Origin of the sequence: Streptomyces sp. HNM0574 (assembly GCF_012726235.1) — a bacterium.
Lineage (GTDB): Bacteria > Actinomycetota > Actinomycetes > Streptomycetales > Streptomycetaceae > Streptomyces.
Genome location: NZ_JAASAH010000006.1, coordinates 168,739 through 226,409 on the forward strand (window position 1 = coordinate 168,739; position 57,671 = coordinate 226,409).

Here is a 57,671-nt window from a genome sequence, read left to right on the forward strand (position 1 = left end):
CGCTCGCGCTCGACATCGAGGACGGGGTCGTCCGCAAGGCGCGCATCGGCCTCGGCGGCGTCGCCGCCACCCCGATCCGCGCCCTCGTCGCCGAGGCGGCGCTGGAGGGCAGGCCGTGGACGGCGGACACCGCCGAAGCCGCGGCGCGGGAACTCCGCGCCGCGGGCACGCCGATGGACGATCACCGGGCCAGCGCCGCGTACCGCTCCGAGATGCTCGGCCAGAGCCTGCTGAAGCTGTACGCGCAGACCACCGAGGCGGTGTCTTCATGAGCCAGTTGTCCGAGCGTCCCGAGAAGTCCGTGGTCGGCCTGCCGATGCCGCACGAGAGCGCGGCCCAGCACGTCACCGGCGCCGCGCTCTACACCGACGACCTCGTCCACCGCACCAAGGACGTGCTGCACGCCCACCCCGTCCAGGTCATGAAGGCGCACGGCCGGATCACCGCGCTGCGCACCGCGCCCGCGCTCGAAGTGCCGGGCGTGGTCCGGGTGCTGACCGGCGCCGACGTGCCCGGCGTCAACGACGCGGGGATGAAGCACGACGAACCGCTCTTCCCCGACGAGGTCAGCTTCCACGGCCACGCCGTCGCCTGGGTGCTCGCCGAGACCCCGGAGGCGGCCAGGATCGGCGCCGAGGCCGTCGAGGTCGAACTCGACGAGCTGCCCTCCGTGATCACGCTCCCCGAGGCGATCGCCGCCGACAGCTTCCACGGCGCCCGCCCCGTCATGGTCACCGGCGACGTGGACGCGGGCTTCGCCGACGCGGCGCACGTCTTCACCGGCGAGTTCCTCTTCTCCGACCAGGAGCACTTCTACCTGGAGACGCACGCCGCGCTGGCGCAGATCGACGAGGCCGGGCAGGTGTTCGTCCAGAGCAGCACCCAGCACCCCTCGGAGACCCAGGAGATCGTCGCGCACGTCCTCGGCCTGCACAGCCACGAGGTGACCGTGCAGTGCCTGCGGATGGGCGGCGGCTTCGGCGGCAAGGAGATGCAGCCGCACGGCTTCGCCGCCGTCGCCGCGCTCGGCGCCCGGCTCACGGGCCGACCGGTACGGCTGCGCCTGAACCGCACCCAGGACCTGACCATGTCCGGCAAGCGGCACGGCTTCCACGCCGAGTGGCGGATCGGCTTCGACGCCGACGGCCGCATCCGCGCCCTGGACGCCACCCTCACCGCGGACGGCGGCTGGAGCCTCGACCTGTCCGAACCGGTGCTGGCCCGCGCGCTGTGCCACATCGACAACACCTACTGGATTCCCAACGCGCGCATCGCGGGCCGCATCGCCCGCACGAACAAGACCTCCAACACCGCCTTCCGCGGCTTCGGCGGGCCCCAGGGCATGCTGGTGATCGAGGACATCATGGGCCGCTGCGCCCCGCTGCTCGGACTGGACCCGGCGGAGCTGCGGGAGCGCAACTTCTACGGGCCGGGCCAGTCGACGCCGTACGGGATGTCGGTCGGCCAGCCCGAACGGATCGCCGCCGTCTGGCAGCAGGTCCGGGAGAACGGTGAACTCGCCGTACGCAGGCGGGAGATCGACGCGTTCAACGCCGCGCACCCGCACACCAAGCGGGCGCTCGCGCTGACCGGCGTCAAGTTCGGCATCTCCTTCAACCTCACCGCCTTCAACCAGGGCGGCGCGCTGGTGCTGATCTACAAGGACGGCTCGGTCCTGATCAACCACGGCGGCACCGAGATGGGCCAGGGCCTGCACACCAAGATGCTCCAGGTGGCCGCGACCACCCTGGGCATCCCGCTGCACAAGGTGCGGCTCGCCCCGACGCGCACCGACAAGGTGCCCAACACCTCGGCCACCGCGGCCAGTTCCGGCGCCGACCTGAACGGCGCCGCGGTGAAGAACGCCTGCGAGCAGCTGCGCGAGCGGCTGTCCCAGGTGGCCGCCACCCACCTCGGCGCGAACGCCTCGGACGTGCGCATCGTCGAGGGCGTGGCACGCGCCCTGGGCAGCGAGGCGGAGCTGGGCTGGGACGAGCTGGTGCGCACCGCGTACTTCCAGCGGGTGCAGCTCTCGGCGGCCGGTTTCTACCGGACCGAGGGGCTGCACTGGGACGCGAAGTCCTTCCGCGGCTCGCCGTTCAAGTACTTCGCCATCGGCGCCGCGGCCGCCGAGGTCGAGGTGGACGGCTTCACCGGCGCGTACCGCCTCCGCCGGGTCGACATCGTGCACGACGTGGGCGACAGCCTCTCCCCGATGATCGACATCGGCCAGGTCGAGGGCGGCTTCGTGCAGGGCGCGGGCTGGCTGACCCTGGAGGACCTGCGCTGGGACACCGGCGAAGGGCCGCACCGCGGCCGCCTGCTCACCCAGGCGGCGAGCACCTACAAGCTGCCGAGCTTCTCCGAGATGCCCGAGGAGTTCAACGTCACGCTGCTGGAGAACGCCACCGAGGAGGGCGCGGTGTACGGCTCCAAGGCGGTGGGCGAGCCACCGCTGATGCTGGCGTTCTCCGTGCGCGAGGCACTGCGGCAGGCCGCCGCCGCGTTCGGCCCCGCGGGGGTGAGCGTCGAACTGGCCTCCCCGGCGACGCCGGAGGCGGTGTACTGGGCGATCCGGTCGGCGCGCGAGCGTGCCGTGCAGGACGCGCCCCGGGCCGTGGAAGCGCTCAGCGGTGCCTGACATGACGTGGGTCGCCGCGGTCGCGCGGTTGCGGGCACGCCGGGAGCCCGGCGTGCTGGTGACCGTCGCGGCCGTGCGCGGCCACGCCCCGCGCGACGCCGGCGCGAAACTCGTGGTGGGCCGTACCGAGGCGTGGGGCTCGATCGGCGGCGGCAACGTGGAGGCCGTGGCCATCGACCGGGCCAGGGAACTGATCGCCGCCTCCGGCGCCGGACCGGAACTGATGGACTTCGCGCTGAACGACAAGGTGACCAACCAGCACGGCGTGCAGTGCTGCGGCGGCACGGTCTCGGTCCTGCTCGAACCCCTCGCGGTGGTACGGGCCGTGGCGGTCTTCGGCGTCGGGCACGTCGGGCTGGAACTGGCGCGCATCCTGGCCCGCCAGGACCTGGACCTCCATCTGGTCGACACCCGCGCCGACCTCCTCACCGGGGAGCGGCTCGGCGTGCTCGACGACGCGGTGGCGCAGGTGCACGTGCACCACACACCGCTGCTGCCCGAGGAGGTGCTGGCGCAGCTGCCGCCCGGCACCCACGTCCTGATCATGACCCACGACCATGCCGAGGACGCCGCGCTCTGCGACGCCGCACTGCGCACCACCGGCCTCGGCTCCGTCGGGCTGATCGGCTCGGCGGCGAAGTGGGCCCGGTTCCGCAAGCGCCTGGCCACCGAGGGCGGCCACGACGAGGCCGTCATCGACCGGATCAAGACCCCGATCGGCCTCGCCGAGATCACCGCCAAGGACCCGGCGGCCATCGCCGTCAGCGTCGCCGCCGACCTGCTCCGCACCTTCGAGGAGGAGGGCTGAGGGGGAGAGCCGGGCCAGGCGGCCGGAAGGGCCGCCTGGCCTCCCCGCCTACAGATACGGCCGGGTGATCAGCTCGATGAAGTGGCCGGCGGGGTCCTTGAAGTACACGCCCCGCCCGCCGTGGCCGTGGTTGATCTCGCCGGGGCGGCGCATCTGCGGATCGGCCCAGTGCTCGACGCCCCGGTCGCACAGGCGCCGGTACGCGCGGTCGAACAGCTCGTCGTCGAGCAGGAACGCGTAGTGCTGCATCTGGATCTCCACCGGCGGTTCGGCGAACTGCAGCAGCACGCCGTCGGCGAGCTGGACGTTGGTGAACACGCCCCAGGAGGGCGCCTCGGAGAGCTCCAGCAGCTCCCGGAAGAACAGCGCCGATTCCGCACGGTCCTCGGCGGCGATGATGGTGTGGTTGAACGTGGCTGTCATACGGCTGACCTCGTGTGTCGCTCGGCACGGAAGGGGACTCGCGGGGTGCGCGAGCGCCGGGAGGTCCGCGTGCCGAGGGGCGGGGGAGCGTTCTCCGCCCCCGCCGTGCGATCAGCCGCCCACCGGGTTGCCGATCCGTGCGTGGCGTGTCGCCGGTCCGGTGTTCACACCGGTGACCCTACGGCACCGGCCCGGGGGCCACAACGGAATTGCGGGCCAACCGGCCCCGTACGTCAGTGAGTTGCGCGCAGCGCGGCGTCCAGGGCGCTCATCAGCCGGGCGACGCGGCTCCGGCTCTGCGGGGCGAGGGGGTACCGGGACAGCACGGCGGCCAGCTCCGGTGTGGCCCGCCGCCGGGCCTGTTCGACGAGCCGGTCACCGACCGCGGGATCGCCGCCCGCGCGCAGTTCGCCGATGCGGGCGGCACTCGCGGCGGCCCGCAGGATGTGCCCGACCTGGGTGGCCCGCGCGATCGGGTGCAGATACGCGGCGGAGGCGGCGTCCCCGGCCGACCGCGCCGCGAGCCCGGCCACCTCACCGCCCGCCTCCCGCGCGGCCCGGTGCGCCTCCAGCGAGGCCGTGCGCTGCAACGTCGTCCGCCGCGCGCCGTGCACGAACTCCCAGGCCGCGTCGAGGGCCGCACGCGGGCGCGGGTCCCCGGGCACGGCCTCCTCGAACACCGGCAGGACCTCCTGGGCGCTCTCGGCCGCGAAGCGGGCCACGGTGCGCAGCTCGTCCATGGTCAGCTCGAAATCACCGGAGACCGTACTCATGGCCCCGATCCTGCCACCGACGCCCCCGGCGCTGTCGGTACCCGCCGCTAGACTCCCCAACTCCAGTGTTCACGACGGGGGTTGCGCGGAGCTTTGACCATGGATCAGCTCGGGGGCGGCGGACGGGGCGACGGCACGGAGCGCCCGGAGGCGGAGAGCGGGGAGACGACCAGGACCGAAGCGGAGCATCCCGAGCTGGGCCGCCTGCTGCGCACGTACCGTCCGGCGCGCCGCGGCCCCGCCCGGCACGCGCTGAACGTGCTCGCCCTGCTGCCCTTCTCGTTCCTGCTCCTGATCGCGGCGCTGGTCCTCCGCGAGGTCTTCGGGGTGCAGAGCTTCCTCGCGGCCGGAGCGCTGTCCGGCCTGGTGCTGCTGGCCCCGTCCGTGATCCGGATGCGACGGCACCGGAAACGGGCCCTGGGGATGCGGCTGTACGAGCACGGGCTGCTCCTCGTCGCGGCCGACGGCTCGGACGTCGTCCACCCCTGGGCGTCCACCACGCTCTTCGCGGACGGCTGGAACCGCTACAAACTGGCCACCCCCGAGGGCCTGGTGAGCACCATCGGGGCGGCGCACCGCACGCCCCTGGCCGGCGGCGAGCGGATACCCGGCCTGCGCACCCGCACGGTGGTCCGGGGCGCCCGCTTCCCCGAGGAGGCGGAGTGGGGCCCGGCGATCCGGCGGGGAGTGCGGGACGCGCAGCTGCCCTCGGCGCTCGCGACGGTCCGGGACGGCGGCGAGGTCACCTTCGGCGATCTGGTGGTGAGCCGGGAGCGGCTGAGGGTGCGGCGCCCTCGCGGCCGGGACGACTTCACCCCGTGGGCGGACGTCGACTCCGTCGGGCTCGGCAGGGACGGCTGGATCGAGATCACCTCGCGGAGCGGCGACTTCCCGTCGGCGTGCCTCAGGTCGCCGTACCACCTGCCCGGTGCCGACGTCTTCCTCGCCCTCGCCCACCACCTCCACGAGGGGCGCGAGGCGGGGGAGCGGCCTGCCTCCAACACCCCGGATTCCGAGGACACTTCGAGCCTCGTCTCCCTCTATGTCGCCTTCGGCATCGGCGCCTGCGCGGCCTGGCGGATGGGGACGGGGGTCGAGATCGAGGACGGCTGGGACGTCCTGCTGGCGGCCCTCGTCGCGGTCCTGTCCGGAGGCATCGGCTCGGCCCTCGGGCTGGGCGTGGCCGCCGGGGTCGACATGGCGCGCGAGCTGCTCGTCGGGACGGTGCGGCGCTGGTACCGGCACCGCCGGTACCTGGCGGCCGGCGCCCTGGTGCTCGGCGCGGGCGGCCCGCTGCTGGCGCTCCTCGTCCACCTGTTCCGCGAATTCCCCGACCGGTTCGTCCCGTTGGCGGCGCTGCTCTTCTTCGGCGGCTGGACGCTGCGGCTCGCGATCCGGCGGTGCGAGGGCGCCGAGCGCCGCCTCGTGCGCCACCTCCCCGACCTGCCCGGCATCGCCCTCTTCGCCCTGGCGGCCCAGCAGCTCCTCTCGGGGGACGTGCTCACCACGGGCCTGGTCGCCGGGCTGTTCTTCCCGCTCGCCGCCTGGCTGTCCTGGCACGGCTGGCGGACCATGAAGGACGCGCCGCGCCCCTCGCTCAAGGCGGCCGCCGACCTCGTCCTCGCCGTCGAACTCGGCGTACTCCTCGTCCTGTTCACGGTGTGGCTGGCCAATCTGCTCACCCTCTCCCCGTCCCAGGTCGACGCCGTACGCGCGGTGTGGACGGCGCTCCAGGGCCTCACTGAGGTGGACTGGCAGTACTGGCTGGCGGCGTACACCGCGCTGGCCCTCGGCAGTTACGCGGTGCTGCGGTGGCCCGAGCGGACGGAGCGGCTCAGGCAGCGGCTCCGTCCGGCCCGCCTCGGCGAGGCCCGGCTGCCGCTGGGCGCCCTGGTCAACTTCGCCCGCCGGTTCGCCACCGGCCTCAACGTCGGCCTGATGGTGGCGCTGCTGTTCGCCGTCTCGCTGGTCCCCGTGTCCGAGGGGGTGTGGCGGAAACCGGTGGCCGAACGGTACGCGCTGGAGACGCAGCGCCGGCAGCACGCCGAGGGCGCGGAGGCCGCGTACGAGGAGATCCGCGAGCACGTCACGGCGCACCCGGCGGCCGCGGCACGGCTGCGCGCCGTGGTGGAGTCCGTCGACCGGACGGCCCCTTCCGAGCCGGGCGAGCCCGTGAACCCGGCGGCGCTGGAGACGGCCCGCCAGATGGGCCGCTTCCAGGCCGGCACCCTCGACGTCGAGGAGCCGGACGCGCCGGAGCCGGAGCCCGAGACATCGGAGGACGGCCTCGGCGGGGAGCTGGAACAGCTCGACGAGGGCCAGGAGCGCACCGCCGAACGGGAGCAACGGGCCGACCGCTTCGCCGAGTTGGCCTCGCTGGCCGTCACCCGCACCTTCGACATCCCCGACCTGGGCGACAACGGTGCCGTGCAGATCCTCAAGGAGTACTTCGGCGGCCTCGTCGAGGACGGCCCGGTGAAGCGGCTCTTCCTCCGCTGGGCCCAGCGCACGGGCCCCACCCCGCCGGACACCCCGCCCCCGCCCGACGGCGAACGGCTCGTCCGGATCGACGTCGGACGCCTGGCCGACGAGGCGTACACCGGCACACGCGGCGCCGTGGAGCGCGCCGGCGCCGACCGCGTCGACTTCATCCTCCGCTTCGGCCTCGGCGCCACCACCGGGACCCCCTCCATGGCGGAGATCGCCGAACTGGCCAACCAGCACCGCTACCTGCGCCACGGCACCGGCACCTGCTCCGGCTGTGTCCACCCCGACCGGGGCGGCGGCGCCGGCCCGGACGGCGGAGGCGGCGGAGGCCGCCGGGGCTGATCCGCGGGCCGCCGCGCGGGTCGGGTGGCTGTACGCGCTCCGCACGCGGCGGCGCCGTGGGGTGTCCTCAGCCGGGGACGGCGCTCACGAGACGGTCAGCTTCTCGTAGCGGAACGTGACCACCTGCTGGGGCGAGTCGCCGGGCGGGTTCTGCACTTTGGTGACCACGGGAAGGTCCATCGTGTAGGTCTTGTACGGCGCGCCCTCGTGGAGAAGGACGAGGGCGACATGGGTGAACTTCAGCCCCTTGATCCAGTTGTCGAAGATCTCGGAGTGCTCCTTGCCGCGCACCACCGTCGCGGTCCTGCCCTCCGTGTCCAGGCTGACGACCTCGCTCAGCCTTTCGGCCTCCTGGCCGCCGATGTTGATGACGATGCCGCCGTCTGACGACGGAATGCCCGGGTCGATGGACATGTCGATCCCCCCCTGTGTGGTCGGTCGTTTCGCAAGCTGACGACGCCGATACTTCCGGGCCGCCGTGGCGATCTTGTCCCGGCCGTGTCACCTCCCTGCTACGGCCGCCTCCCGTCCGCCGGACGCCGCCCTCACCCCCGCAGATGCGTCCCCATCCGCAAGAACGCCTGGAGCAGCGGCGGTTGGGAGACCGCTGGGGAGACGACCTGGGAGGCGTAGTGCACGACGACCAGGTCGAGGCCGGGGGAGACGAAGAGGCGCTGGCCGTGGATGCCGCTGGCCAGGAAGGAGCCGTAGGGGTCGTTCGGTATCCACCACAGGTCGTGGTACGAGAGGGTGGCGGGCGCGTCGGCCGGTGCCGCGGGGAAGCGGACGCGGCGCGGGCAGCAGTCGGGGACGCCGGAGACGATCGTGGAGGCCACGGCCTCGGGGACGATCTGACGGTCACCGAGCGCGCCGCCGAGCCGGATCATCTCGCCGAACCTCGCCAGGTCGCGCGCCGTGGAGCTGAATCCGCCCGAGGCGGCCTCGTTGCCGTCCGCGTCGAGCAGGTAGTACGCGTCCTCCTCGGCGCCGATCCGGGACCAGATCATCTCGGACAGCAGCGCCGAGGTGGTGGTGCCGGAGACCCGCCGCAGCACCTCGGCGAGCGCCTCGACGTTCCCGTTCTCGTACCGGAACCCGCCGCCGGGATCGCCCGTCGCGCGTGCGGTGGCGAGGTGTTCGCGGATGGTCGCGGGACCGGTGTAGCCGTAGGGGCGCAGGCGCGGCGCGAGGACGGCGAAGTAGCGCTGCGCCTCCAGCGCCTTGTCGTACGGGCGGCCCGCGTAGCTCATCCGGGTGCCCATGTGCAGCAGGTGGTCCACCCGCGCCTCGCCGAAGGCGGTCCCGGCGAGCTCGGGGACGTAGGTGGTGACGCGGGCGCCGCGGTCGAGCCGGCCCTCGTGGGCGAGGACGGCCGCGACGAGGCCGAGGTAGGACTTGGCGGCCGAGGCGTTGAAGTGCGGGGCCCGGGGCTGGAATCCGTGCAGGTACTGCTCGTGGACGAGCCTGCCGCGGTGCAGCACGAGGAGGGCGTCGGTCTCGGCCTCGGCGAGCAGTTCGGGGAGCGTGAGCCGCTGCCCGTGCGCCCCGTCGAAGGTGAGCGCGTCGAGCCCGCCGTCCCGGGGGCCGCCGGGCAGCGGCGACGGGACGCCGGGGCCCCGCCAGACGCGACGGCTGGGGAGCAGTTCCCGGCCCGAAGTCGTGTGCCACCGTGCCCAGTCGGGGTCGGTGTAGCCGCGTGCCCAGAAGAGGTCGGCCAGGGGAGGCGTACCGGTCATGTTCGCTCCGCTCGTGATCGCTGTCGCCACTGAGCGCGAAACCATACGCGATGTTCAGTAATTCGACCACGGCGGGTGACCGGCCCCGGGAGGGCCCCGGCGCTCAGGGGGCGAGGTCGAGGGCCCCGGGGGCGTCGGACGGGGTGAGGCCGGTGGCCCAGACGCGGCCGTAGACGGACAGGTCGCGCAGGTGGGCCGTGACCTCGGTGGCGCTGTACCCGGTGTCGTTCTCGACCCACCAGGTGAGCAGGCCGATGAGTTCGCCGGTCCAGGCGCGCGCGACGATGTCGAGCGGAATCCTGGGCGTGACGCCGAGTTCCCCGGTGCGCGCGCGGAACGCGGCCTCCGCGTGCCGGCAGGTGAGGTCGGTGAACTCGCGCAGCGCGCGCCCGTCGCCCTCGCCCCGCAGGATCACCCGGTACACGTCCCGCTCCTGCTCGGCGTGCTCGAAGATGTACTTCACCGGCAGCCCCGTGAAGCCCTCGGTGTGGGCCTGGCGCACCGCGGGCAGCAGGCGTTCGCGGTCCTCGGCGAGGTCCCGCACGACGCCGATCAGCAGGTCCTCCTTGTCGCGGTAGTGCGCGTAGAAGGTGGCGCGGCTCACGTCGGCGCGTTCGGTGATCTCCTCGACGGTGACCGTCTGGAACCCCTTGTCCAGGGCGAGTTCGACCAGGGCCCGGCGCAGTGCGGCCCGCGTCCTGCGTACCCGGCGGTCTCCGGCCGGCTTCGTCTCCACGTCGGTTCCCTCGTTCTCGTGCTCTCCGGACCCCTCGGTCCGTCCGGCTCCTCCGGGCCGTTGACCCGAGCCTAACGCTGCCTTTACGTTGCCGGACATCATGCTTGGTACTGAACACATTGTTCAGTAACTGTTGAGCAGGGAACCACCCCTCAGGGAACGGGAGTTGTGATGAATCTCGGGCGGTACGTGCGCCGGACAGCAGGCCACCAACCCGATGCCGAGGCCGTGGTCTGCGGACCCGTCCGGCTCACCTACGCGGAACTCGACGACCACAGCGACCGCCTCGCCGTCGCCCTGCGCCGCCTGGGCCTGGACCGGGGCGACCGCGTCGCCACCCTCGCCGCCAACCGCGCCGAACTGGTCGTCACCGAAGTCGCCCTCTACAAGGCCGGGCTGGCCCGCGCCCCGATCAACGCGCGGCTCGGCACCGCGGAGGTCCGGCAGCTGCTCACCGAGTCGGACGCCAGGGTCCTGCTCGCCGACGCGGCCCACCTCGACGCCGTCCGCGACGCCATACCCGGCACCGGCGTGCGGACGGTCCTCGGCTACGACGGCCCGAGCGACCTCGGCCCCGGCTACCGGGAGACCCTCGCCGCCACCGAGCCCGAACCCGTGGCGGCCGACTGCGCCGAGTCCGACATCGCCGTACTGCACTTCACCTCCGGCTCCACCGGCAGGCTCAAGGCGGCGGTGCAGACCTACGGCAACCGGACGGCGCTGCTGCGCAAGACCGTGATGAGCGCCGCCACCCGGGTCGGCCCCGGCGACCGGCAGATCCTCGCGGGCCCCGTCACGCACGCCTCCGGCATGCCGCTGATGGGCATCTTCTTCGCGGGCGGCTGCGCCGTCGTCCTCCCGCGCTGGGACGCCGCCGAGTTCCTCGCGACCGTCCAACGCGAGCGCGCCACCCACGCGTTCGTCGTCCCGACGATGGTCAACACCGTCCTGGCACTGCCCACGGCACGGGAGTATGACCTGAGCAGCCTGCGCCAGCTCACCTACGGGGCCGCGCCCATGTCCCCGGCCCGCATCCGCGCCGCCTGGGACCTGTTCGGCCCGGTGCTCTCCCAGGGCTTCGGCTGCGGCGAGACCACCTCGGGCGTGCTCTTCCTCACCACCGAGGACCACCGGCGGGCCATCGAGAACGGGGACGAGGAACTGCTGCTCTCCTGCGGCCGCCCGCTCGCCGAGGCCGAGGTGCGGATCGTCGACGACGGCGGCACACCCGTCCCGGACGGCGAGATCGGCGAGATCGCCGTCCGCGGCCCCGACGTCGTCCCCGGCTACCACGACGCGCCCGCGCTCACGGCCGAGTCCTTCCACGACGGCTGGTTCCGCACCGGAGACCTGGCCCGTCGCCGCTCCGACGGCTACGTGTTCATCGTCGACCGCAAGAAGGACATGATCATCTCCGGCGGGTTCAACATCTACGCCGTCGAGGTCGAGTCCGTACTGCACCAGCACCCCGGGGTGTACGAGGCCGCCGTCGTCGGCGTCCCCGACGAGCGCTGGGGCGAGGCCGTGCACGCCGTCGTCGTCCCCCGCGAGGGCGCCGCGCTGGACGCGCCCGGGCTGACCGCCTTCTGTGCCGAACGGCTCGCCCGGATGAAGAAGCCCCGCTCCGTCGAGTTCACCGACGCGCTCCCGCACAACCCCAACGGCAAGATCGACCGCCGCGCCCTCCGCGAGCCGTACTGGGCCGGCGCCGAGCGCCGCGTCCACTGACCCGCGCGCACACCACACCCACAGGAAACAGGAACCCCGACCATGCCCTACACCCTCGAACCCTCCTACGACGACAACCCCCGCCTCCAGGAACTCGTCGGCCGGCTGCGCACCTACCTCACCGACGAGCTGCTGCCCTACGAACAGGAGCACGGCATCACCGCCGAGAGCGCGCTCGACCGGCCCACGCTGGAGCACGTCTGGAAGCGCAGCGCCGAACTCGGCTTCTACGGCATCAGCCTGCCGCCCGAACTCGGCGGACAGGGACTGAACTTCACCGAACTGTGCGCCCTGAAGGAGGAACTCACCGCCTCCGGCGCAGCGCTGTCCCACTCGGTACTGGGCGACATGGGCGGCCCGCTGCGCGTCGGCGCGGTCGTCAAGTACGCCACCGCGTACCAATTGGAGCGCTACCTGATGCCCGTCGTACGCGGGGAACTCGCCTGCTGCTTCTCGATCACCGAACAGGACGCGGGCTCCGACGTCCGGCGGATGCGCACCACCGCCACCCGGGACGGCGACAGCTACGTCCTCGACGGGCACAAGGTCTTCTCCTCCGCCGCGCCCTTCGCCGACTTCGCGATCGTCGTCGCGCGCATGGCCGGTACGGGCACGGACGGCGGGGAGGAGGAGGCGTACAGCGCGTTCCTCGTCGACCTCGACACCCCCGGATGCCGCGTCCTGGAGGGCGAAGTGCCCATGTCCGGGCAGCGGATGGAGGGCGATCTGGTCTTCGAGAACTGCCGGATCCCGGCCGCGAATCTGCTCGGCGAGGCCGGCCAGGGCCTGCGCATCGGCATCGGCCGGATCACCCTCAACCGGCTGCTGCACTGCCCCTCCCTGATCGGCGCCGCGCGACGCTCCTGGGACCTGTCCGTCGCCTGGTCCAAGAGCCGCGTCGCCTTCGGCCGGCCGCTGCTCGCCCTCCAGTCGGTGCAGCACAAACTCGCCGACATGGCCACCGAGTTGTACGCGGCCCGCTCCATGGTGCAGGCCACCGCGGCGCGGGCCGACCGGGGCGAGAACATCGCCGTCGAGGCCAACATGTGCAAGCTCTTCACCTCCGAGAGCTGCTTCCGCGTCGCCGACGAGGCCGTACAGCTGCACGGCAAGGCGGGGCTGACCCAGGGCCACGAGGTCGAGCGGATCTTCCGCACCCTGCGCATGTTCCGGATCGTCACCGGCACCACCGAGATCCACAAGAACGCCATCGCCAAGGCCCTCGTCTAGCCGGTCCGCGTCACGGAGCCAGGCCCTACCCGCAGGAGTCACTCACCCATGGCCTCCCAGCCCTCCGCACCGCCCGCCCCGCTCCCCGCCGAGGAGCGGGACGCCCCACCGGAGTACGACCGGGTACGGGCCTGGCTCATCACCGCCATGATCGTCGTGTTCATGGTCGTCAACTTCGCCGACAAGGCCGTCCTCGGCCTCGCCGCCGTCCCGATCATGGACGAGCTGAACATCAGCCACGGCACCTACGGGCTCGTCTCCAGCTCCTTCTCCCTGCTCTTCAGCCTCTCCGGGCTCCTCGTCGGCTTCCTCTCCTCCCGCGTCACCAGCCGCGTCCTGCTCCTCGTGATGACGCTGACCTGGGCGCTCGCCCAACTGCCGGTGCTCGTCGTGGCGTCCGTGCCCACCCTGATCGCGGGCCGGGTCCTGCTCGGGGCCGCCGAGGGGCCGGCCGCCTCGATGTCCATGCACGCCCTGTACAAGTGGTTCCCGCCGCACCGGCGCGGGCTGCCCTCCGCGCTCCAGATCAGCGGCGCCGCCCTGGGCACCCTGGTCTCGGCCCCCGTCCTCACCTGGCTGATCACGGAACACGGCTGGCGCTCCGCGTACGTCGCGCTCGCCGTCGTCAGCACGGCCTGGGCGCTGGTCTGGTGGCGCATCGGGTACGACGGGCCCTTCGACGACGACCGCGCCGCGCGTGCGGAGGCGCGGCGGGGGAGCGGCCGGCCCGCCGCGCGGCTGCCCTACCGCAGGCTGCTGCTGAACGGCACCGTCCTGGGCAGCATCGCCAGCGCCTTCGGCGCCTCCTGGGCACTGTCCCTCAGCCACGCGTGGGTGCCGTCCTACCTCAGGACCGAACTCGGCATGACGCCGGGCGCCGCGGCGAGCACCATCAGCGCGGTCGCCGGCTTCAGCCTCGTGCTGCTGCTGACGGTCTCGCCGCTGATGGACCTGCTCAAGTCTCGTGGCGTCAGCAGCCGTTGGTCCAGCGGCGCCACGCAGGGGTTCGTGGTCTGCGCCGCGGGCTGCGCCATGGCCGCCTTCCCCTTCGTCGAGGGGACGGTGCCCCGGCTGCTGCTGATCGGGCTGGCCTTCGGCACCGGCGCCGTCGCCGTGCCGCTGCACTACATGACCGTCGCCGAGGTCGTGCCCACCGCGCAGCGCGGCGCGGTCTTCGGCATCGTCGCCGCCACCGGCACCCTCCCCGGACTCGTCGGGCCCACCCTCACGGGCCACCTCATCGACGCGGCGGGGACGACGGCCGACGGCTACCGGCTCTCCTTCCTCATCACCGCCCTGGTCATGCTCCTCACCGGCCTGCTCGCCGTGGCCTGCATCCGCCCGGAACGGGACGCCGCACGCCTCGCCACGGTCCCGAACGGGACGCTCCCGCAGGGGGGTTGACGTCCCGGCCTGGCACCCGGGGACGGTGCGGCCCGCGTGGAGAACCGGCCGTCGGGCCGTGCTCCACGCGGGCGTTCTCAGCCGTCCGCCTTCGCCCGCTCCTCGGCCACCCTGCGGTGCGGTTCGGAGAAGGCGAGCTTGCCCATCAGCGAGCCCTCGGCCGCGCGGCGCAGGTCGAAGACCTCCACGTAGCAGTCCTGCGCGGTGGGCGAGTCCGGCTCGGCGAGGAACGCCCACTCCGCCAGATGGCAGGCCAACCGCAGGTCGCTTCCGGCGAGTTCACGCGCCCGCGCCGCCAGCGCCCCGACGCCGCCCGCCAGCCGGGCCACCTCCCGGGCGCGCTCCCCGGCCGGCGCGGGCAGCAGGTTCGCGGCGTGACCGTCCCACCAGCCGCCGTAGCGCCGGATCACGTTGCGGCAGATGAACTCGGGCCGGTCGTAGTGCGGCTGGAGACGCGGGTGCGCGGCGAGGTGCCCGGGCACCTCCAGCGCGTCCACGATCTCGTCCGGGCGCAGGCCGGAGTTGAGGCCGTCGAGCGTGTGCCGTACCAGGTACCGGAGGTACTCGGCCATCGTCAGCAGTTCCTCGCGGACCGGCTCCGCGCCGTGCACGCAGTCGCCGTGCCCGGTGATCACGCACTCGGCGCCGAGTGACGCCATCTCCTCGGCCGCCTCCGCCCACTCCTCCGCGTACCGCTGGACCTTGCGCGGGTTACCGGCGTTGGGCAGGTAGCCGACGACGAGGTCGCCCGCCGCGATCACCCGCCGCTCCGGTGCCCACACCCACGCGGCGTCGTCCGTCTCGCCCTTGGCGTGGCGTACGACGAACCGTTCGCCGCCGAGGCGCAGTTCGAGACTGTCGCGGAAGGTGACGTCCGGGACGGTGAAGTCCTCCGGCGCGCTGGGCCAGCTGCGGCCGTTGGCGCCGGGGAGCTGCCCGTTGACCGCGGCGTTCAGGCCCGGGGTCCTGGCGTAGCGGGCGTAGTGGGCGAGCAGGTTCTCGTGGCCGACGACGCGGGGCCGCTCGCCCGCTTCGAGGAAGGCCCACAGACCGAAGGCGTGGTCGACGTGCCCGTGCGTGAACACGACGGTGTGCAGGGGCTGCCGGCTGATCCCGCGCACGGCGCGCAGCAGCGCCGGGCCGTCGCCCGCGCAGCCGGCGTCGACGAGGAGCAGGCCCTCGTCCGTCTCGAACAGGGCGACGTTCGCCATCCCGGGCCGGATCATGAACGTCCGGGCGGCGACCTCGGTCACCTCGGGCGGGTGCGGTGCGCCGATCTCGCGGGCCGCGACGTGCCGGAACTGTGCGTTGCCGATGTTGCCGAAGTTCTGCCGCATCAACGCCTGGGCGCCGGGGCCCAGTTGCCGGTCAGCGGGCGCGTCCCGCTCTTCCGTCCTGACGGGTCCGCCGGGTGTTTCGGGCATGGGGATCTCCTCACCGTGAAGGCGTGGGAAGGAACATTGACGCGGATTAAACCACGCGGTTTAATCGATGGGCAGGGAGAGGCGGTGCACGGCACCGCGTACGGAACAGCAGAGGCAGGACCGTGGAATCTTCGACCCGATTGCAGATCCTTCTCGCCGCGGAGCGTCTGTTCGCGACGCAGGGAATCGACGCGACCTCGCTGCGGCAGGTCAGCTCCGAGGCCCGGCAGCGGAATACGGCCGCGGCGAAATACCATTTCGGGGACAAGGAGACCCTGATCCGGGCCATCTTCGAGCACCGCCTCGGCGTGCTGGACGCCCGGCGCGGGGAGCTGTTGAGGTCCGCCGGTGAGGACGAGCGGCTCGACGACCCGAAGGTCCTCGTCGCCATCCTGGTCCGCCCGCTCGCCGAACAGGCCACCGTGCCGGGCAGTACCTACGTCCGCTTCCTGGACCGCGTGCTCGAACACGTCGGACGGGACGTCACCGCGCTCCCCGGCGTGGGCGGCCTGGAGGAGGCGGTGAACGTCGGACACCTGGTCACCGGCCGGCTCCCGTACCTGACAGAGCCCCGGCTCCGCCCCCGCATCCGCTGGGCGGGCCAGCTGATCATCTCGGCCCTCGCCGACCTGGAGGGCGCCGGACAGCCCGCCGCCGGCGAGCCGGACGCCGAGACGTACGTCGCGGCGCTGATCGACGCCGTCACCGGCCTGCTCACCGCCGACACCTCCGCGCCCTGAGTGCAGGGCGCGGAGACCCCGACGGAAGGAAGGACGCCGGATGACGCTGCGGATCGCGTACGTCGTCGCCGGGCTCGCCATCGGCGGGGCCTGGGCGTACGGGCGGGACATGCCGCTGTGGGAGCACGCGCTGCGGCTGTGCGTGATCGTGGTGGTGGTCCCGCCCGTGCTGCACCTCGTCCGCCGCCGGCTGCGCCGCCCGGCGGCCCGGCACCTGCCGCTGCGGCAACTGGTGCTCGCCAAGGTGCTGCTCGTCCTCGGCGCCGTCGCCGTCGAGCTGCTGCTCGAACCGCTGACCGCCGGCGCCTCCCTCATCACCGCGGCGGCCCTCGCAGCCGTGGTCGCCCTCGGCGGCCCGTCCTGGCACCGCAACCGCCACGGGGCGGCGGGACCGCCCCGTACCCCATGAACCCAGCAGAGGATGCCCCCGCATGGATGAGAACCCCGCAGGCCAGTGGCTCTCGGAGGGTCAACGCGACCCGCAGGACGCCGCGTTCTTCTGGACGGGCGGGCCCGTCGAGGTCGCCCGGGACACCTGGTTCACCTCGCTGGGCTCCGGCGTCACGGCCTTCGCCACCCGGGACGGACTGGTGCTCGTCGACTCCGGCACCCGCCTGTTCGCGGGCGAGATGGCCGGGCACGTCCGCTCCCGCACCGGCCTCCCGGTGCACACCGCCGTCTACACGCACGGCCACATCGACCACGCCTTCGGGCTCGACGCCTTCCTCGCCGAGGGACAGACCGCACCGCACGTCGTCGCACAGGAACGGATGGCGGAGCGGTTCGCCCGGTACGCGCGCAGCCCCCGGCACAACGCGGTGATCAACAGCCGCCAGTTCGGCGGCCGCAGCGACGACCCGACCTTCGAGGGCCCGGAACTGCGCTTCGGATTCCCCGCGCACGAGCCCACCCGCTACTACCGGGAATCCCTCGAACTCGACGTCGGCGGCACCGCGTTCGAGCTGCACGCCTGCCGTGGCGAGACCGACGACCACACCTGGGTCTTCTGCCCCGAGCGCCGGGTGCTGTGCACCGGCGACCTGATCATCTGGGGCGTGCCCAACGCGGGCAACCCGCAGAAGGCGCAGCGCTACCCATGGGACTGGGCCGCCGGCCTGCGGGCCATGGCCCGGACCGGCGCGGCCTCGCTGTGCCCCGGGCACGGCGGCCCGGTGGTGGACGACGAACGGCTGGTCCGGCGCATCCTGCTGGACACGGCCAGCTTCCTGGAGGACGTGGTCGAACGCACCCTAGCCGTCCTGGAGGATGGCTCGCCACCGCACGTGGACGTCGTACGCCGGGTGAAGCTGCCGGAGTCCGACGCGCCCTGGCTCCAACCCGTCTACGACGAGGCCGAGTTCATCGTCCGCAACGTCATCCGCTACTACGGCGGATGGTGGAGCGGACGCCCCAGCGAACTCAAGCCGGCCCCGCGCGCGGACGTGGCGGGGGAGCTGGCGGCGCTCAGCGGCGGCGCCGGCGCGCTCCTCGCCCGCGCCGTCGAACTCGCGCCCCGCGACCTGGCGCTGGCCTGCCACCTCGCCGACTACGCGCTGGAGGCGGCCCCCGACGACGCCGTCGTCGCCGCGGGCGTGGCCGCCCTCTACACCGAGCGCGGCACCCGGGAGACCGGCCTGATGGCGACGAACCTCTACCGCTCGGCGGCCGCCGAGGCACTGGCGCGGCACCCTTCGGCGTAGAAACCCGGGGGCGAATGCCGCGTCCGGAGAATCCGGCGGACGGTGAATCCGGCGGCGAGAATCCCGGGGAGGGGAATTCCGGGGGATTCCCCTCCCCGGGAAACGCGTCCGGAACGGTTCTCAGGAAACTCCCAGAAGTCACTCCGGAAGCGGTCAAGCAAAGGTGCCACTCTTGCCCCCGTTCTGTTGATCAGCAACATGACTGGGGGCCCTTGGTGGCTGCTTTCCTCTACAAAACCGGCAAGTTCTCCTACCGCTGGAGGTGGTGGGTCACCGTCCTGTGGGCCGGACTGCTCGTCCTGACCGGCGTTCTGGCCTCCCGCGCCGACGCCGCGCCGCCCAACGACTTCTCGCTGCCCGGCACCGAGGCCCAGCGCGCCTACGACCTGCTGGACGAACGGTTCCCCGGGATGAACGCGGACGGCGCCTCGGCCCGCGTCGTCTTCAAGGCCGGGGACGGCAAGGTGACGGCGCCCGACACCCGGCGCGCCGTCGAGGACACCGTCCGCGCGCTCGGCGCGGGATCACAGGTGAGCGCGGTCACCAACCCGTTCGAGACCGGCACCGTCAGCAAGGACGGCAGCACCGCCTACGCGCAGGTGTCGTACAGCGTGCCGGTCGCCGAGCTGACCGACGCCTCCCGCGAGGAGCTGACGGACACCGTCGGGGACGCGCACTCCCCGGAGCTCACCGTCGAGGCGGGCGGCAACGCCGTCTCCGACGCGATGGGCGGCCACTCCTCGGAGGCGGTCGGCCTCGCGGTGGCGGCCGTGGTGCTCGTCCTCACCTTCGGCGCCCTGATAGCCGCCGGACTCCCGCTGCTCACGGCCCTGTTGGGGGTCGGCATCGGCACCTGCGCCATCAAGGTGCTGGCGGCCCCGCTCGGCCTGGGCGGGACGACCTCCGTCCTGGCCACCATGCTCGGCCTGGCCGTCGGCATCGACTACGCGTTGTTCGTCGTCTCCCGCTACCGGGACGAACTGGCCCGCGGCAGGAGCCGCGAGGAGGCCGCCGCGCACGGGGTGGGCACGGCGGGCTCCGCCGTCGTCTTCGCCGGACTGACCGTGGTGATCGCGCTCGCGGGCCTGTCCGTCGTCGGCATCCCCGTCCTCACGCAGATGGGGCTCGCCGCGGCCGGCACCGTCGGGCTCGCGGTACTGATCGCCGTCACGCTGATCCCGGCCCTGCTCGGCATCGCGGGCAAGCGCGTCAAGCCGACCGGCCCCCGCCGCCGGCGGGAGGCCGCAGCACCGGAGTCCGGGAAGGCCGCGCGGCCGAAGCTCGGAGTGCGCTGGGCACGGTTCGTCACCCGGAGGCCGGTCGCGGTGCTGCTGCTCGGGGCCTCGGCCCTGATCGCCGTCGCGGTACCGGCCGGCTCCCTCGAACTCGGCCTGCCCGGCGACGAGTCCAAGCCCGCGTCCACCACCCAGCGCCAGGCGTACGACCTGCTCGCCGACGGCTTCGGCCCCGGCTTCAACGGCCCCCTCACCACCGTCGTCACGGCCGACGACGGCGGCGACGCGCAGGCCGCCACCCGGGACGTCGTCTCCCGGATCAAGGACACCGACGGCGTCGCCACCATCACCCCGCCGCGCTTCAACGAGGGCAAGGACACCGCCGTCCTCACCGTCGTCCCCACCTCGGCACCCGGCACCCCGGAGACCGCCGACCTGGTCCACGACCTGCGCGCCCCCGAGATCGAGGGCGACGGGGCACAGGTGCTGATCGCGGGCACCACCGCGATGAACATCGACGTCTCGGAGAAGCTCGCCGACGCGCTGGTGCCGTACATCGCACTCGTCGTCGGCCTCGCCTTCCTGCTGCTGATCGCCGTGTTCCGCTCGCTCCTGGTGCCGCTCAAGGCGGCGCTCGGCTTCCTGCTCTCCATCGCCGCCGGGCTCGGCGCGGTCGTCGCGGTCTTCCAATGGGGCTGGCTGAGCTCGCTGTTCGGGGTCACGGAGCCGGGACCGGTGATGTCGATCATGCCGATCTTCATGGTCGGCGTCGTGTTCGGACTGGCCATGGACTACGAGGTCTTCCTGGTGACCCGGATGCGGGAGGCGTACGTCGTGGACCGGCAGCCCGTGCGTGCCGTGATCGGCGGCTTCGAGCACAGCGCCCGGGTCGTCACGGCCGCCGCGGTGATCATGATCGCGGTGTTCGCCGGGTTCATGGGATCGAGCGAACAGATGGTCAAGACCATCGGGTTCGGCCTGGCGATCGCCGTCCTCTTCGACGCCTTCGTCGTCCGCATGACCCTGGTGCCCGCGGTGCTCACCCTGCTCGGCCACCGCGCCTGGCGCCTGCCCCGGTGGCTCGACCGCTGGGTCCCGCACGTCGACGTCGAGGGCGAGAGCCTCCGGGTGCACGACGCGCACGACCCGCACGAGCCGGAACGGGCCGGCACCGGCCCGGAGCAGGCCGACGCAGGCCCCGCCCCCGAACTGCACGAGGTGCGCTGACACATGGGCACCACCACGACGAAGCCGGCCGGGACGGGGGCCGCCGCACCGGCGTCCTGCACCGGCCGGGGCAAGGCGGCGGCCGGGCCCCTCCGGCCCTGCGGCGGCACGCCCCGTCACGTACTCGAAGGGGCGCTCGCCGTCCTCCTCGCGCTCGCGGCCATGACGGGCGCCGCGTGCCTGGCGCTCAAGGCGCTCGGCGCCGACGGCGTCGCACCCCTGACCCGGCTCGGGCCCGCGGTGACCGGCCTCGCCTTCGGCGGGCAGCTCGACCTGGCCTCCGACCTCACGCCCCAGGGCAGCGGGGAAGGGGACGGCGGCATGCCCGGCATGCTCGGCGGAGGTGGCGGCGGCGGGCTCAGCCTCGGCGTCTCCGGCCAGGTGTCCGCCCTGCCGCTGATGCTCACCTTCCTCGGCACCGCCGTCCTGGGCTGGTGCTTCTTCCGGCCGCTGCGCCGCAGGGCGCGCCCCGCGCCCGGGCTGCTGGCCGCGCGCGCGGGCGGGGCGCTCGGCGCCGCCGCCGTCCTCGTCCCCCTCCTCGTCTCCCGGGGCAGCGGCACGCTTGAACTCCCGGACGGCGTCACGGAGAAGCTCGGCAAGGGCGGCGGCCCCGGCGGCGGGCTCGGCAAGCTGACCGGCGGCGGCGCGCCCTCCGTCGACTTCACCACCCATGTCGCGCTGACCGGGTTCCTCGCGGTGCTCGGCGTCGCGCTGGTGCTCTGCGGCGGCCTGGTGGCCGCGCGCCGCACCTCGCTGCCCCGGACGCTGGAACTCAGCCGGCTCCGCCTCGCCTGGCACCCGGTCGCCTCCACCCTCACCGGGATCTTCACCGCCGTGTGCACCGCCGCCCTCTTCCTCGCGCTCCTCGCGGGCGCGGCGGCGGCGACCGGGCGCGAGCAGGCGGCCAAGGCCGCGGGGGCGCTGCTCCTCGCCGCCCCGAACCTGATCACCTCCGTGTTCACCTCCGGCCTCGGCGCGTCCTGGCAGGCCGGGACGGAACGGCGGCAGCCCGAGGGCGGCGGCCTCCTGGGCGGCATGGGCGGCGGAGCCGGAGGTTCCGGCGCCGGGGGAGGGGACCGGCGGATCGACCTCGGCGCCCAGACCGTCGCGGGCCTCCCGCTGTGGCCGGCCGGCCTGACTCTGCTGACGGCGCTCCTGGTGTACGCGGGCTACCGCGCGGCCGCCCGTACCCCGGCGCGCACCGCCCGCGAGGAGTCCCGCGCGGTGCTCGGCCGGCACCTGGAGACCGCGGTGCGCGCGGGGGCGCTCGTCGGTCCCGGCGTCCTGGTGCTCTGCCTGCTCGCGCGGATGTCCGTGGGGATCGGCATCACCGTCATGGGCAACGAGATGGGCGGCATGGACGCCGGACTCGACGGTTCCGTCGGGCTCTCGGCACTCACCGGCTCCGTCCTCGCCGGCCTGGCCGCCTACGCGGGAAGCCGCCTGCACGCCCTGCGGACCGCCCGCCGGAAACCCGGCCCACGCCCCGGCGAGGACCGCACCGCCGGCCGCCCACAGGTGCGTACGGTTTCCTCACCTTCGGGAGGGAAGACCCCGGAACCCGCACGCATGACCGGTACCGGTACCTGACCCCTGGCCGGGGCCGGCCGGTGACGGCGCACCGTCGCGGACCGGCCGGCCCCCGGTACACCCCACCACCACCCGGCACGACGAGACGGAAGATCCCATGACAGCAGCCCGCACGCCGCGCCGAGGCGCCTCGCCCAAGGGGCACCTGCTCGTCGTCGACGACGAGCCGACGGTCCGCGACCTGCTCCCGGCGGCCCTGCGCTACGCGGGCTTCGACGTCGACGTCGCCGCGGACGGCGCGCAGGCCCTGGCGATGGCGGCCCGCCGCCCGCCGGACCTGGTGCTGCTGGACGTGATGCTGCCGGACATCGACGGCTTCGAGGTGATCCGGCAGCTGCGCGCCCAGCCCCGCAGAACCGGCGGCCGGTCCGGCGGCGACGTCCCCGTCCTGTTCGTCACCGCCCGCGAGACCAAGGAGGACCGGATCACCGGCCTCACCCTGGGCGGCGACGACTACATCACCAAACCCTTCGACCTGGAGGAACTCATCGCCCGTATCCACGCGGTGCTGCGCCGCACCATGGGCGAGCCGTCCACCGCCCTGGTCGTCGGCGCTCTCGAACTGGACCCGGAGGGACATCTGGTGACCCGCGCCGGGCAGCCGGTGCGGCTGTCGCCCACCGAGTTCCGGCTGCTGCACTTCCTGATGGCCAACGCCGAACTGACCATGTCCAAGGCGCAGATCCTGGAGAACGTCTGGCGCTACGACTTCGACGGCGACCCCAGCATCGTCGACACCTACATCAGCTATCTGCGCCGCAAGGTCGACCGCGTGGAGCCCAAGCTGCTGCACACCGTGCACGGCATCGGCTACGTCCTGCGCGAGCCCCGGACATGACGGCACGCGGCGGGCTGCGGCGCCGGGCCGCGAACCTGCGGGGCGCCCTCGCCCGGATGTCGCTGCGCACCCGGCTGCTGTGCCTGGCCGTCGCGCTGGTCGCGACGGCGCTGCTGGCCGTGGGCGCCGTCGTCAGCACCGCGCTCGACGCCTACCTCCAGGACCGCGTCGACTCCCGGGTGGACACCACCGCGCAGCTCGCCGCCCGGGTCACCCCGCCGCCCGGCCCCAACGTCCCGCAGAACGTCCGCCTGTTGAGCTCCTTCGAGGACACCACCGTCGCGTACGTGGACGACCGGGGGAACTCCCGCAGCACCTTCGACTCGACCACCGCGGCCCCGGGCGGCGGGCCGCGGCTGCCGGAGCTCGACCGCGCTGCCGTGCTGGACCGGGGCGGGAGCCCGTTCACCGTTCCGTCCCGGGACGGCGAGCACTCCTGGCGGGTCGTCGCGCTCACCCGCCCCGACCAGGTCCTCAAGTCCGCCGACCCCGCGGCCGACCGGGGCAGCGTCATCGTCGCCACCTCGCTGGACGAGGTGGACCGCACCGTCCGGAAGACCCGGACCGTCGCGCTCACCTCCGGCGGGGTGCTGCTCGTGGTGCTCGCCCTGGTCGGCTGGTTCGCCGTCCGCTCGGGGCTGCGGCCGCTGACCCGGATCGAGGAGACCGCCGAGGCCATCACCCGGGGCGACTTCTCGCACCGCATCCCGGAGACGTCCGGCACCCGGACCGAGGTCGGACGGCTCACCGTCTGCCTGAACCGGATGCTCGGCCAGATCGACACCGCCTTCCACGCCCGCGCCGAGGCGGAGTCACGGATGCGGCGCTTCTTCGCCGACGCCAGCCACGAACTGCGCACCCCGCTGGTCGGGATCAAGGGCTACACGGACCTGTACCGGATGGGCGCCTCCCGCACCCCGGAGGAGACCGAGCACCTCATGACGCGGATCGGCGAGGAGTCCGAGCGCCTGACCCGGCTGGTCGGCGACATGCTCCTGCTCGCCCGCCTCGACGAGGCCGCCCGGGGCCCCTCCGCCGGGACAGGCCCCGCCCCCGCCTTCCCGCTCGACCGCGCCCCCATGGACCTGCGCACCCTGGCCGCCGACGCGATGCACGACGTCCGCGCCCTGGACGCGACCCGCGAGGTCACGCTCACCGGACCGGACGGCGGCAGGCCCGCCACCGCGCAGACCCTGGCCGACGAGGCGCGCCTGCGGCAGGTCGTCACCAATCTCGTCGGCAACGCCGTCACCCACTCGCCGGCCGGCACCCCGGTCCGGATCGGCGTCGGAGTCAAGGACGGGCTCGCGGTGCTGGAGGTGGCCGACCGGGGGCCCGGGCTGGCGCCGGAGCAGCGGCAGCGGGTCTTCGAGCGGTTCTACCGCGCCGACGCCTCCCGCACCCGCGCCACCGGCGGCGGCGCGGGCCTGGGCCTGTCGATCGTCCACTCCCTCGTCACCGCGCACGGCGGCGACGTCGAGGTCGACTCGGCCCCGGGCGAGGGGTGCACCTTCCGGGTACGGCTCCCGCTGCTGGAGGGCATGGACTGAGCCGCGCCTCCGCCCAACTCCGGCCCCGGCGCGGGCAAAGCACTCGCCTCCCCGCGTGCAACGCGCGTAGAATCCGGGCGATGCGGCCGACGAACTACTCTCCCGAAGATCTCGAACAGCACTCCCTGCGACGCCGGGTCTCCGACGACGGTCAGCGGTCCGGTTTCGAGCACGACGTGGATCGCATCCTCTACTCGACCCAGTGGCGCGCCCTCGCGGGCAAGAGCCAGGTGGTGGCCAGCGGCGAACTCGGCGCGTACCACACCCGGCTGACCCACTCGATGAAGGTCGCCCAGCTCGGGCGGCGCATGGCCGAGCGGCTGGAGCGGCGCTACGGCGGCCCGAACCCGGCCCTCGTCGAAGCGGCCTGCATGGCGCACGACATCGGCCACCCGCCCTTCGGGCACGCCGGCGAGTCGGCCCTGCGCCGCACCATGGACGAGCTGCGCCCGGGCGACACCGCCCCGGACAGCTTCGAGGGCAACGCGCAGACCCTCCGCGTCCTCACCTTCCTCGCCGCCCACAAGTACGCCGGACACCGGGGCCTGCACCTCACCCGCGCCTGCCTCGACGCCTCGGTCAAGTACCCCTGGGAACGCGCCCCCCGCGAACGGGACGCGGCCCGGCACAGCAAGTGGGGCGTCTACGTCGCCGACCGGGAGGCGTTCGCCTGGCTGCGCGACGGCCGCTCCGACGACGCCGTACCGGTCGAGGAACAGGTCATGGACTGGGCGGACGACGTCACCTACGCCTGCCACGACGTGGAGGACTTCTACCGCACCGGACTCATCCCGCTCCAGGCCCTCTTCCCGCCCGAGGGCGCGGCCGGCGCCGAGACCGAACGCGAGACGGCCCGCTTCCTCGGGTACGTGGAGCGCAAGCACGCCCGCGAGGGCCGCCCCTTCGACCGGGGCGCCGCACAGGCGCTGCTCGCCGAGATCGGCAAGACGATGGCGCTGCCCGGGCCCTACACCGGACACCACGAGGACGCCGTCGCGGTCAACCTCCGCACCGCCAACCTGATCGCCTACTTCACCCGCGACATCCGCCTCCAGGTCGGCGGGGAGGCGGCGATCCGCTACGGCGCCCGGCTGGAGATCCCCCGGGAGCGCCGCGCGGCCTGCGACCTGCTGAAGGAACTGGTCTGGTGCTACGTCATCGACCGTCCCGCGCTCGCCACCCAGCAGCACGGAAAGCGGCGCATCGTCAGCGAACTGCTGCGCTGGACCTACGAGTCGCCGGAACTGCTGCCGACCGAGCGGGCCGAGGAACTGGCCTTGCACGGCGACGGGTTGCGCGCCGCTGCCGACCACGTCGCCTCGCTCACCGAGGACCAGGCGCTCGCCCTGCACCGCCGCATGTCCGGCACGGGCCTGGGCTCCGTCAACGACAACGTGACCTTCTGAGCCGGGGCCGTCCGGAGGGCGCCTGCCCCGCACCGGGGCGTGCGGGGCAGGCGCCGTTGCTCAGTGGCTGTCGACTTCCCGCAGGTAGGCCGCGCGGGTCTCCTCGTCGAGGAAAGCGGACCGGAAGGAGTTGCGGGCCAGGGTGCGCAGGGTCTCCTCGTCGAGGCCCAGCGCGTCCCGCACGGCGGTGAAGTTGTCGTGCGCGTAGCCGCCGAAGTAGGCCGGGTCGTCGGAGTGGAGGCTGACGAGCAGGCCCGCGTCGAGCATGGCGGGCAGCGGGTGGTCCGCCAGGTCGTCGACGACCTTGAGCTGGAGGTTCGACAACGGGCAGACGGTGAGCGGCACTTGGTCCGCCACCAGCCGGTCCACCAGCTCCCGGTCCTCCATGCAGCGCACCCCGTGGTCGACCCGGTCCACGCCGAGCAGGTCCAGCGCCTCCCAGACGTACGCGGGCGGGCCCTCCTCGCCCGCGTGTGCCACGCACTTGAGCCCGGCCTCCCGCGCCAGCGCGAAGACCTCGGTGAACTTCGACGGCGGGTGCCCCACCTCGGCGGAGTCCAGCCCCACGGCCGTGATGCGGTCCAGGTACGGGCGCGCGGCCTCGAAGGTGGCGAGCGCCGACTCGGCGCTCTCGTCCCGCAGGAAGCACATGATCAGCCGGGTGCTGACCCCGTGCGTCTCCTCGGACTTCGCCAGGGCACGGCCGAGTCCCTCGATCACGGTGCCGATCGGGACACCGCGCGAGGTGTGCGCCTGCGGGTCGAAGAAGATCTCCGCGTGCCGCACGCCCTGCTCCGCGGCGCGCGCCAGATACGCGTCCGCGACCTCCGCGAAGTCGTCCTCGGTGCGCAGCCCGGCGAGCAGCGCGTAGTACAGGTCGAGGAAGGACTGCAGGTCGGTGAAGGAGTACGCGCGGCGCAGCTCCTCCTCGGAGGCGTAGGGCAGTTCGACGCCGTTGCGCGCGGCGAGCGCGAAGGCGAGCCCGGGCTCCAGCGTGCCCTCGATGTGGAGGTGCAGTTCTGCCTTGGGGACGGGGGCCTGGGCCATGTTCGAGGACACGTGGGGGCGACAACCTGTTCTGCGGTACCGATGAGACACCTCAGGCTAACTCCACGCCCGTCGGGCCCGGACGGGCCGGTGCCCGCACGGATCTTGACAGCCGCGCACCCGGCCAGAAGGGTGGCCGCGCGGGAGGCCGAACCACCGTCCGACACGGGGAGTTGAGCGCGCACGATGCCGGCACACGCCAGCGGCAGGACCGAGGAGCGGCAGGCACTGACCGACGCGGTCTCCCGGGCCGCGGACCGGTTCAGCGAACTGCTGCTCTCCGCACCGGACCCCGGGGCCCGGGTGCCGGCCACCCCGGACTGGTCGGTCACCGACGTCCTCGGCCACGTGGCCATGGAGCCGGGCCGCTACCGCGAGCTCGCGCTCGGCAGGGGCACCTGGCCGGCACGCGTCGCGGACCTGCCCGCGTTCAACGCCGAACAGGTCCGCACCCTGCCCACCCGGGACCCGGACGGGCTGGCACGCATCCTGCGACGGGACGTGGACGCCCTGCTGAGCACCGTCGAGGGCTTCGGCGAGGAGCCGCCGCTGATGTTCTTCGACGGCGACCAGCGCGTCCGCGCGGACCGCGCACTCGGCACCCTGCTGGGCGAGTTCGTGATCCACGGCCACGACGTCGCCACCCTGCTGGGCCGCCCCTGGCCGATCGCCCCCGAGCTCGTCCCCCTCGTCATGACCGGCCTGCACCAGGTGCTGCCCGGCTGGGTCGACCCCGCCCGCGCGGCGGGCCACACCGCCGTGTACGAACTGCGGCTGCGCGGACTGACCCGGTACGTCTACCGCTTCGACGACGGCCGCCTGACCGTCGACCCCGCCACCCCGGGACGCGTCGACGTCACCCTCAGCGCGGACCCCGCCACCGCCCTGCTCCTGAACTACGGCCGCACCGGCCGGTGGCGCGCCGCGCTCACCGGCAGGATCACCGCCCGCGGCCGCCGCCCCTGGCTCGCACCCGGCCTGACCGGACGCTTCCGCTCCGCCTGAACGCCGCGCCGGGCACGCGCCCGTTCAAGGTCATCCCCGGGTGGTTCCCCGGCGGGGGCGCGGATACAGTCGGCACGGAGCGGACCAGGGGAGGGGTGGCGTGATCGAAGAGGTGACGGCGGGCGCGGTCGCGGCGTTCGTCACGGCGGTGGGCAACGGAGCCGCCGGCGAGATGGGGAAGCAGTTACTGCTGTCGACCTGGGCGCAGGTCTGCCAGACACTGGGACGGCCGGTCCCCGTCCCCGCCACCGAGGAGGGGACACAGCTCCTCGCCCGCGAGATCAACTCGCGGCTGGAGCCGGGCAGTCGGGACGCGCGGAAGTGGCTGCTGCTGATGGACAGCCTCCCCGCCGCGCACACCCTGTCCCCGGGCGCCGGAGTCCCGCCCCCGCCCCGCGACTTCACCGACCGGCAGCGCGTCCTGCGGGAACTGCGGCGCGAGGCGACCCGCCCGGCGCGCGGACGCCCCCGGGTGGCGCTGCTCTCGGGCCCGCCGGGCATCGGATGCAGCGTCGTGGCCCTCCAGTTCGCCGCCGAGTACGCCGTGCGCTACCCGGACGGACAGTTCTACGTCGACCTCAGGGACATCGCCGGAGACGGGGCCGTCGAACCGGTGACGGTGCTCCAGCACCTGCTGCGCGAGATGAACGTCGAGCCGGACGACGTCCCCGCGACCGAGACGGGGTGCCGGGACCTCTACCGCCGCCTGACGAACGGCCGCCGCGCCCTCGTCGTGGTCAACCACGCCGCCGCGGCCGCCCAGGTGCGCCCCCTCGTCCCCAACACCCCGGAACTCTTCCTGCTGGTCGTCGCCGCGGGCCGGCCCTTCGCGCTGGACGCGCGCCGCATCGAGGTGCCGCCGCTGCCCGACCGGTACGGCAGGCAGCTGCTCAGGAACGCCTCGGGCGCAGCCCCCGCCAAGGCGGAGCTGGACGCCTCGCTGGCGCGCTGCGCCGGGAACGGCTACGCGCTGCGGGCCGAGGCGGCCCGGCTGGCCACAGCGCCCGCGGCACCCCTGCCCGGACCGCCGGAGGGGGAGCCGTCCACCGACCCGGTACGCGGCGCCGCCCGCGCGATCTGCGCCGGACTGCCGCCGGAGACGGTGCGGCTCTGCCGCCTGGCCGCGCTGGGCGACTGGCCGGTACTGACCGCCGAACTCGCGGGCTGGGCGGCCGAGTCGGCCCCCGAGGACGCGGCCCGGATGCTCGACGAGGCGGCCGCGGCGGAGCTCCTCCAGCCCCGCGGCGACGGCCGCTACCGCTTCCGCCCCGAGGTGCGGCGCTACCTCGCGGACACCGCAGGACCCGAGCTCGGTGTCCCCGCCTGCTCGGCCGCCGTGCGGCGGATGCTGACGGGCCTGACCCGGCAGGCGGAACACGCCGCGCACGCGGCGCTGCCGCAGAGCTGGCGGGTCGCCCCGGCACCCGCGCAGGGCGCACCGTACGCGGACGAGGCCGAGGGGCTCGCGGCGCTGGTGGCCGCGCGGACGAACCTGCTGCGCGCCGTCCCGCTCGCCGAGGAGTACCAGCACACCGGACTCTGCCTGCGGCTGGCCCGCGCGCTCTGGCCGCTCGTCCTCAAGGCCGGCCACTGGGCCGAGGCGCTGCCCGCGCTCCGGGCCGCCGCCCGCTGCGCCGACGAGCACCACCCCGAGTCCGCCGCCTCCGCCGGGCTGCACTTCCAACTCGCCCACTGCCTCGGCCAGTTGCGGCGCTGGGAGGACGCGGAGGACGAGGCCAGGACGGCGGCCGCGCACGAGCGGCAGGCCGGACACCTCCTCGGCGAGGCGTCCTGCGTCGAGTACCTCGGCCTGCTCCACCTGTACCGGATGCAGGGTGACGAGGCCGCCGAGCGGTTCGCCGAGGCCGGGGAGTGCTACCGGCGCGCCGAGGCCGAAGGGGGCGAGGAGGGGAACCTGTGGCGCGCCTTCGCCCTCCTGGAGCGGCACACCGGCCGCGCGCTGTGGGTACGGGGCGAACTCACCGAGTCCCGCGCCCGGTTGACGGAGGCGCGCACCCGCTTCGAGCGGGAGGGCGACCACTACAACCTGGCCCGTACGCTCACCGACCTCGCCGAGACGGCGCACGCGGCGGGCGACGACACCGAGGCGCTGGACCACCTCACCGCCGCCGCCCGGCTGCTCCCCGAGGACGCGCGGCCGCACCTGCGGTACCTCACGGACCTGCGGCGCCGCTGCGAGGCGGCGCTGTAGCCGCCTCCACCGTCACCGGGTGGGTACGCCCCGCGGCCTCCACCCGCAGCGTCGTCCCGCCCGGCGCCGGGGCCCGGCCGCCGGCCAGCCACGCGTGCAGCGCCGAGGCGTACGCCGCCGGGTCGGCGTCCGCCTCCGGTTCCGCGGTGAGCCGGAAGAGGCCGTGCCCCCGGGCGTACGCGGTGCAGGTGCCGGGCCCCGTGACGTAGGCGGCGAGGGCGCACTGCGGGAACCGGTGCAGCACCTCGGCCGCCCAGTCGGCCGGCGGGCCCAGCCGCGGGTCGTCGGGCCGCCCCTCGCGCACGATCACGTCGGCCAGGGTGAGGTCGGCGGGGTCGCGGGTGTCCTCGTGCACCGCACGGTGGGCCTCCACGCCCGCCCGGTACGGGAGTTCGGCCGAGCGCACGACGCGCACCCGCCGTCCCCGCACCCGGGCCTGCACCTGCAGCGGCGCCGTGCGCCGGGGCGGCTCGTACGGTGGCAGCGGGAGCGGTTCCAGCAGCGCGGGGGACGGGGGTTCGGGCAGGTCCAGCAGGGCGTAGAGGCTGCGGCGCAGCAGGGCGGCCGACTCGCCGGGCGCCGAACTGGTGAACCGCGCGGGACCGGCGAGCGGGCGGTGCGCGGCCAGCGTGCGCTCCAGCTGGCCGCGCAGCGTCGCGTGCGGGTCGAGCCGGGGCGCGGTCCGCACGAACTCGGCGAGCGGCGCCTCCGGGTCCAGCCGCTCCTGACCGGCGGCGCCGAGCAGGACGGGGGTGCCCAGCGCGGCCGCGTAGTAGGAGACGGCGCCGAAGTCCCCGAGCACGAGGTCGGCGGCCAGCAGGGCCTGCCGCCAGGAGTGCAGCGGGTCGATCAGGGTCAGCCCGTTGCGCCGGGCCCGGTCCAGCCAGGCGCGCAGCTGGCCCGGGCCGTGCCCGTGCCAGATGTTGGGGTGCAGGACGGCGGCCAGCCGGTAGTCGTCCGCCGGGAGTTCGGCGGCCAGGCGGGGGAGCAGGCCGGGCAGCAGGTCCTCGGAGCCGCCGTCGCCGAAGAGACCCTCAGGGTTCCAGGTGGAGTTGAGGACGACGAGCCGCTGCCCCTCCCGCACGCCCAGCGCCCTGCGGAACCGCCGCCGGTGCGGACGCGCCGCCAGCATGCGGTCGTAGCAGGGGTCGCCCGCGAGCACCGCGCCGTCGGCCGCCTCGGGGCAGATCCGCCGGAGCCGCGCGAGCTGTTCGGGGTGGGAGAGCACCAGGGCGTCCACGAAGGGCCTGCCGTCCGCGAGCAGCCAGTCGGGCGCCAGCCCGAACGTCGGCTCCCGGCTCCCGGCTCCCGGCTCCCGGCTCCCGGCTCCCGGCTCCCGGCTCCCGGCTCCCGGCTCCCGGCTCCCGGCTCCCGGTGCGGCCAGTTTCTTAGTATATCCGACCCCGTGCGACAGAACGGCCAATTTGCCCTGCAACAGGGGGAGTTCGCCGCCGAAGCTGGCGCTGACGGCGAGGTCGACGGGGGTGTCGAGGGCCTGCCGCCAGGGGAGGACGGGGAGCCCGAGATCGGCGAAGAGCTCCCGGACGCCGCCCTGGAAGGCGGAGGACTCCGTCGACGTCACCAGCAGCTGCACGCGGAAGTCGTCGTGGAAGAGCGGCAGGACGTCCAGCAGCCGCCCGGCCGAGGTGACGTTGTGCACCACGAGCAGGACCCGTCGCCTCGTCCTCCGGCTCACCCAGCGCCCGGCGTCCCGGCCCACGGGCACACGTACGGCCGGGGGCTCCGCTGACCCCACTCGCCCTCCTGCTCCTCGCACTCCGACCACGGCTTGTGTGATCACCCTAGCCGCGCCCGGACGGCGAGCCGCAACGGCGGGGGCGCTGGGGGCACCCCCGCCGGTACGCGCACCAACTGACGCCGGGCTAGCGGCGCTTGACGTAGATCCGGTTGCCCTCGGGGCCCGTCCACTCCAGGCGGACGACGCCGGGGACGGCGGCCTCGCCGGAGCGGGCGGGGTCGGACCAGTAGCCGCCCGCCGGGTTGCGGAAGAAGGTGGCCCACAGGCCGCCCTCGTGGTCCTCGAAGACGTTGTTGTGCCCCGCGCCGACACCGGCCGTCCAGCGCTTGGAGTACGGGCCCTCGAAGCGGTCGGCGACGGCGACGACGGCGTCGTACTGGTACTGCTCGCGGCCCTCGCCCGGGTTGTCGTAGGCGTACCGGCGGCTGCCGTCGGGGTTGGTGGAGGACCAGTCCCAGGCGGCGTGCACGAGGAAGTACTTGCCGCCGTGCCGGAACACGTACGCGCCCTCCAGGTACGGCTCGGGGGAGTAGCGCGTCTGCCCGAAGCGGGGCAGGTCGGTGGTGGTGACGATGTCCTCCATGTCGTCACGGAACCGCGAGTACAGGTCGTTGTGCAGCACCAGCCAGGCGTCCTCGCCCTCGGTGTAGAGGCCGCCGTCGATGTGGTGGTAGGCGCCGGGTTCGATGAACTCGGGCCCGCCGGGCACCGGTTCGCCGAACGGCTTCTCCAGACTGCCCCGCACGACCCGGTACGGGCCCTCCACGCCGCCGTCGCTGACCAGCATGAACGAGCCGACCAGCTTCGAGTGGTCGCCCATGCACGCGACGAGGTACCACTTGCCGCGGAAGTGGTGCAGCTCCGGCGCCCAGACGTTGCCCCGCTTGCCGAACCGCCCGTCGTCGTGCCAGTACTCCTGCCACGGCGCGACGACGGTGCGCCCCGGCCGGTTCTCGTCGGCGAACTCGGGCGACCACACCTTGCCCTTCGGCTGGTCCGGCCGGAGGCCGGTGGTGTCGGCCAGCTTCCACGGGCCGCGCAGGGAGCGGGCCAGCCACACGTAGATCCCGTCGTTCCAGGGGGAGGGGCCGTCCATGCCGGGCGCGCGGGTGGTGCCGGTGGCCACGTAGAGCGGACGGCCGTCCACCTGGAAGCAGTTGACGTAGGTGTCCCGGATCCAGACCCGGCCCGCCTCCTCCTCGCCCGCGCGCGTCTCCAGCGGGAGCAGGAAGGAGTTGTCCTCGCGCGGCCACAGGTCCTTGTCGGTCTCGGCGAGGCCGTAGGGCTCCAGCTCGGGCCGGTTCGGCGGGTACGGGCCCGCCGGTTCCGGTCCGGCCTGGGCGGCGTTCTCCTCGGGTGCCGCCTGCGCGACGGTCGCGGCCAGTGCCGCCACGCCGAGGGAGCCGGCGGCCGCGCCGGCCAGCAGGGACCGCCTGCCCAGGCGCGGTCCGGTCTCGGAGCTGGTCATGCGTCACGTCCTTCTGTGTCGTCGGCCCTGCGCGCCCCTGGTCGGGAGGCGCGGATGAGCCCGGAGCCGCGGGGACGCGTTCCCCCGGCCCCCGCCTTCCGCCCGGGCCCCGGTCTCCCCCGCACCACGAGCGGACGGCCCGGAGCGGTTCCCTCCGCCCCGGCCCGCGCTGAACCCGCCCGGCTGTCGGACCCCGCCCCTACGATGACCTCCGTACGGCAGACGAACGCCGGTGCGGCACGGGGTACTTGGGGGCGGCATGATCCGGTTGCGGCGGGCGATGGCACACCGGCACGGGGCGTGGCCGGTGGCGGCAGCCCTGGCCTGGCTGCTGTGCCTCCCGTTCTTCGGCCCCCTGGCCGCCCTGACGGGCGCGGTCCTCGCCTGCGCGGCCTTCGGCGGCACCCTGCTCGGCCGCCCCCGCACCCCGGCGCCCAGCGCCGAACGGCCGGTCCTGGCCTGGGCGTCGGGCGCCGCGCTGCTGCTGGGCGGCGGCGCCTGGGCGGTGCGCCGGAAGGCGCTGCCCGTCGCCTACGGCGAGTCCCCGTCGGGCACCGGACCCGAGCCGGTGCGCGCCGCGCTGCGGTGGCTGGACGAGCAGGCGTACGGGGCGCTCTTCGGCCCCTCGTACGCGCAGTGGTACTGGCCGCTGCTGGTCGCGGGCGCGGGGCTGCTGGCGGGCGGCGCGAGCGCGGCGCTGCGCGAGTGGTCGGCCCGGCTGGCCGCCGCCCGGGACCCGTTCGACGAGCGGCTGCGCACCGCCGCGCCGCCGGAGCCGGTGGCCCGCACCGAGCAGGTCTTCCTCAGCTACTCGCGCCGGGACGGGGAGTTCGCGGGCCGGGTGCGGGAGTGCCTGGACGGGCGGGTCGGCAAGGTCTGGGTCGACTGGCAGGGCATCAAGCCCTCCACCCGCTGGCGCGAGGAACTGAGCGAGGCCATCCGCTCCTCGGACGCCCTGGTGGTCCTGATCACCCCCGACTCGCTGCGCTCCCCGCACTGCTGGGACGAGTGCCGGCAGGCCATGGAGCTGGGCAAACGCATCCTCCCGGTGATCGCCTCGCCGGAGCTCGCGCAGGGCGCCGCCGAGGCGATGCAGGAGGCCGAGTGGGGCGAGCTCACCGCGTACCAGCACCTCGACATGTCCCGTCCGGCGGATTTCGCAGCCGGGATCACCGGCATCGCCCACTTCGTCGACCGCGAGCACGACTGGGTGGCCTTCCACACCCGCCTCGGCCTCCAGGCCCACGAGTGGAGGACGGCAGGCAGCAGCGACGGCCTGCTGCTGCGCCCGCACGAGGTGCGCCTCGCCGAGTCCTGGCGCCGGAACACCCCCGCCGACCCGGCGTTCAAGGGCGAACTCACCCCGCTCCAGCAGGAGTTCATCGAGACCAGCGCCGCCGCCCTGCGGCGCGGGGGACGGCGGGCCCGGGTGACGGCGGGCGCGGTGCTGTGCGCGCTGCTGGCGCTCGGCTCGCTCGTGGTCGCCGTCCAGACCGACACCGCCGAGGACCGCCGCCTGGAGCTCTCCCGCTCCCTGGCCGAGGCGTCGGCGAGCCCGTACCCGGGCATGCAGCGCTCGCTGCTGCTCGGCGCGGCCGCGTACGAGACGGCGGCGACGCCCGAGGCGCGCGGCCGGATGGCGGAGCGGCTGATGCGCTTCAACCACGTGGCACGGGTGCTGGCCACCGGCGTGAAGGAGCCCGCCGGCGGCTTCAGCCGGGACGGCTCCACCTTCGCGTTCACCCTGGACGACCCCGAGCGCACCCGGATCTGGGACACGGAGCGGTGGCGGCTGCGCGAGACCGTACGGCGGGACCTGACGTGGAGCGCCCGGCCGTGCATGTTCTTCGAACTCCGGTCTTCGGGCAGGGAGTTCGACTGCCGTGACAGCGAGGCCCAGCGGCTCCAGGAGTCGGCGTGGGACCCGGGCAGGGGCAGGTTCGTGGAAGCCCTGTCGGAGGACCGCAGCCGCGCCCTCGTCGGCCTGGAGGACGCGCAGCGCGAGCGGGGGCCCGGCCTGACGGAGCAACTGCGCGCCGAGGTCTGGGACGTGGACAAGCGCCGCAAGATCGGGGACGTGGACGCGGAGGACCTGCGGGAGCGGGGCCTGCGCATCGGCACAGCCGTGGACGACATGCGGCTGGAGACCCTGGTCACCGAGCCGGTGCACGGCATGTGGCTGGCGGACTCCCGGTACGGGGTGGTCCCGTCGACGGACCCCGTACCGGGAATGGGCCACGACGAGGAGGCCCAGGTCTTCCACAGCCCCGACGGCAGCAAGGCCGTCACCCTGACCGAGGACGGCACCCTGCTGGCCTGGGACACCCGCGAGGGCGGGCGGCTCGCGGCCGAGGCGCCCGCGCCGGGGCTCGCCCCCCACCAGATCTTCGAGCGCACCGTGACCAGCCCCGACCGGCGCACCATGGCCGTCGCGGAGGGCTCCGAGGTCCGGCTGCTCGACACCGCCGACGGCTCGCCGCGCGGCCGCATCCGCCTCGCCGGCCGGGGCGACGCGCTCGCCTTCTCGCCCGACGGTCGCCGCCTCGCGGTGACGCACGTGGTGCTCGACAAGAGCACCACGTCGGCGCAGGGTTACCCAGGACGGCCGGTCACCGAGGTCTTCGACGTGGCCGGCGGCACGCGCACGGCCGTGCTGCGCAGCGGGCACAGCGCCGCCATGGCCCAGGTCTCCGGCATGGCCTTCTCCCCGGACGGCGGACGGCTGTTCACCGCCGAGACGCGCGCGAACCGCATCGTCGAGTGGGACGTACGACGCCAGCGCGTGGTACGGGAGTTCACCTCGCGCGAGGGCGGGTTCCTCGACCGGATGGAGCTGAGCCCGGACGGGCGGCGGCTGGCCGCCGTGGACCGGCAGAGCGTCGTCCACCTGTGGGACACCGGCACCCGGAAGCACCGCCGGCTGCCCGAACCCGCCGAGGGCGGGCTGGCGTTCACCCCGGACAGCGCGCGGCTGTTCACCGCGGGCGCGGACGGCGTCCGGCGGTGGCGGCTGACGGAGCGGCCCGAGGAGGAGGCGACCCCGGTCTCGGTCGGGCGCGGCCAGTACGTGCGCGGCCTCCGCATCCTGCCCGACGGCCGGCACGGACTCCTGGTCTCCGCCGACCGGGACACCCTCTGGTCGGGCGCCGAGGGCGGCGACGTACGCCTGTGGGACCTCGTACGGCAGGAGCCCGTCGGCCCCGTGCTGGCGAAGACCACCGGCGCCTCGGTGCCGGAGCTGACGCCCGACGGCACCCGCGCCGTCTTCGCCGGGAAGGACCGCATCCGGTCCGTCACCGTCTCTCCCCGCGCCTGGCACCGGGAGTTGTGCGCGCTCACCACGCGTCCGCTCACGCGCGAGGAGTGGCGCACGGTCGCGCCCCGGCAGCGCTACCCGGAGGTCTGCGGCCGCCGGGAGTGAGGCCGCCGGGGGTGAGGGGAGGGTGACGCGGGCTCAGGCCGCCTCCGGCTGCCTCCTCATGTAGAAGTAGGGGACCTTGAGTTTGTTCCAGGAGGTCTTTCCGGGGGTCCCGTCGGCGTCCGCGCCGTGGTAGCCGAGCTTGCGCTGCCAGGCGGCGTACGACTCGCGGTGCGTCCTGTCCCACCGCTGCGGGGGCCCGCCGGCGCCGTAGAAGGAACAGCCCTCGTCGATCAGGCGGTACGCCATGTTGTCGATGATCGGGCTCTGCCGCCCGTCCCTGAAGAAGTCCGCACCGGGGAACGGGACGTAGTCCGCCTCGTCCGGCGCCGCGGTCTTCGACACGATCAGCCGCTGCCCCGCCTTGATCTTGTTCGCGTCCGGAATGTTGTTCCAGGCCTGTAGCTGTTGCACCGTGGTGTGGAATCGTTCCGCGATTTCGGAGAGTGTGTCACCGGGCACCACGGTGTAGTACTCGTCTCGTGCTTCCGGTTGTGTACTCATACAGTTCACGCTAGGCGGACCCCATGGGGGCCGCAACTCCCGTACGGTGCAGTGCTTTTCCGTGGTCGGGAATCACGGGCGTTCGGGTCCGTTCTCCTCGTTGCGCGCCGACTTTCCCGGTGGTGGCCGTCCGGGGCCACCGACGGAACTCAGGACGGATTTGGCCTGGCTGTCGACGAGTTTCGTGAAGATCTGCTGCGCGTAACCGAAGACGATGGCCCAGGCGATGATCTGCGCCGAGGAGTCGAGCGCCATGAGTCCCGGCACGAACGACCCGCGCATCAGCAGCAGCCCGAGCACCGCGGTGAGCGCGCCGGTGGGCAGTTTGAGCAGCGCCAGCGCCACCGGGATGTTGTACGGGGTGGCCGTCCCCCTGATCTTCCGCAGCGAGGCCGCGGCGGCGACGGCGGCCGCCACCAGCCCCGCGAACTCGACGATCAGGTAGTCCCGCCACTGCACCGAGGACCCGGTGGGGCAGACGAGTTGGCTGTCCGGCCTGAAGCAGAGCGGCACGGCGCCGGGCGAGATCCCGCCGAACAGCCCGACCAGCACCGCCACCACCGTCAGCACTCCGGCGACCCCGTACACGATGCGGGCGAAGCTGCGGACGCGCAGGTGCTCCTTCAGCTGCGCCTGGCGGGCCGTGATCACCGCGTCGACCAGGTTCTCGCGCTGCTCCGCGGTCATCGCGCCGTCGGGGCGTACCGAGCGGTCGATCTCCTCCAGCCGCACCCTGCGCTCGTCCGTGGGCGGCAGGTGCTCCCGGACGAAGGCCATCAGCCCCGGCAGCAGCGCCTTGACGTCCTCCAGCGGCAGCAGCCGCAGCAGCAGCGCGTGCGCGGCCTCGAAGTGCGTCTGCGCGACCATGAGATGGGTGGGGGACAGCCGCCGCCGGTGCTCGTGCCGGAGCACCTCACGGGCCTCCGCCAGCTCCGCCGTCGCCTTCTCGGCCAGGATGCGGGTGCGGCCGGTGGCCTGGCTGTCCTGCGTCCTGGCGAGCAGCAGCGCCTCCAGCTCGCCGATGCGCGCCCGGAGATGCTCGCGCAGCTCCCACGAGCCCTTCTCACCCGCCCCGCGACGGCCGGACAGACGTGTCGCCGCCATGGTCAGGGCCAGACGTGCGCGAAGTCGATACGCCGGGCCCAGTCCGGGCGGTCGATGAGCGGATTACGGTTTCCCTGGATCTCCGCGATCGCGGCGTTCCGGTGCTGCTCGTACGCGCCGACGGGTTCCGACTCGTGCCAGGACAGCAGCATCTCCAGCCGCTCCCGCCGCAGTTCGCGCGTCTCGTCGCCGACGAGTCCGGGATAGCGGAGCAGGAAGTACAGCGTCGCCCTGGCCGCCGGGCCCTTTCCGGCCGCCGGTTCGAAACCCTGGCTCTCGCGGCGTCCGCAGGAGGTCCGCACGACCTCGCCGAAATCGGTGAAGTCGAAGTACGGAATATTGCCGCGGAAACTGTTGCAGCCCGTTTCGCAGGCGAAAAGGTGGTGCAGATCGCCGCGCATGGGCTCGCGTTTGCCGAACCAGGACTGCGGTACGACATGTTCGCAGTTGAACACCAGCGAGTTTTCCATCGCCTCCAGTTCGGCCGCGACCGCGTCCGGCCCGAGCACCGTCTCCCGCGCCGACAGCTCCTGCCGGTACCGGCTCCTGGCGGCCTCCACGGCCACGTCCGCGCGGATGAACTCCTCGGGGGCGAAGGTCAACCCCGAGTAGGCGCCGCGCAGTTGCAGGTCCGGGTGGAGGTCGACCCACGGGTACAGCAGCCGCACCGGCCGGTAGGCGGGCCGGCGCTCGTGGGTGCGCTCCAGCAGCGCGGTCAGCGCGCGGCCCAGCTCGGCGTCCGGCAGGCCGACGACGTCCGCGTAGTACACCTCCCGCGCGATCTGGTCGGCGGCGGCCTCGTAGTACGGCCGGGCCCGGCCCGCCTCCAGCCCCGCCAGCGCGGCCCGCAGCTCCTCCTGCTCGGGGCTCTCCGCACCGTCCACCGGGCCGGGGGTGACGCTTTCGCCGGCGCTGAAGTCCGCTCCCGCGACGGGGGACGGGGCGGGCTGCTGCCCGTCGCCCGGGCCGGCCGGCGCGGTCACGACGACCGGATCCGTCGGCGCGCCCGGCTGCCGGGTGCCGCCCGTGCCGTCCGTCGTCCCGAAGAGGGCGGTGCGCAGTTCGGCGGCGGCGCCGGAGAGCGGGGCCTCGCGCAGCGCCCGCAGCACGCGGCTGATCCGGACCCCCTCGTTGGCCTTCCACGCGAGTGTGTCCTCACCGTTCTCGGGGCTCCAGAGGCTCCCGTCGACGGCGAGCAGCCGGCCCTCCGCGTCCCGCAGGGGGACACCGGCGTGGTGCAGGGCCACCACTTCCCACTGATCGTTGAAGACGGGGGAGCCGGAGGAGCCGGGGGCGGTGTCGGTGGCGTAGTGCAGGAACTGTTCCAGCAGGTCGACGACGTGGTTCTCGCGCAGCGCCAGCTGCTTCGGCTCGCCGTTGGGGTGCTGGATGATGTTCACCAGTTCGCCCAGAATCACCTTCCCCTGGGCCTCGTTGAGGCGGAGCCAGCCGAACGGCGCCAGTTCCTCACCACTCGTGCCCCGGCCGGCCACGGCGACGAAGGTGAAGTCCAGCGCCGGGTCGGTGACGAAGAACCGGGCGGGTTCCAGCGGGAAGGCCGCCGGGATCAGGGCACTGCCGTCCAGCCCGTCCTGGTAGTTGAACTCGATGACGCTGCGCGCCGCCTCCTCCTCACCGGAGAGCACATGGTTGTTCGTCAGCATCAGTGAGGGGGAGACCAGGAAGCCCGTGCCGTAGTGCGCCGAGCTGCCGCGCACCACGATCCGGCCGACGGAACGGGTGGCGGCGAATCCGGCCTCCAGGAATCCGACGTCGATCAGGTCGTTGCGTCCCATGAGGCGTTCGAGCCCCAGAAGGTCCGCGCCGAAGCTCTCCGGGGTGAGCTCGCCCAGACCGCGTCCCGTGGTGGCCTCGCGGGGCGTGCGGCTCAGCGCCGTGGCCAGATTCCAGTCCGTTCCCAGCCGCGCCAGGCGTTTGGTGACCCGGTCCGGAGCGTCCGCGTACAGCACTCCGTGCTCGTCGAGAATCCGCCGGGTCCGCTCCCGTGCGCCGGTGCGTTCGGCGTAGCGTTCCGTGGCCTGTTCCAGCTGTCCAAGGAAGCTCGTCGGCGACCGGTCGTGTGTGATGACCATGGTCAACCTCCTTGTCACGCAGGCGTGACAGCCGACACCACCAACCTTGCGCCCCTCCCCGGTGCTTGTCGACCAGTCCCCGCGCACACGTGCGGACGGACCGGAACGGGCGCATCCTGGACGGGAAGGCAGGCACGGCAAGAGCCGGCGTGCGACGGGGGAGGACGCGGCAGCGTCAACCCGGCACATCCGGCCGTGCGTTCGGCGGGGCGCCCGCCCCTCGCGCCCCGCGGCCGGAGGAGGCGCAGCACATGTCCGGCGCAGCACCGTCCGATACGCAGAACACCCACCCGCCGGGCCGCCGCTGCGGAGCCATGCAGGTGCACCGCAGGCTCCTGACGGAGGACGCCGCGTACTCCGTGGCCCGCGAGGCGATCGAGAACCGCGCGTTCTTCTACGAGTACGGCCGGGAGTCGACGGCGAGAACCGGCGTCACCCACATCCCCGTGGTGGTGCACGTCGTCCACGAGACGGCCGCGCAGAACGTCGGGGACGCGCAGATCGTCAGCCAGCTGGAGGTTCTCAACCGCGACTTCCGCGGCACCAATCCGGACGTCGGCAACGTGCCCGCGCAGTGGAGCGAACTCGCCGCCGACACCCGCGTCGCGTTCCACCTCGCCACCCGCGACCCCGCGGGCGCCCCGACCAGCGGCATCACCAGGACCCGCTCGACCGGCGGCTTCGACACCGACGACCGGGTCAAGTTCACCGCGAGCGGCGGCCACGACGCCTGGCCCTCGGACCGGTACCTCAACATGTGGGTCTGCCCGTTGCGCGGCGGACTGCTCGGCTACGCCCAGTTCCCCGGCGGCCCGCCCGCCACGGACGGCGTGGTGATCACGTCCACGGCCTTCGGCGTCCACGGCACCGCCACGGCCCCCTTCGACCTGGGCAGGACCGCCACCCACGAGGTCGGGCACTGGCTCAACCTGTTCCACATCTGGGGCGACGACGGCACCGGATGCAGCGGCAGCGACTTCGTCGGCGACACCCCCAACCAGGCGGGCCCCAACACGGGAACCCCGGCCTTCCCCCATATGACCTGCGACAACGGGGGCGGCGGCGACATGTTCATGAACTTCATGGACTACACCGACGACGCCGCCATGTTCCTCTTCACCAAGGGCCAGGCCACCCGGATCGACGCGACCCTCGACGGCGTCCGCGCCTCCTTCACCACCCTGGCCCCCGAGACCGTGCCCTCCCCAACCCCCGTGATCACCGAGGCGGTTGGCGCGGGCCGCACCGGAATCGCGGCCCGCGAGGACGCGTTCGGCGGCGGCCGGCACCTGCTGTTCCTGCACGGCCGCAGCCAGCAGGGCCGCGACCCCCGGTCCCTGCGGCAGGCCTGGGCCGCCGGACTCAACCACGGCCTGACCCGGGCCGGACTCACCCCCGTCGACCCCGCGCAGGCGTGGTTCCCGTACTACGGCGACACGCTCGCGCAGGCCCTGGAAGCCGCCCCGGCCCGCTCGTTCGCCGAGGTGGCGGCCGAACCCGCGCCGTCCGCCGCGCCCGCCTCCGCACCGGCGAGAGCGCTGTACGAGGAGCTGATCGCGGAGGCCGCCGCCCGCTCCGGCATGCCCCCGGAGGAGGAGACCGCCGCGCAGGAGGGGCTCCGGGACAGCCTGGGCAGCGCCCTGGTCGGGCTGCTCCAGCGCCGGCTGAGCTGGGTGGCGGCCAGGACCGGCGTGGACGATCTGGTCATCGCCCGGATCTTCCGCGACGTCGCCGCGTACCTCGCCGACCGGCGGGTACGGGACGCCGTCCTGGACGAGGTGCTGCGCACGGTGCCGCCCGGCGGGGAGCTGGTCCTGGTCAGCCACAGCCTCGGCACCGTCGTCGCGATGGACCTGATCACGCGGCTGCCGCCCGCCGTACGCGTCAACCTGCTGGTCACGGCCGGGAGCCCGCTCGGCATGGACAGCGTCCACGGCCGCCTGCTGACCGGCGGGCCCCGGCTGCCCGAGGGCGTGGAGCGATGGTTCAACGCCTGGTGCCCGCACGACGCGGTCGCCATCGGCTGCCCGCTGGCCGCCCACTGGACGGGCCACCCCGCCGAGTTCGTCGCCCCCAACTCCTCCGACCGCGCCCACGACATCGAGGAGTACCTGGCCCACCCGGACGTCGCCCGCGCCGTCGGCACCCGCCTCGCGGCCCACCCGACGCCCGCCTGACGGACCCGTCCGTCTGCGTCCGTGCGGAGCCGCCCTCGCCCGCCGCCGCATGCCACGGCGGCGGGCGAGGCGCGGTGTGCGGGGCCCGTACGTGGTCCGCCGCGGCCTCGGTCACCACAGGGCGGCCCGACCCCGCCTCCTTCGCCCCGGGACCGCCGCACGAGAATGGCCGCCCGGGGACGCCCCCGCGCACCCCGAAGACTCCGTCCACGACGAAAGGTCCGGCACGATGGCGATGGCCGATGCGGCGACGCCCGATGCCGCGGTGCTCGACGACCCGGTCGGCGCCTCGCTCCGCGGCCCGCACGCGCACCTGGCCCGCCGGTCCGGCGGGGCGGCCGCCTACGTTCCCGAGGTCGCGACCTTCGCCGCCGTCGGCGCCGACCCGGGCCCGGGGGAGTGGGCGGACCTGGTGCGGCTGCTGGGCCGCGGGGAGCTCGCCGACCTGTTCAGCGGCGAGGCGACACCACCGCCGGACTGGGAGCCGGTCTTCGCCGCGGACGGCCGCCAGCTGCTCTGGCCGGACAGCACGCCCCCGTCGCCGCCGCTCGCGGCCGGCGCCGAGCTGTGCGAGCTGGGCCCGGAGGACGTGCCCGCGATGCTCGCCCTGGTCGAGCGCACCCGGCCGGGCCCCTTCCGGCCGCGCACCCGCGAACTCGGCACCTACCTCGGCGTCCGCGAGCACGGCGCCCTGGTGGCGATGGCGGGCGAACGTCTGCGGCCGCCCGGCTGGACCGAGATCAGCGCCGTCTGCACCGCGCCGGAGGCGCGCGGGCGCGGGCACGCCGCACACCTGGTCGGCGCCCTCGCCGGACGCGTCCTGGCGCGCGGCGAACGCCCCTTCCTGCACGTCGTCGAGGAGAACACCGGCGCGCTCGCCTTCTACGAGCGGCTCGGCTTCGAGGCCCGCAGGAAGGTCACCTTCCGCGGCTTCCGCACCCCGTGACGGGCTGAGCGCACCCGGTCACCCGGCCTCGTCCTCCGCCACCCCGGCCGCCGCCGGGTCCAGGACGCGGGCGAGGAAGGTGCGGGTGCGCCGGTGGCGCGGGGCGCTGATGACGCGCTCCGGGGTGCCCTCCTCGACGATGACGCCGCCGTCCATGAACACCACCCGGTCGGCGACCTCGCGGGCGAAGCTCATCTCGTGCGTGACGACCATCATCGTCATGCCCTCGTCGGCGAGGCGGCGCATGACGGCGAGGACGTCGCCGACCAGCTCCGGGTCGAGCGCGGACGTCGGCTCGTCGAAGAGCATCAGCTCCGGGTCCATGGCCAGGGCCCGCGCGATGGCCACCCGCTGCTGCTGGCCCCCGGAGAGCTGCGCCGGGTAGGCCGCGTCCTTCTCGGCGATCCCGACCCGCCGCAGGTGCGCGTGCGCGATCCGCTCGGCCTCCTCGCGGGAGCGGCCGAGGACGCGCCGCTGGGCGATGGTGAGGTTGTCCAGGACGGTCAGGTGAGGGAAGAGGTTGAAGCCCTGGAAGACCATGCCGATCCGGCGCCGCACCCGGTCGATGTCCACGTCCCCGTCGGTGAGTTCGGTGCCCGACAGGGCGACGGTGCCGGCCGTCGGCTCCTCCAGCAGGTTCATGCACCGCAGCAGCGTCGACTTGCCCGAACCGGACGGGCCGATGACGCACACCACCTCGCCGCGCCGCACGGTGAAGTCGATCCCCTTGAGCACCTCCAGCGCGCCGAAGGACTTGTGCAGTCCCTCGACCCGGATCGCGGCCTCACCCGCCGTCCGCGTCTCCTGCTCGCTCATCGCGCCTCACCTCGCCTTCGCGGTACGGGCCTCCAGCCGCCGGACGAGATGGCCGAGCGGGAGGGTGATGATCAGGTAGCACAGCCCGGCGACCAGGATCGGGGTCAGGCTGCGGTTCTCGTTGAGCGCGTCCCGGCCGAACTTGGCCAGCTCGTACTGGCCGAGCGAGAGGCCGAGCAGATAGACCAGCGAGGAGTCCTTGGTGAGCAGGATCAGCTCGTTGGTCAGCGGCGGCAGGACGATGCGGAACGCCTGCGGGACGACGATCGAGCGCAGCGCGCGCCCCTGGGACATGCCCAGCGAACGGGCCGCCTCCACCTGCCCCTTGGGCACGGCCTGGATACCGGCCCTGATCGTCTCCGCCATGTACGCGGCCCCGACGAGGCCGAGCGCCAGCATCACGGTGACGTACTGGTCGATCACCACCTGGAAGGCGATCGGGACGCCGAAGCCGAGCGCGATGAAGACCAGCAGCGCGGGAACGCCCCGGAAGAACTCGATGTACGCGATCGCCAGCCACCGGTACGGCGGCACCGACGAGAGCCGCATCAGCGCCAGGACCAGCCCGAGCGCGAGCCCGAAGCCGAACCCGAGCAGCGTGTAGACGACGGTGTTGACCAGCGCGGTGCCGATGATCTCGGGGAACTGGGCCCGCGCGACGTCGAGGTCGAAGAAGGCGCGGCGGATCTCTCCCCAGTTCGCGCCGAGGGCGAGCGCGGCCACGGCGACGGCCAGTACCGCGTACTGGACGCCCCGTACCGTCCGCGCCCGCTGCCTGCGGTGCGTGAGCATGGCGGGCATGGTGGTGTGACTCCTCAACTGCCGCCTGCCCGGCGGCGTCCGAAGGCCGTGCGGGGTGCGGACGGTGCCTACTTCCCGGGCTCCTTGCCGAACCACTTCTTGTGGATGCGGTCGTACGTCCCGTCCGCCCTGGCCTGCTTCAGCACCTGGTCGATCTTCTTCCGCAGCGCGGTGTTGCCCTTGCGCACGCCGAGCCCGTACTGCTCGCCGGTGTCGAACTCGGCCGTGACGCGGGTGTCCGGATTGCCCTTGACGTAGTCGTAGAGCACCCCGTTGTCGTTGATGCCCGCGTCCACCTGGCCCGTCCGCACGGCCGTGAGGAGCAGCCCGACGTCCTCGAACTGGACCAGCTCGACGCCGTCGGGCGCCTTCTTCCGCGCGTACTCCTCGCCGGTGGTCGACGCCTGGACGCCGAGCTTCCTGCCCTTCAGGTCCTTCAGCGAGGCGTACGTGGCGCCCTTCTTGACGAGCAGGGCCTGGGTGGCGTCGAAGTAGGGGGCTGAGAAGTCCAGGTTCTTCCTGCGGACGTCGTTGATGGTCATGCCGGCGGCGGCCGCGTCGCACTTGTTGGCGTTGAGGTCCTCGCCGGACTGGATGCCCTCCCAGGGCGTGTCCACGATCTTCTGCTCGACCTTGAGCTCCTCGGCGACCAGGTCCATCACGTCGACGTCGAATCCGACGATCTTTCCGGATTTCTTGAACTGGAAGGGCTCGTAGGGCAGATGGGTACAGACCGTCAGCTTCCCCTCCGACACCAGCCGGATCTCGGAGCCCCCGGCCCCGGCCGAGGTGGTACTCGTGCAGCCGGCCAGCAGACCGGAGGTCACGAGGAGCGGGAGAACGGCCGCGACCGGACGCCGCGGGGATCGGGCAGACACCTTCGCAGACACCTGGGGTCCTCCTGGGATGTTGAGCAATACCGCATCCGGCAGGGCGAGTTGCGCTGCATCCTGCCACCGGGCCCCGGGACTGTCGCCGCCGGGGAGCATTGCGAGCGGATAACGAACAGCGGCCCGTCCGCCCGGTCCGTCCCCTTTCGTTCCCGGGTGGCGGCCGCGCGGGGGCCCGGTGTCCCTTTTCCTGCGTCCCGGCGTAAAATTCCCGACAGCGGTGGACAATTCTTTCTCCCCGGCCGATGAGAATCCGATTAATTTCCGGCGGCGTACGGGGACCGGTCCGCACCCCTTTCAGGGCGGAAACCGCGCGGCGAAAGCGATCACCGGAGCCTGTCCTCCGGGCCATTCCCGAACGGCGACCCCAGGTGGGGTGCCCGCTAGCGTGTCGTCGACGACGGGCGGCCGTTCCCCGGAATGCGCCGCGTCCTGAGCTGCCGAAAATTTCGCCATCACCAAGGGATCGACGTGTCACTGTTCCTCAGGGAGTTCGCCCGGACCCGCCGGGACACAGGAGCCATCGCCCCCAGCAGCCCCTGGCTCGCCAAAGCCCTGACCCGCTACGTGGTCCCCACCCCCGGAAGCCCGCGCGCCGTGCTGGAGGTCGGCCCCGGCACCGGAGCCGTGACCCGGCACGTCCGCGCCGCGCTGGACCCGCTGGACAGCCTCGAACTCGTCGAGGCCAACCCCCGGTTCGCGGCCCTGCTGGAGCGCAGGTACGCCACCGACCCGCAGGTGCGCCTGCGGACCGGACAGGTGCAGCAGCAGGAACTGGGCACCTACGACACGATCGTGTGCGGCCTGCCCTTCGCCAACTTCGACGCCACGACCGTCGAGCAGATCTTCCGCCACCTGCTGTCCGCGCTGCGGCCCGCCGGCACCCTGTCCTTCTTCGCGTACTCCGGCATGCGGCCGCTGCGCCGCATGTTCACCACCGGCGCCGAGCTCGGCACCGTGCTGGACACCCAGGCCGCGGTCGAACGGGCGCTGGACGCGCACCAGTTCCGCCGCGAGACGGTGCTGTGCAACATCCCGCCCGCGCACGTGCACCATCTGGCCCCCGTCCCCGGCGCGGCCCCCGGCGCCCTCGCCGCCCGCAACGCCCGCTTCGGGTACGCGGGCTGAACCCCGAAGGCGCGGCAACTCCTCCCGCCCGGAAGGGAGTTGCCGCATCCGCCGGGCCGCGTGCGGTTCCCGTCCGGCGCGGATTTCCCCCGTGGGGTGGATCACAGGGGGCGGTGTAACCGAAACCGTCCCCGGCGCCGTCCCTGTGGACGACCCGGCCCGGCCGCCCCGCCCCAAGCGGGCGGCCGCGCCGCATCCGGAACACCCTGGGGGACCCTGTGACCAGCATGCGCCGTACCACCCGTCCGACCGGCCCGGGCCGCGCCCGCCGCACCGCCCGTACCGCCGGCCTCGTCACCGCCGCAGCCGCCGCCGTGTTCGCACTGACCGCCTGCCAGGACGAAGCCGCCAACTCCGCCGCCACCGGCGGGAGTTCCGCCGACTCCACCGCGAAGGGCACGGGTCCGGCGGACCCCGGAGCCCAGGACCCCGGCTCGACGGGCGGCGGCACCGAGCCCGGTGCCGGCGGCACCGGGGGCTCCGGCGAGGAGCGCACCACCTGCACCGTCGGCAAGGTCGCCGTCGGGCTCCAGGAGACCGGCGGCAGCGCGCCCGTCGTCCTGCTCAAGGCCACCAACAACGGCAGCGCCCGCTGCGACCTGTACGGCCACCCGTTCGTGGGCCACCCGGACGCGCAGTCCCCGCTCCCGGCCGGCGGCGGCACCCCGCAGTCCGTGGTCTCCCTGGAGCCCGGCGCCTCCGCCTACGCCTCGCTCGGCCTGGCCGAAGGCGAGGGCGCCGACGTGCACCGCGAGAAGCGGCTCACCGTCGAACTCGCCGACCGCGAGGGCCAGGGCACCGGCGCCACCGCCGAGGTCACCTCCCCGGGACCCGCCGGACTCGCCCTCGGCGAGGACTCCACCGTCTCCTACTGGAACGACACCCTCGAGGGCGCGATGCGGTAGCGGCGGGGCGCGTCTGCTTTCGCGCCGGCTGGGCAACCTTCGCTCGTACGACGCACTCCTCACCGACCCAAGGGGATGGAATGAGCAGGTACGACTACGTCGTCGTCGGCGCGGGATCAGCGGGCTCGGTGCTCGCCGCCCGGCTCACGGAGGACCCCGGGGTCCGGGTCGCGCTGATCGAGGCGGGCGGCCCGGACACGGCGCAGGAGATCCATGTCCCGGCCGCCTTCCCGCAGTTGTTCAAGTCCGACCTCGACTGGGACCTGGACTCCGAACCCGAGCCGGGCATCGGCGGACGCCGGGTCTATCTGCCGCGGGGCAGGATGTTCGGCGGGTCCAGCTCGATGAACGCGATGCTCTACGTCCGCGGCAACCGCGCCGACTACGACGGCTGGGCCGCGGCCGGCGCCACCGGCTGGTCGTACGCCGAGGTGCTGCCGTACTTCCGGCGGGCCGAGGACAACCAGCGCGGCGAGGACGAATACCACGGCGCGGGCGGCCCGTTGACGGTCAGCGACGCCCGCTTCGCGCACCCGCTCGCCTCCGCCTTCGTCCGCGCCGCCGAACAGGCCGGGCACAAGCCGAACGAGGACTTCAACGGCGCGACGCAGTTCGGCGTCGGCCGCTACCAGGTCACCCAGCGCGGCGGCATGCGGTGCAGCACCGCCGTCGCCTATCTGCACCCCGCGCTCGAACGCCCCAACCTCACCGTGCTGCCCTCGGCCCGCGCCCACCGCGTGGTCGTCGAGGGCGGCCGGGCCACGGGCGTGGAGGTGGAGCGCGGCGGCACCGTGGAGGTCGTCCGCGCCGAGCGCGAGGTGATCCTGTCCGCGGGCGCCTACGAGTCGCCGAAGCTGCTGATGCTGTCCGGCATCGGGCCCGGTGCCACCCTCGCCGCGCTCGGCATCGACGTCCTCCGTGACCTGCCCGTCGGCCAGGGGCTCCAGGACCACTACATGACGCTGCTGAACTTCCGCACCGACGCCGAGTCGATGCTGTCCGCGGCGACGCCGGAGAACGCCGCGCTGCTGCAGAGCGAGGGACGCGGGCCGCTGACCTCCACCCTCGCCGAGAGCGGCGGCTTCTTCCGCTCCCGGGACGAACTGACGGCCCCGGACGTCCAGTTCCACGCCGCCGGCCTGCTCTACCACCAGGAGGGCCTGGGCGCGCCCACCGAGCACGGCCTCGCCTTCGGTCCCTGCGTCCTCGCGCCGACCGGCCGCGGCACCGTCACCCCGCGCTCCCCGCGCCCCGACGCCGCACCCCGCATCCAGCACAACTTCCTGACCACGCAGGAGGACCGGGACTGCATCGTCGCCGGCATCCGCCTCGCCCTGGAGATCGCGGACCAGCCCGCCGTGGCCGACCTCGTCACCGGCCCGTACGACACACCCGCCTCCGCCTCCGAGGACGACATCCTCGACTGGGCGCGGCGCGCCGGGCACACGCTGTACCACCCGACGTCGACCTGCGCCATCGGCGCGGTCGTCGACCCGGAGCTGCGGGTGCTCGACGTGGCGGGCCTCCGCGTCGTCGACGCCTCGGTCTTCCCCTCGGTGCCGCGCGGCAACACCAACGCCCCCACCATCATGGCGGCGGAGAAGGCCGCCGACCTCATCACCGGCGCCGCACCCCTGACTCCGGCCGCCCGTTGACGCGTGGGGCGGCGCCGCTCAGACGCCGCCCACCGCCGAGACCAGGCTGGCGACGGTGACGGTGTTGAAGACGAAGGCGATGACCGCGTTCGCCGCCACCGTCCGGCGCATCTCCCGCGAGGTCACGTCCACGTCGGTGGTGCCGAAGGTCGTCATCACCGACAGCGCGAAGTACACGTAGTCGGACCAGGCCGGGGGTTCCTTCCCGGGGAAGTCGAGCCCCCGGCCGTTCTCCACCAGGTTGTCCGCCTGGAACGTCACCGCGAAGGCCACGGCCACGCAGATCCAGGCGAGGACGACGAGGGCCAGCGCGAGCAGCGTGCGCGGCGCCGCCTCGAAGGTGGTGTGCAGATGGCCGGGCAGCCACACCACCGCCACCACCAGCGCGGCCGCCGCGATGAGCAGCGACACCCCGGGGCCCGGCGCGGTCCCCAGCAGGTAGCGCTGCGCGAAGGTGCCGCGCGCCTCCCGGTGCGCCCAGGAGCGGACCCGGTCCGGGGCGACCGTCAGGAAGGTGCCCAGTGTGACGCCGAGATAGGGCACCAGATAGGCGAAGAGCGCCAGCACGCCGACGTCCACCGCCGAGATCCGCGCCACGCTGTCGAGCGGCAGGAGCGCGGCCGCGCACAGTGCGACGAACAGACTCACGGCCGACCGGCGCCGCTCGGAGAGCCAACGATGCACGGAACGACCTCCACACGGCGGGCGCCGCACTGCCCTGTCAGCGCGGCGCGGGGTGCCCGCCAGGATGTCAGCCACGGGGCGCACCACGGGTGAGGCGGACGCGGGGGTTGCGGACGGCCCGCGCGTGGGTAGTCCACCGCACCGGCCGCCCCTGTCCCCGACCGCCCCGCCGTGGAGGCACCATGACCGTCCCGTCCGCAGCGTCGTACGGGTCCCCGCCGCCGCTCGCCGGGATCACCGTGGTCAGCGTCGAGCAGGCCGTCGCGGCGCCGTTCGCGACGCGGCAGCTCGCCGACCTCGGCGCCCGCGTGATCAAGGTGGAACGCCCGGACGGCGGCGACTTCGCCCGCCGGTACGACACCGCCGTGCACGGCGAGTCCAGCTATTTCGTCTGGCTGAACCGCTCCAAGGAGTCGCTCACCCTCGACCTCAAGCAGCGGGCGGGACGGGAGGTGCTGGAGTCCCTGCTGTCCGGCGCCGACGTGTTCGTGCAGAACCTGGGCCCGGGCGCCGCCGGACGGCTCGGCCTGGACGCCGGCCGACTGGCCGCACGCCACCCGGACCTCGTCCCCTGCGCCATCACTGGCTGGGGCTCCGACGGCCCCTGGGCCGACCGCAAGGCGTACGACCTGCTGGTGCAGTGCCAGACCGGACTCGTCTCGCTCACCGGCACCCCCGAGGGCACCGCGCGGGCCGGCATCTCGGTCGCGGACATCGCCGCGGGCATGTACGCGTACAGCGGCATCCTCACGGCGCTCCTCGCGCGGGCCACCACCGGCACGGTCCGCGCGGTGGAGGTCTCTCTCTTCGAGGCACTGGCCGAGTGGCTGAGCCAGCCGGCCGGTTACACGCGCTACGGCGGCACCCAGCCGCCCCGCCTCGGCACCCAGCACGCGACGATCGCCCCGTACGGCGCCTACCCGGCGCGCGACGGCAGACAGGTGCTCTTCTCCGTGCAGAACGCGCGCGAATGGCACGCGTTCTGCGCCCGCTTCCTGGAACGCCCCGGCCTGGCCGACGACCCGCGCTTCGCGACCGGCGCCGACCGGGTCGCGCACCGGAACGAGCTGAACGCGATCGTCGCCGCCCGCTTCGCCGAACTCGACGGCGCGCGGGCCCAACAGGCGCTGGACGCCTGCCGGATCGCCAACACCGGCGTCAACACCGTCGAGGACTTCCTCGCCCACCCCGTGCTGAAGGAACGCGACCGCTGGCGCACCGTGCCCCTCCCCGGCGGCGAACACTCCGCCGAAGCCCTGCTGCCACCCGCCGACCTGTCCGGCGTCGAGCCCCGCATGGGCCCCGTCCCCGCCCTGGGCGAACACACCGAACCCATCCTCACCGCACTCGGCCACGACCCCGATTCCGTCGCCGCACTGCGGGCACGGGGCGTGGTCTGACGCGCGGGGCCTCCTCCGGCCGCGCGCCCCGGCACACCCCCGCTCCACGATCGGGGCATCGTCGCGGCGGCGCGGACCCGGGCAGGATCGCCGCCCCCGCCTCGGCGGCCAACGGCGAGCTGATCATCAACGGCGAGACCCACGTCGACCCGCACGGCTGCATCCCGCTGGAGGGCTACGCCGACGAGATCGTCAACCACACCGACAGCCCCGCCGTGCTCCACGAGGGCTACGACTGCCAGGGCAGGGTCATGGAGACCGTCGCCCCCGGCGGCGAGACCTTCAACGACTGGGCCTACAGCCTCCGCATCAACTGACCGGGGCGGGGGCGGTTTCGGGCCGGAGTCAGTCCGCGGAGCCCGGCCGCGAGGCCCAGGCGCGGAGTTCCCCGGGTACGCGGCCCGAGGCGCCCAGCAGCTCCACTTCGACGTCGCGGTACCGCTGGGCGTGGTCGAAGGAGAACCGGCTCCCGAGGAACTCGGCCCCGGTGAAGGAGAGTGTGCCGCGCCTCAGGCTGGCGTGGGCGAGGACGACGTCGGCCACGCCCACGCCGCGTCCGGCGAACTTCGCCGCGAAAAAGCCGAGCTGACCGCCGCAGAGGGTGGCTTCGGCGAAGGAGAGCCGGCCGTCGGCGAATTCGGCCCCGGTGAAGGAGATCTCGCCACCGGAGATCTCCGCGCGGGCGAACGAGACCAGGCCGCCGGCGAACTCGGCACCGGTCAGCAGGACCTGCCCGCCCGCGAACCGGGCGTCGCGGAAGCTGACCGCGCTGCCGCAGAACCGCGCCCCCGTGAAGGACACCGCACCGGCGGAGAACACCGCGTAGGCGAAGGAGACCTCGCCGTTCTCGAAGCGGGCGTGGTGGAAGGCGACGCGGCCGCCCGAGAACTCGGCGCGCGCAAAGCTGACCTCTCCGCCGGTGAACCGGGGCTGGAGGAAGGTGACGTGCCCGCCGGTGAACCGGGAACCCCCGAAGCGGACTTGGCTCCCGGAGAATTGCGCCCCCAGAAAGCTGACGTCGCCCCCGCAGAACTCCGCGGCGCCGAAGGAGACCTCACCGCCCGAGAACTCCGCGCCGAGCAGCACCAGCGCCTCGGAGAACCGCGCCCCGGAGAAGTCGACCTCGCCCCCGGTGAACCGCGCGTCCAGGAAGGACACCCGGCTCCCGGAGAAGTGCGTCTGGGCGAAGGAGACCTTCCCGCCGCAGAACGTGGCCCCCGCGAACGACACCTCCCCGCCCGAGAAGTGGGCGCCGGACCAGTCGCCTCCGTCGAGGACGGTGCCGGTGAGATCGAAGTCGTAGCCGCGCCAGGAGTGGGGGTGGTCCGTGGGGAGGCGGAGGTGGTCGCGGATCAGGCGGATGACGGTGTGGCGGACCTCGCGGAGGGCGAGGTGCTCGCGGCGCGCCTCCTGGTCGCCGTCGCCGGGGTCGGGGGCGTACGGCAGGCGGAGGTAGGCGCACAGGACGTCGACGCAGGTCTGGCGGAGCGCGTCGGTGGGCGCGTCGTCGGCGAGTCCGGCGAGGGCGTGAACTCCGCCGAGGCGGACGGCCGTCGACGGGTCGCCGAGCTGGGAGACGGCGGTGGTGAAGCGTTCGGTGTGCAGCCGGACGGTCTCGCGGTGCGCCCCGTCCTCGTCGATGCGCTGCCGCCGGTAGGCGACCACCAGGGCGACCAGCGCGCCCGAGCCCGCTACCACCCCGAACGAGAGCTTGACCAGGTCGAACAGCGTCCTGGAGGTCAGCCGGGTCTCCGGCGCGAGCCCCTGTACGCCCAGGAGTCCGGCCAGCGTCCAGAAGACCGTGCCGGACACGGCGAGCGCGGCCGTGAAGATCAGCGCGAGTACGGTGCCGACCGGCCACAGCCGGATCCCCGTCCGCGCCCGTACCGTGTGCCGCCGCGCCGGCCCCCGTGACCCCATGCCCGTGACCCTAGGCATCGGACGCCCAACCCGCCAGCGGGGCAAGGGAGTTGGCGTTCGTCGCGGGCCGGTGCAGGTACGCATACCGCGGGCAAGTGCGGGGGAGGGCACTGGCACAGACGCGCGCGCCCGTCCACCGAAGGGCGCGCACGAGGGCGGGCGGGAGACGCATGACCATGGACAGCTTCTGGGCCTTCCGCGACGACCGGGGACGGGAAGCGACGGCTCCGCGCCGCCCCCGCCGGATCGTCGCCTACGTACAGGCGGCCGCGGTCCTCCAGGACCTGGGCCTGCCGGTGAGCGGCATATTCGGCTCCCCGCACGACAAGGACGGGATCGACCCGGTCAAGGCGGAGGCCCTGACGGACAGGGACGTCCCGTACCTCGGCGCGGGGGCCGAGATCGACGCCGCCGCGGTCCGCGCGAGCGGCGCCGACCTGTTCGTCTCCGTCACCTACGACGGGGAGCACCTCTACGGCGTGGACCCGGAGACGGCCGGGGAGCTCGCCGCTGAACTGCCCACGGTCGCCGTCGGCACGGGCGCGGGCCACTCGCTCTTCTCCGTGCGCGAGCGGTACGCGGAACTGGCCCGCTCGCTCGGCGCCGAACCCCCGGCGCCCGCCGGGCTGGAGGCGAGCGCGGACGCGCTGCGGGCCGCGGCCGGGGAGGCGCCGCGGGTGCGGGTGACGGCGCTGTCGCCCGCGGGCGCCGACACGGTGCACGTGGCACGCGCCGACGCGTGGCCGGATCTGCGGGCACTCACCGAACTGGGGCTCCGTCCGGCGGACCTGCCGGGCAGCGGCGGCAACTGGGTCACCACGGACTGGGCCACGGCGGCCGGGGCGGCCCCCGACGTGATCCTCGCGGACGCCCGGGGCAACGCCACCCCGCTCGACGCGCTCCGGGAGAACGAGGGCTGGACGCGCCTCGCGGACGGCGCCACCGTCCTCCCCTGGAACCCCGAACTCCCGTGCACCTCCCGCGCGATGAGCCACTTCTTCAGCACCCTCGCCCAGGCGGTGGCCGCCCGGACGGCGGGATAGCCGGACACGCCGCGCCCGGCGGCGGTGCCGGCGCGCGTCCGCCGGCGCCCTCGCCGTACGCGCACGGGCAGGCCGCCGTCAGCCCTTGGTGGCGCCGAACTTGAGGCCGGGGCTGACGAGTTCGGCGTGGATGCCGTCCTTCCGGACCGCGAGCGTCCGGATGCGGATGTGGCCGGGGGAGTCGGGCAGCCGCGTGGACCAGGTCAGCTCGTCCGCGAGCTTCGGGGCCTTCAGCTTTTCCAGGGCGTCGATCAGGCCCGGGTCGATGCCGAACTTCTTCAGCAGGGACGGGTTCTCCAGCGCCGCGTCCAGGAGGTTGACCCGCATCAGCCGCTCGGTGAACCGCGGTTCGCCGGTCAGCCGGTGCAGCGCCGCCTCGCTCTGACGTATCCGCGCCGCGCGCCGCGGGGTCAGGCCGAAGCGCTGCGCCACGCTGCCGACCCGGAACAGGGCCCGGACCTTCGCCGCGTCGTTCCGGACGCGTTCGGCGAGCGGTTCGGCGAGCCGCAGGCCGCCGTCCTCGCCGGGCGTGTAGGAGAACAGCCCCGGCACGTCCAGCCGCATGTCGCGCACCGTGGTGCCCACGCCGGTCCGGCCGATGCGGCGCAGGTGCGCGGTGGCGTGCAGCTGCACGGTGCGGCCCGCGACGGGCAGCCGCCCGTCGGCCAGCACCGTGTCCGGGCGCTTGCCGCGGTGGAACGAGACCTGGGAGGTGCCGAGTTCACGGTCCAGGTCGTCGAAGGCGAGCATCACCTCGCCGTGCGTCCTCCCCAGTACCGCGCCCTTGACGGACAGCGGCGAGTCGCCGGTGACCAGGCGGACGTCGCGGGTGGTGCCCTCGACCCGGGCCACCGAGATCCGGCCGCCGGGCGCGTCGGTGACGGTGACGTCGGCCCGGTCCAGCTCCTCCGTGGCGAGCTGGGTCAGGAAGGGGAAGCCGGGGATGCGGACGTCGGGCTTGGCGCGCAGGTGCAGCGACTCCTGCACCTGCGTGGCGGCCTTGTCCTCCGCGTACAGCACCGCCCAGCGGTCCCCGACGCCGAGGAAGGCCAGGAGCACCGCCAGGGCGATGCCGATTTTCGCGGAGACGCGGAGCCGGGCCCGGAGGCGGGGGTTCTTGGCGCCCTTCGCGTTTTCGGTGCCGTTCTCCGGATTGCCGGAGGACTTTCCCGCACGGTGTTTGCCGCTGCTCTTGTCCGGGGTCTTCTCCTGGTTTTCCGCCAGCTTTTTCTCCTCGCCGGGAACGGCCTTGTCCTGATTCCCGTGCGGGGCGTGCGCTGTCCCTTCGGTGGATCCCTCCGGGGAACCATTGGTGCGTGTCATGGACACATCCGAACACGGTCCCACCTGCGGCTCCAAGGGGCCCCGGCAGCTTGTTACTTGGCTGCTACGCGCCGCGCGGGACCGCGTGAGCATCCGGGCACACCGAGAAAACCGGTGCACTCAGCGCGGCGGTCGGCCGGGTATTTCCGGTCGCCGTGCGGGGAGTATTCCGGTGCGTGCTCGCGCGTCCATTCCGCGGGGATGGGGAATCGGTGAACCACCCCTCCCCGTAAGGCACTCAGGGCAGCACCCCCTCGCGTGCGCGGGTGAATGCGCGCACCGGATCGCCGTCCAGCTCCCAGGGCCACGGGGCCACGACGCCGCCCACCCGGCGGAAGACCCGGAGGGCGTCGGCGGGGCGGTGCGCGTGGACGAGCGCGTAGGCGAGGAGGTTGAGGTCGGCCAGCGCGGTGGCGTGCGGGAGGGCGTCCGGGCGCAGCCACTCGGCGAGGGCGCGGTCCACGCACGCCCGTACCGGCGGCTGGTGCCACAGATGGCCGGCCAGTACGGCGTTGGGGCCGCCCGCGGCCAGTGTCCTGCGGTAGCGGGCGGTGAACGCGTGCAGCCGCAGGCCCGTCGCCGGGGCGCCGGGGGGCATGGCGGACTCGGCCGCGTCGACGAAGTCGATCTCCTGCGCGCTGGACCCGCCCTCGTCCGGCGACAGATAGCCGAGCATCTGCAGACAGGCCTCGCGGTGCCAGGCGTCCCGGCGGGCGACCTCGTGCCAGACGGGGAACACCTCGCCCGCGGGCCTGCGCAGCAGCCGGAGCACGCCCAGCAGCGCTGTCCAGGGCGCGGGGTCGTCGGGCAGCAGTCCGGCGGCGTGCCGGCAGGCGTCGACGGTGTCCTGCGGGCTGTGCACATGCTGCTCGCGGCGGCCGGTCTCCAGCTCCGTCCACGCCCTGAGCAGCTGCAACTCGGCGCTGTCGGGCCGCCGTTCGGCCCACCGGCGGGCCAGGCCCGGGTCGATCGCGCGGGCGAGGGTCCTGCACCGGTGGGTGCGCCGCTCCCAGTCCGGGACGATGCCGTCGAGCAGCTGCTCGGCCAGGGTGAGGCGGATGTCGGCCAGTCCCTGCCCGATGTCCATCGGCGCCAGCCCTCCGGCGGGCGCCTCCAGCCGTTCGCACACGGCGCCGAGCCGGGCGTCGTCCAGCTCCGGGGCCAGGTACGGGCGCGGCAGCCCGCGGAACCGGAAGAGCGCCATGGGTGTTCCTCACCGGCCCTTGCGGGGTGAACGGTGGCGCGGCGGGGCGGCGGGGAGGTCGGGGCGCCGGCGGCGGGTCTCGTTGAACGCGAGGTTGAGCAGGACGGCCACGATGCTGGCGGCGCTGATGCCGGAGGACATGATCAGCGAG

General features: G+C 73.8%; 44 protein-coding genes and 2 pseudogenes (2 of these 46 only partly in view). 25 read left to right on the forward strand and 21 right to left on the reverse strand.

The genetic code is table 11. From position 1 onward, the window contains the following. The 3 genes in view from HCC30_RS13470 to xdhC are tightly spaced (at most 1 nt apart) and all read left to right on the forward strand, a layout consistent with a single transcriptional unit that may run on beyond the window. Positions 1-272: the final stretch of an FAD binding domain-containing protein gene (locus HCC30_RS13470; RefSeq protein WP_169442733.1), read on the forward strand. It extends 1,234 nt beyond the left edge of the window; the window shows 272 of its 1,506 coding nt (coding positions 1,235-1,506); the start codon falls outside the window, past its left edge; it ends in the stop codon at positions 270-272. Then, complete coding sequence (gene xdhB / locus HCC30_RS13475) at positions 269-2,641, forward strand: xanthine dehydrogenase molybdopterin binding subunit (protein WP_169442734.1); 2,373 nt, start codon at positions 269-271, stop codon at positions 2,639-2,641. The genes HCC30_RS13470 and xdhB overlap by 4 nt, the downstream gene beginning before the upstream one ends. Before the next feature lies 1 nt (position 2,642). Next, positions 2,643-3,449, forward strand: coding sequence for a xanthine dehydrogenase accessory protein XdhC (gene xdhC / locus HCC30_RS13480; protein WP_206323787.1), 807 nt, complete (start codon positions 2,643-2,645; stop codon positions 3,447-3,449). Positions 3,450-3,497: 48 nt separating this feature from the next. Here the strand turns inward: xdhC and HCC30_RS13485 are convergent, their stop codons facing one another. Then, a complete protein-coding gene (locus HCC30_RS13485) occupies positions 3,498-3,872 on the reverse strand; it encodes a VOC family protein (RefSeq protein WP_169442736.1) in 375 nt (124 codons plus the stop codon). Between the two features lie 233 nt (positions 3,873-4,105). Beyond that, positions 4,106-4,645, reverse strand: a complete 540-nt coding sequence (locus HCC30_RS13490; protein WP_169442737.1) for a putative immunity protein — start codon at positions 4,643-4,645, stop codon at positions 4,106-4,108. 99 nt (positions 4,646-4,744) lie between these two features. On the opposite strand from HCC30_RS13490, the gene HCC30_RS13495 reads away from it, so the two are divergent. Then, positions 4,745-7,474 (forward strand): hypothetical protein, encoded by a 2,730-nt coding sequence (locus HCC30_RS13495; protein WP_169442738.1) that lies wholly within the window; start codon positions 4,745-4,747, stop codon positions 7,472-7,474. Between the two features lie 84 nt (positions 7,475-7,558). On the opposite strand, the gene HCC30_RS13500 is transcribed toward HCC30_RS13495, so the two are convergent. The 3 genes from HCC30_RS13500 to HCC30_RS13510 form a co-directional block, all read right to left on the reverse strand. After that, positions 7,559-7,888 (reverse strand): hypothetical protein, encoded by a 330-nt coding sequence (locus tag HCC30_RS13500; RefSeq protein ID WP_169442739.1) that lies wholly within the window; start codon positions 7,886-7,888, stop codon positions 7,559-7,561. A 131-nt stretch (positions 7,889-8,019) separates the two neighbouring features. Then, complete coding sequence (locus HCC30_RS13505) at positions 8,020-9,210, reverse strand: serine hydrolase (protein WP_169442740.1); 1,191 nt, start codon at positions 9,208-9,210, stop codon at positions 8,020-8,022. Positions 9,211-9,313: 103 nt separating this feature from the next. Beyond that, positions 9,314-9,946, reverse strand: a complete 633-nt coding sequence (locus HCC30_RS13510; protein ID WP_169442741.1) for a TetR/AcrR family transcriptional regulator — start codon at positions 9,944-9,946, stop codon at positions 9,314-9,316. Between the two features lie 171 nt (positions 9,947-10,117). Here HCC30_RS13510 and HCC30_RS13515 point away from each other — a divergent pair, with 171 nt between their 5' ends. From HCC30_RS13515 to HCC30_RS13525, 3 genes are read left to right on the forward strand one after another with little or no spacing between them, the layout of a single operon-like run. Beyond that, complete coding sequence (locus HCC30_RS13515) at positions 10,118-11,674, forward strand: long-chain fatty acid--CoA ligase (protein WP_169442742.1); 1,557 nt, start codon at positions 10,118-10,120, stop codon at positions 11,672-11,674. 42 nt (positions 11,675-11,716) lie between these two features. Next, complete coding sequence (locus HCC30_RS13520) at positions 11,717-12,904, forward strand: acyl-CoA dehydrogenase family protein (RefSeq protein WP_169442743.1); 1,188 nt, start codon at positions 11,717-11,719, stop codon at positions 12,902-12,904. A gap of 48 nt (positions 12,905-12,952) precedes the next feature. Continuing rightward, the gene (locus HCC30_RS13525) at positions 12,953-14,308 is read left to right on the forward strand and encodes an MFS transporter (protein ID WP_169442744.1); all 1,356 of its coding nucleotides are present in this window, start codon (positions 12,953-12,955) and stop codon (positions 14,306-14,308) included. Between the two features lie 77 nt (positions 14,309-14,385). Here HCC30_RS13525 and HCC30_RS13530 read toward each other — a convergent pair whose 3' ends face one another. Beyond that, positions 14,386-15,732 (reverse strand): alkyl sulfatase dimerization domain-containing protein, encoded by a 1,347-nt coding sequence (locus tag HCC30_RS13530; protein ID WP_169442745.1) that lies wholly within the window; start codon positions 15,730-15,732, stop codon positions 14,386-14,388. A 122-nt stretch (positions 15,733-15,854) separates the two neighbouring features. Between HCC30_RS13530 and HCC30_RS13535 the strand changes: the two genes are divergently transcribed. The 8 genes from HCC30_RS13535 to dgt all read left to right on the forward strand — a co-directional run bounded on the left by HCC30_RS13535 (position 15,855) and on the right by dgt (position 26,018). Continuing rightward, positions 15,855-16,472, forward strand: a complete 618-nt coding sequence (locus HCC30_RS13535; protein ID WP_169442746.1) for a helix-turn-helix domain-containing protein — start codon at positions 15,855-15,857, stop codon at positions 16,470-16,472. A gap of 40 nt (positions 16,473-16,512) precedes the next feature. Continuing rightward, on the forward strand, positions 16,513-16,881 hold the full coding sequence (locus tag HCC30_RS13540) for a hypothetical protein (RefSeq protein WP_169442747.1): 369 nt from the start codon (positions 16,513-16,515) through the stop codon (positions 16,879-16,881). Positions 16,882-16,903: 22 nt separating this feature from the next. Continuing rightward, positions 16,904-18,172, forward strand: coding sequence for an alkyl sulfatase dimerization domain-containing protein (locus HCC30_RS13545; protein ID WP_169442748.1), 1,269 nt, complete (start codon positions 16,904-16,906; stop codon positions 18,170-18,172). Positions 18,173-18,387: 215 nt separating this feature from the next. Next, on the forward strand, positions 18,388-20,634 hold the full coding sequence (locus HCC30_RS13550) for an MMPL family transporter (protein ID WP_169442749.1): 2,247 nt from the start codon (positions 18,388-18,390) through the stop codon (positions 20,632-20,634). A 3-nt stretch (positions 20,635-20,637) separates the two neighbouring features. Then, entirely contained in the window at positions 20,638-22,224 is a 1,587-nt protein-coding gene (locus HCC30_RS13555; protein ID WP_169442750.1) for a streptophobe family protein, read from the forward strand. Positions 22,225-22,321: 97 nt separating this feature from the next. Further along, on the forward strand, positions 22,322-23,062 hold the full coding sequence (locus tag HCC30_RS13560; RefSeq protein ID WP_169442751.1) for a response regulator transcription factor: 741 nt from the start codon (positions 22,322-22,324) through the stop codon (positions 23,060-23,062). After that, positions 23,059-24,612: a HAMP domain-containing sensor histidine kinase gene (locus HCC30_RS13565; protein WP_240979551.1), complete on the forward strand. Its 1,554-nt coding sequence runs from the start codon at positions 23,059-23,061 to the stop codon at positions 24,610-24,612. The genes HCC30_RS13560 and HCC30_RS13565 overlap by 4 nt, the downstream gene beginning before the upstream one ends. An 80-nt stretch (positions 24,613-24,692) precedes the next feature. Next, a complete protein-coding gene (gene dgt, locus HCC30_RS13570) occupies positions 24,693-26,018 on the forward strand; it encodes a dGTP triphosphohydrolase (RefSeq protein ID WP_169442752.1) in 1,326 nt (441 codons plus the stop codon). Between the two features lie 60 nt (positions 26,019-26,078). Here the strand turns inward: dgt and HCC30_RS13575 are convergent, their stop codons facing one another. After that, positions 26,079-27,065: an adenosine deaminase gene (locus tag HCC30_RS13575; RefSeq protein WP_169442882.1), complete on the reverse strand. Its 987-nt coding sequence runs from the start codon at positions 27,063-27,065 to the stop codon at positions 26,079-26,081. A gap of 186 nt (positions 27,066-27,251) precedes the next feature. Between HCC30_RS13575 and HCC30_RS13580 the strand changes: the two genes are divergently transcribed. Continuing rightward, positions 27,252-28,070, forward strand: coding sequence for a maleylpyruvate isomerase family mycothiol-dependent enzyme (locus tag HCC30_RS13580; protein ID WP_169442753.1), 819 nt, complete (start codon positions 27,252-27,254; stop codon positions 28,068-28,070). A gap of 100 nt (positions 28,071-28,170) precedes the next feature. Further along, positions 28,171-30,282 (forward strand): tetratricopeptide repeat protein, encoded by a 2,112-nt coding sequence (locus tag HCC30_RS29160; RefSeq protein ID WP_169442754.1) that lies wholly within the window; start codon positions 28,171-28,173, stop codon positions 30,280-30,282. Here the strand turns inward: HCC30_RS29160 and HCC30_RS13590 are convergent. Next, a complete protein-coding gene (locus HCC30_RS13590; RefSeq protein ID WP_346776619.1) occupies positions 30,245-32,038 on the reverse strand; it encodes a hypothetical protein in 1,794 nt (597 codons plus the stop codon). The genes HCC30_RS29160 and HCC30_RS13590 overlap by 38 nt on opposite strands. A 127-nt stretch (positions 32,039-32,165) precedes the next feature. Continuing rightward, positions 32,166-33,509 carry a family 43 glycosylhydrolase gene (locus HCC30_RS13595; RefSeq protein WP_169442755.1) on the reverse strand — a complete coding sequence of 448 codons (1,344 nt, stop codon included), beginning with the start codon at positions 33,507-33,509 and terminating at the stop codon, positions 32,166-32,168. A gap of 307 nt (positions 33,510-33,816) precedes the next feature. On the opposite strand from HCC30_RS13595, the gene HCC30_RS13600 reads away from it, so the two are divergent. Next, positions 33,817-36,930, forward strand: coding sequence for a toll/interleukin-1 receptor domain-containing protein (locus HCC30_RS13600; protein ID WP_169442756.1), 3,114 nt, complete (start codon positions 33,817-33,819; stop codon positions 36,928-36,930). Positions 36,931-36,963: 33 nt separating this feature from the next. Here HCC30_RS13600 and HCC30_RS28585 read toward each other — a convergent pair. From HCC30_RS28585 to HCC30_RS13615, 4 genes and pseudogenes are all read right to left on the reverse strand, one after another. Next, positions 36,964-37,239: pseudogene (locus HCC30_RS28585) on the reverse strand (peptidoglycan-binding protein); the annotation flags it as partial. A 42-nt stretch (positions 37,240-37,281) separates the two neighbouring features. Continuing rightward, positions 37,282-37,431, reverse strand: a pseudogene (locus HCC30_RS28590) (LysM domain-containing protein); the annotation flags it as partial. A 72-nt stretch (positions 37,432-37,503) separates the two neighbouring features. Further along, positions 37,504-38,535, reverse strand: coding sequence for a hypothetical protein (locus HCC30_RS13610; RefSeq protein ID WP_169442757.1), 1,032 nt, complete (start codon positions 38,533-38,535; stop codon positions 37,504-37,506). A 2-nt stretch (positions 38,536-38,537) separates the two neighbouring features. Then, a complete protein-coding gene (locus HCC30_RS13615; protein ID WP_169442758.1) occupies positions 38,538-40,628 on the reverse strand; it encodes an endonuclease in 2,091 nt (696 codons plus the stop codon). Positions 40,629-40,879: 251 nt separating this feature from the next. On the opposite strand from HCC30_RS13615, the gene HCC30_RS28595 reads away from it, so the two are divergent. Further along, positions 40,880-42,805, forward strand: a complete 1,926-nt coding sequence (locus tag HCC30_RS28595; protein ID WP_240979552.1) for a zinc metalloprotease — start codon at positions 40,880-40,882, stop codon at positions 42,803-42,805. Positions 42,806-43,034: 229 nt separating this feature from the next. Then, positions 43,035-43,751: a GNAT family N-acetyltransferase gene (locus HCC30_RS13625; protein WP_169442759.1), complete on the forward strand. Its 717-nt coding sequence runs from the start codon at positions 43,035-43,037 to the stop codon at positions 43,749-43,751. Positions 43,752-43,769: 18 nt separating this feature from the next. On the opposite strand, the gene HCC30_RS13630 is transcribed toward HCC30_RS13625, so the two are convergent. From HCC30_RS13630 to HCC30_RS13640, 3 genes are all read right to left on the reverse strand, one after another. Beyond that, positions 43,770-44,567 (reverse strand): amino acid ABC transporter ATP-binding protein, encoded by a 798-nt coding sequence (locus HCC30_RS13630; protein ID WP_169442760.1) that lies wholly within the window; start codon positions 44,565-44,567, stop codon positions 43,770-43,772. Positions 44,568-44,573: 6 nt separating this feature from the next. After that, a complete protein-coding gene (locus tag HCC30_RS13635; protein ID WP_169442885.1) occupies positions 44,574-45,359 on the reverse strand; it encodes an amino acid ABC transporter permease in 786 nt (261 codons plus the stop codon). A 77-nt stretch (positions 45,360-45,436) separates the two neighbouring features. Next, positions 45,437-46,180, reverse strand: coding sequence for an ABC transporter substrate-binding protein (locus HCC30_RS13640; RefSeq protein ID WP_240979582.1), 744 nt, complete (start codon positions 46,178-46,180; stop codon positions 45,437-45,439). A gap of 549 nt (positions 46,181-46,729) precedes the next feature. Between HCC30_RS13640 and HCC30_RS13645 the strand changes: the two genes are divergently transcribed. From HCC30_RS13645 to HCC30_RS13655, 3 genes are all read left to right on the forward strand, one after another. Next, positions 46,730-47,386: a methyltransferase gene (locus tag HCC30_RS13645; RefSeq protein ID WP_169442762.1), complete on the forward strand. Its 657-nt coding sequence runs from the start codon at positions 46,730-46,732 to the stop codon at positions 47,384-47,386. 227 nt (positions 47,387-47,613) lie between these two features. Then, complete coding sequence (locus HCC30_RS13650; RefSeq protein WP_169442763.1) at positions 47,614-48,291, forward strand: DUF4232 domain-containing protein; 678 nt, start codon at positions 47,614-47,616, stop codon at positions 48,289-48,291. Positions 48,292-48,371: 80 nt separating this feature from the next. Then, the gene (locus tag HCC30_RS13655; RefSeq protein ID WP_169442764.1) at positions 48,372-49,946 is read left to right on the forward strand and encodes an FAD-dependent oxidoreductase; all 1,575 of its coding nucleotides are present in this window, start codon (positions 48,372-48,374) and stop codon (positions 49,944-49,946) included. An 18-nt stretch (positions 49,947-49,964) separates the two neighbouring features. On the opposite strand, the gene HCC30_RS13660 is transcribed toward HCC30_RS13655, so the two are convergent. After that, a complete protein-coding gene (locus HCC30_RS13660; RefSeq protein ID WP_169442765.1) occupies positions 49,965-50,630 on the reverse strand; it encodes a DUF1345 domain-containing protein in 666 nt (221 codons plus the stop codon). A gap of 182 nt (positions 50,631-50,812) precedes the next feature. Between HCC30_RS13660 and HCC30_RS13665 the strand changes: the two genes are divergently transcribed. Continuing rightward, complete coding sequence (locus HCC30_RS13665) at positions 50,813-52,030, forward strand: CaiB/BaiF CoA-transferase family protein (RefSeq protein ID WP_169442766.1); 1,218 nt, start codon at positions 50,813-50,815, stop codon at positions 52,028-52,030. Positions 52,031-52,375: 345 nt separating this feature from the next. Here the strand turns inward: HCC30_RS13665 and HCC30_RS13670 are convergent, their stop codons facing one another. Next, positions 52,376-53,950, reverse strand: a complete 1,575-nt coding sequence (locus tag HCC30_RS13670) for a pentapeptide repeat-containing protein (RefSeq protein WP_169442767.1) — start codon at positions 53,948-53,950, stop codon at positions 52,376-52,378. 170 nt (positions 53,951-54,120) lie between these two features. Here HCC30_RS13670 and HCC30_RS13675 point away from each other — a divergent pair, with 170 nt between their 5' ends. Further along, positions 54,121-54,993 carry an ABC transporter substrate-binding protein gene (locus tag HCC30_RS13675; protein WP_169442768.1) on the forward strand — a complete coding sequence of 291 codons (873 nt, stop codon included), beginning with the start codon at positions 54,121-54,123 and terminating at the stop codon, positions 54,991-54,993. 78 nt (positions 54,994-55,071) lie between these two features. On the opposite strand, the gene HCC30_RS13680 is transcribed toward HCC30_RS13675, so the two are convergent. The 3 genes from HCC30_RS13680 to HCC30_RS13690 form a co-directional block, all read right to left on the reverse strand. Then, a complete protein-coding gene (locus HCC30_RS13680; protein WP_169442769.1) occupies positions 55,072-56,316 on the reverse strand; it encodes a DUF2993 domain-containing protein in 1,245 nt (414 codons plus the stop codon). A 238-nt stretch (positions 56,317-56,554) separates the two neighbouring features. Beyond that, on the reverse strand, positions 56,555-57,520 hold the full coding sequence (locus HCC30_RS13685; RefSeq protein ID WP_169442770.1) for a hypothetical protein: 966 nt from the start codon (positions 57,518-57,520) through the stop codon (positions 56,555-56,557). Positions 57,521-57,529: 9 nt separating this feature from the next. Continuing rightward, positions 57,530-57,671: the final stretch of a nucleobase:cation symporter-2 family protein gene (locus HCC30_RS13690; protein WP_206323792.1), read on the reverse strand. Its footprint extends 1,247 nt past the window's final position; 142 of the gene's 1,389 nt are visible here — the last part of the coding sequence; its start codon lies beyond the right edge, outside the window — the gene reads right to left on this strand; its stop codon occupies positions 57,530-57,532.

Excerpts from the sequence above, each read along its gene's own strand:
- HCC30_RS13685 (WP_169442770.1), bottom strand. The coding sequence starts at position 57,520 with ATGGCGCTCTTCCGGTTCCGCGGGCTGCCGCGCCCGTACCTGGCCCCG.
- xdhC (WP_206323787.1), top strand. The coding sequence starts at position 2,643 with ATGACGTGGGTCGCCGCGGTCGCGCGGTTGCGGGCACGCCGGGAGCCC.
- HCC30_RS13565 (WP_240979551.1), top strand. The coding sequence starts at position 23,059 with ATGACGGCACGCGGCGGGCTGCGGCGCCGGGCCGCGAACCTGCGGGGC.
- HCC30_RS13575 (WP_169442882.1), bottom strand. The coding sequence starts at position 27,065 with ATGGCCCAGGCCCCCGTCCCCAAGGCAGAACTGCACCTCCACATCGAG.
- HCC30_RS13530 (WP_169442745.1), bottom strand. The coding sequence starts at position 15,732 with ATGCCCGAAACACCCGGCGGACCCGTCAGGACGGAAGAGCGGGACGCG.
- HCC30_RS13555 (WP_169442750.1), top strand. The coding sequence starts at position 20,638 with ATGGGCACCACCACGACGAAGCCGGCCGGGACGGGGGCCGCCGCACCG.
- dgt (WP_169442752.1), top strand. The coding sequence starts at position 24,693 with ATGCGGCCGACGAACTACTCTCCCGAAGATCTCGAACAGCACTCCCTG.
- HCC30_RS13635 (WP_169442885.1), bottom strand. The coding sequence starts at position 45,359 with ATGCTCACGCACCGCAGGCAGCGGGCGCGGACGGTACGGGGCGTCCAG.
- HCC30_RS13525 (WP_169442744.1), top strand. The coding sequence starts at position 12,953 with ATGGCCTCCCAGCCCTCCGCACCGCCCGCCCCGCTCCCCGCCGAGGAG.
- HCC30_RS13505 (WP_169442740.1), bottom strand. The coding sequence starts at position 9,210 with ATGACCGGTACGCCTCCCCTGGCCGACCTCTTCTGGGCACGCGGCTAC.
- HCC30_RS13665 (WP_169442766.1), top strand. The coding sequence starts at position 50,813 with ATGACCGTCCCGTCCGCAGCGTCGTACGGGTCCCCGCCGCCGCTCGCC.
- HCC30_RS13670 (WP_169442767.1), bottom strand. The coding sequence starts at position 53,950 with ATGGGGTCACGGGGGCCGGCGCGGCGGCACACGGTACGGGCGCGGACG.
- HCC30_RS13520 (WP_169442743.1), top strand. The coding sequence starts at position 11,717 with ATGCCCTACACCCTCGAACCCTCCTACGACGACAACCCCCGCCTCCAG.
- HCC30_RS13495 (WP_169442738.1), top strand. The coding sequence starts at position 4,745 with ATGGATCAGCTCGGGGGCGGCGGACGGGGCGACGGCACGGAGCGCCCG.
- HCC30_RS13615 (WP_169442758.1), bottom strand. The coding sequence starts at position 40,628 with ATGGTCATCACACACGACCGGTCGCCGACGAGCTTCCTTGGACAGCTG.
- HCC30_RS13595 (WP_169442755.1), bottom strand. The coding sequence starts at position 33,509 with ATGACCAGCTCCGAGACCGGACCGCGCCTGGGCAGGCGGTCCCTGCTG.
- HCC30_RS13485 (WP_169442736.1), bottom strand. The coding sequence starts at position 3,872 with ATGACAGCCACGTTCAACCACACCATCATCGCCGCCGAGGACCGTGCG.
- HCC30_RS13680 (WP_169442769.1), bottom strand. The coding sequence starts at position 56,316 with ATGACACGCACCAATGGTTCCCCGGAGGGATCCACCGAAGGGACAGCG.
- xdhB (WP_169442734.1), top strand. The coding sequence starts at position 269 with ATGAGCCAGTTGTCCGAGCGTCCCGAGAAGTCCGTGGTCGGCCTGCCG.
- HCC30_RS13580 (WP_169442753.1), top strand. The coding sequence starts at position 27,252 with ATGCCGGCACACGCCAGCGGCAGGACCGAGGAGCGGCAGGCACTGACC.
- HCC30_RS28595 (WP_240979552.1), top strand. The coding sequence starts at position 40,880 with ATGTCCGGCGCAGCACCGTCCGATACGCAGAACACCCACCCGCCGGGC.
- HCC30_RS13610 (WP_169442757.1), bottom strand. The coding sequence starts at position 38,535 with ATGGCGGCGACACGTCTGTCCGGCCGTCGCGGGGCGGGTGAGAAGGGC.
- HCC30_RS13515 (WP_169442742.1), top strand. The coding sequence starts at position 10,118 with ATGAATCTCGGGCGGTACGTGCGCCGGACAGCAGGCCACCAACCCGAT.
- HCC30_RS13630 (WP_169442760.1), bottom strand. The coding sequence starts at position 44,567 with ATGAGCGAGCAGGAGACGCGGACGGCGGGTGAGGCCGCGATCCGGGTC.
- HCC30_RS13650 (WP_169442763.1), top strand. The coding sequence starts at position 47,614 with ATGCGCCGTACCACCCGTCCGACCGGCCCGGGCCGCGCCCGCCGCACC.
- HCC30_RS13490 (WP_169442737.1), bottom strand. The coding sequence starts at position 4,645 with ATGAGTACGGTCTCCGGTGATTTCGAGCTGACCATGGACGAGCTGCGC.
- HCC30_RS13540 (WP_169442747.1), top strand. The coding sequence starts at position 16,513 with ATGACGCTGCGGATCGCGTACGTCGTCGCCGGGCTCGCCATCGGCGGG.
- HCC30_RS13545 (WP_169442748.1), top strand. The coding sequence starts at position 16,904 with ATGGATGAGAACCCCGCAGGCCAGTGGCTCTCGGAGGGTCAACGCGAC.
- HCC30_RS13655 (WP_169442764.1), top strand. The coding sequence starts at position 48,372 with ATGAGCAGGTACGACTACGTCGTCGTCGGCGCGGGATCAGCGGGCTCG.
- HCC30_RS13675 (WP_169442768.1), top strand. The coding sequence starts at position 54,121 with ATGACCATGGACAGCTTCTGGGCCTTCCGCGACGACCGGGGACGGGAA.
- HCC30_RS13500 (WP_169442739.1), bottom strand. The coding sequence starts at position 7,888 with ATGTCCATCGACCCGGGCATTCCGTCGTCAGACGGCGGCATCGTCATC.
- HCC30_RS13625 (WP_169442759.1), top strand. The coding sequence starts at position 43,035 with ATGGCGATGGCCGATGCGGCGACGCCCGATGCCGCGGTGCTCGACGAC.
- HCC30_RS13560 (WP_169442751.1), top strand. The coding sequence starts at position 22,322 with ATGACAGCAGCCCGCACGCCGCGCCGAGGCGCCTCGCCCAAGGGGCAC.